Annotated in this window: 57 protein-coding genes (1 of these 57 only partly in view); 42 read left to right on the forward strand and 15 right to left on the reverse strand. The window is 53.9% G+C overall.

Going from position 1 to position 57,219, the window contains the following annotated elements:
- Positions 1-97: 97 nt before the first annotated feature.
- The gene (locus HMPREF2804_RS10305) at positions 98-820 is read right to left on the reverse strand and encodes a hypothetical protein (RefSeq protein WP_070628275.1); all 723 of its coding nucleotides are present in this window, start codon (positions 818-820) and stop codon (positions 98-100) included.
- Between the two features lie 305 nt (positions 821-1,125).
- Between HMPREF2804_RS10305 and HMPREF2804_RS10310 the strand changes: the two genes are divergently transcribed.
- From HMPREF2804_RS10310 to HMPREF2804_RS10320, 3 genes are all read left to right on the forward strand, one after another.
- Positions 1,126-1,596, forward strand: coding sequence for a MarR family winged helix-turn-helix transcriptional regulator (locus HMPREF2804_RS10310; protein WP_246822578.1), 471 nt, complete (start codon positions 1,126-1,128; stop codon positions 1,594-1,596).
- 35 nt (positions 1,597-1,631) lie between these two features.
- On the forward strand, positions 1,632-1,985 hold the full coding sequence (locus HMPREF2804_RS10315; protein ID WP_070448733.1) for a hypothetical protein: 354 nt from the start codon (positions 1,632-1,634) through the stop codon (positions 1,983-1,985).
- A gap of 255 nt (positions 1,986-2,240) precedes the next feature.
- Positions 2,241-2,981: an SDR family NAD(P)-dependent oxidoreductase gene (locus HMPREF2804_RS10320; protein WP_070536809.1), complete on the forward strand. Its 741-nt coding sequence runs from the start codon at positions 2,241-2,243 to the stop codon at positions 2,979-2,981.
- A 170-nt stretch (positions 2,982-3,151) separates the two neighbouring features.
- Here the strand turns inward: HMPREF2804_RS10320 and HMPREF2804_RS10325 are convergent, their stop codons facing one another.
- Positions 3,152-3,499: a winged helix-turn-helix transcriptional regulator gene (locus HMPREF2804_RS10325; protein WP_070628277.1), complete on the reverse strand. Its 348-nt coding sequence runs from the start codon at positions 3,497-3,499 to the stop codon at positions 3,152-3,154.
- 129 nt (positions 3,500-3,628) lie between these two features.
- Between HMPREF2804_RS10325 and HMPREF2804_RS10330 the strand changes: the two genes are divergently transcribed.
- The 3 genes from HMPREF2804_RS10330 (at position 3,629) to HMPREF2804_RS10340 (ending at position 5,648) form a co-directional block, all read left to right on the forward strand.
- Positions 3,629-4,267 carry a nitroreductase family protein gene (locus tag HMPREF2804_RS10330; RefSeq protein ID WP_070536805.1) on the forward strand — a complete coding sequence of 213 codons (639 nt, stop codon included), beginning with the start codon at positions 3,629-3,631 and terminating at the stop codon, positions 4,265-4,267.
- A 169-nt stretch (positions 4,268-4,436) separates the two neighbouring features.
- Complete coding sequence (locus HMPREF2804_RS10335) at positions 4,437-5,141, forward strand: aspartate/glutamate racemase family protein (RefSeq protein WP_070628279.1); 705 nt, start codon at positions 4,437-4,439, stop codon at positions 5,139-5,141.
- Positions 5,142-5,177: 36 nt separating this feature from the next.
- Positions 5,178-5,648 carry a methyltransferase family protein gene (locus HMPREF2804_RS10340; RefSeq protein WP_070628281.1) on the forward strand — a complete coding sequence of 157 codons (471 nt, stop codon included), beginning with the start codon at positions 5,178-5,180 and terminating at the stop codon, positions 5,646-5,648.
- 467 nt (positions 5,649-6,115) lie between these two features.
- Here HMPREF2804_RS10340 and HMPREF2804_RS10345 read toward each other — a convergent pair whose 3' ends face one another.
- The 3 genes from HMPREF2804_RS10345 to HMPREF2804_RS10355 all read right to left on the reverse strand — a co-directional run bounded on the left by HMPREF2804_RS10345 (position 6,116) and on the right by HMPREF2804_RS10355 (position 10,861).
- Positions 6,116-7,948: a glycoside hydrolase family 13 protein gene (locus tag HMPREF2804_RS10345; protein WP_070628283.1), complete on the reverse strand. Its 1,833-nt coding sequence runs from the start codon at positions 7,946-7,948 to the stop codon at positions 6,116-6,118.
- A 130-nt stretch (positions 7,949-8,078) separates the two neighbouring features.
- On the reverse strand, positions 8,079-9,884 hold the full coding sequence (locus HMPREF2804_RS10350) for a glycoside hydrolase family 13 protein (RefSeq protein WP_070628285.1): 1,806 nt from the start codon (positions 9,882-9,884) through the stop codon (positions 8,079-8,081).
- An 83-nt stretch (positions 9,885-9,967) separates the two neighbouring features.
- Positions 9,968-10,861, reverse strand: a complete 894-nt coding sequence (locus tag HMPREF2804_RS10355) for an endonuclease/exonuclease/phosphatase family protein (protein ID WP_070628287.1) — start codon at positions 10,859-10,861, stop codon at positions 9,968-9,970.
- Positions 10,862-11,218: 357 nt separating this feature from the next.
- Between HMPREF2804_RS10355 and HMPREF2804_RS10360 the strand changes: the two genes are divergently transcribed.
- The 5 genes from HMPREF2804_RS10360 to HMPREF2804_RS10380 all read left to right on the forward strand — a co-directional run bounded on the left by HMPREF2804_RS10360 (position 11,219) and on the right by HMPREF2804_RS10380 (position 18,606).
- Positions 11,219-12,862 (forward strand): alpha-glucoside-specific PTS transporter subunit IIBC, encoded by a 1,644-nt coding sequence (locus HMPREF2804_RS10360; RefSeq protein ID WP_004005202.1) that lies wholly within the window; start codon positions 11,219-11,221, stop codon positions 12,860-12,862.
- Positions 12,863-12,957: 95 nt separating this feature from the next.
- Positions 12,958-13,857, forward strand: a complete 900-nt coding sequence (locus HMPREF2804_RS10365) for a MurR/RpiR family transcriptional regulator (protein WP_070628290.1) — start codon at positions 12,958-12,960, stop codon at positions 13,855-13,857.
- Positions 13,858-13,860: 3 nt separating this feature from the next.
- The gene (locus HMPREF2804_RS10370; RefSeq protein ID WP_004005199.1) at positions 13,861-14,316 is read left to right on the forward strand and encodes a hypothetical protein; all 456 of its coding nucleotides are present in this window, start codon (positions 13,861-13,863) and stop codon (positions 14,314-14,316) included.
- A gap of 140 nt (positions 14,317-14,456) precedes the next feature.
- Positions 14,457-18,284, forward strand: a complete 3,828-nt coding sequence (locus HMPREF2804_RS10375) for a DEAD/DEAH box helicase (RefSeq protein ID WP_070628292.1) — start codon at positions 14,457-14,459, stop codon at positions 18,282-18,284.
- A 46-nt stretch (positions 18,285-18,330) separates the two neighbouring features.
- Positions 18,331-18,606 carry an ATP-binding protein gene (locus HMPREF2804_RS10380; RefSeq protein ID WP_070628294.1) on the forward strand — a complete coding sequence of 92 codons (276 nt, stop codon included), beginning with the start codon at positions 18,331-18,333 and terminating at the stop codon, positions 18,604-18,606.
- Positions 18,607-18,642: 36 nt separating this feature from the next.
- Here the strand turns inward: HMPREF2804_RS10380 and HMPREF2804_RS10385 are convergent, their stop codons facing one another.
- Positions 18,643-18,849, reverse strand: coding sequence for an FmdB family zinc ribbon protein (locus HMPREF2804_RS10385; protein ID WP_004005195.1), 207 nt, complete (start codon positions 18,847-18,849; stop codon positions 18,643-18,645).
- Positions 18,850-19,000: 151 nt separating this feature from the next.
- Positions 19,001-19,684 carry a 5-formyltetrahydrofolate cyclo-ligase gene (locus HMPREF2804_RS10390; RefSeq protein WP_070628296.1) on the reverse strand — a complete coding sequence of 228 codons (684 nt, stop codon included), beginning with the start codon at positions 19,682-19,684 and terminating at the stop codon, positions 19,001-19,003.
- A 187-nt stretch (positions 19,685-19,871) separates the two neighbouring features.
- On the opposite strand from HMPREF2804_RS10390, the gene galU reads away from it, so the two are divergent.
- From galU to HMPREF2804_RS10425, 7 genes are all read left to right on the forward strand, one after another.
- Positions 19,872-20,777, forward strand: a complete 906-nt coding sequence (galU, locus tag HMPREF2804_RS10395) for a UTP--glucose-1-phosphate uridylyltransferase GalU (RefSeq protein WP_004005193.1) — start codon at positions 19,872-19,874, stop codon at positions 20,775-20,777.
- A 282-nt stretch (positions 20,778-21,059) separates the two neighbouring features.
- Positions 21,060-23,357, forward strand: a complete 2,298-nt coding sequence (locus HMPREF2804_RS10400) for a hypothetical protein (RefSeq protein WP_070628299.1) — start codon at positions 21,060-21,062, stop codon at positions 23,355-23,357.
- Between the two features lie 490 nt (positions 23,358-23,847).
- The gene (locus tag HMPREF2804_RS10405) at positions 23,848-24,318 is read left to right on the forward strand and encodes a DedA family protein (RefSeq protein WP_070521066.1); all 471 of its coding nucleotides are present in this window, start codon (positions 23,848-23,850) and stop codon (positions 24,316-24,318) included.
- Positions 24,319-24,383: 65 nt separating this feature from the next.
- Positions 24,384-25,373, forward strand: coding sequence for a LysR substrate-binding domain-containing protein (locus HMPREF2804_RS10410; RefSeq protein WP_070628301.1), 990 nt, complete (start codon positions 24,384-24,386; stop codon positions 25,371-25,373).
- An 18-nt stretch (positions 25,374-25,391) separates the two neighbouring features.
- Positions 25,392-25,895, forward strand: coding sequence for an NUDIX hydrolase (locus HMPREF2804_RS10415; protein ID WP_210393516.1), 504 nt, complete (start codon positions 25,392-25,394; stop codon positions 25,893-25,895).
- Positions 25,895-27,007 (forward strand): glycine betaine ABC transporter substrate-binding protein, encoded by a 1,113-nt coding sequence (locus HMPREF2804_RS10420; RefSeq protein WP_239652910.1) that lies wholly within the window; start codon positions 25,895-25,897, stop codon positions 27,005-27,007. Before HMPREF2804_RS10415 ends, HMPREF2804_RS10420 begins: the two co-directional genes overlap by 1 nt.
- 7 nt (positions 27,008-27,014) lie before the next feature.
- The gene (locus tag HMPREF2804_RS10425; protein WP_070628303.1) at positions 27,015-28,238 is read left to right on the forward strand and encodes a pyridoxal phosphate-dependent aminotransferase; all 1,224 of its coding nucleotides are present in this window, start codon (positions 27,015-27,017) and stop codon (positions 28,236-28,238) included.
- A 113-nt stretch (positions 28,239-28,351) separates the two neighbouring features.
- On the opposite strand, the gene HMPREF2804_RS10430 is transcribed toward HMPREF2804_RS10425, so the two are convergent.
- A complete protein-coding gene (locus HMPREF2804_RS10430) occupies positions 28,352-28,633 on the reverse strand; it encodes an exodeoxyribonuclease VII small subunit (protein WP_048751915.1) in 282 nt (93 codons plus the stop codon).
- Between the two features lie 22 nt (positions 28,634-28,655).
- On the reverse strand, positions 28,656-29,966 hold the full coding sequence (xseA, locus tag HMPREF2804_RS10435; RefSeq protein ID WP_070628305.1) for an exodeoxyribonuclease VII large subunit: 1,311 nt from the start codon (positions 29,964-29,966) through the stop codon (positions 28,656-28,658).
- 128 nt (positions 29,967-30,094) lie between these two features.
- On the opposite strand from xseA, the gene HMPREF2804_RS10440 reads away from it, so the two are divergent.
- The 13 genes from HMPREF2804_RS10440 to HMPREF2804_RS10490 all read left to right on the forward strand — a co-directional run bounded on the left by HMPREF2804_RS10440 (position 30,095) and on the right by HMPREF2804_RS10490 (position 42,754).
- Positions 30,095-31,339 carry an MFS transporter gene (locus HMPREF2804_RS10440; RefSeq protein WP_070628306.1) on the forward strand — a complete coding sequence of 415 codons (1,245 nt, stop codon included), beginning with the start codon at positions 30,095-30,097 and terminating at the stop codon, positions 31,337-31,339.
- A 27-nt stretch (positions 31,340-31,366) separates the two neighbouring features.
- On the forward strand, positions 31,367-32,452 hold the full coding sequence (locus HMPREF2804_RS10445; RefSeq protein WP_070628308.1) for a 4-hydroxy-3-methylbut-2-enyl diphosphate reductase: 1,086 nt from the start codon (positions 31,367-31,369) through the stop codon (positions 32,450-32,452).
- A 254-nt stretch (positions 32,453-32,706) separates the two neighbouring features.
- Positions 32,707-33,852, forward strand: coding sequence for a low temperature requirement protein A (locus tag HMPREF2804_RS10450; protein ID WP_048754901.1), 1,146 nt, complete (start codon positions 32,707-32,709; stop codon positions 33,850-33,852).
- A gap of 325 nt (positions 33,853-34,177) precedes the next feature.
- Positions 34,178-34,450 carry a hypothetical protein gene (locus HMPREF2804_RS11025; RefSeq protein WP_141750948.1) on the forward strand — a complete coding sequence of 91 codons (273 nt, stop codon included), beginning with the start codon at positions 34,178-34,180 and terminating at the stop codon, positions 34,448-34,450.
- Between the two features lie 212 nt (positions 34,451-34,662).
- Entirely contained in the window at positions 34,663-35,616 is a 954-nt protein-coding gene (locus HMPREF2804_RS10455) for an ABC transporter ATP-binding protein (RefSeq protein WP_070628310.1), read from the forward strand.
- 53 nt (positions 35,617-35,669) lie between these two features.
- Complete coding sequence (locus HMPREF2804_RS10460; protein ID WP_070628312.1) at positions 35,670-36,428, forward strand: ABC transporter permease; 759 nt, start codon at positions 35,670-35,672, stop codon at positions 36,426-36,428.
- 411 nt (positions 36,429-36,839) lie between these two features.
- Positions 36,840-37,835, forward strand: coding sequence for a sensor histidine kinase (locus HMPREF2804_RS10465; RefSeq protein WP_246824284.1), 996 nt, complete (start codon positions 36,840-36,842; stop codon positions 37,833-37,835).
- A gap of 139 nt (positions 37,836-37,974) precedes the next feature.
- Positions 37,975-38,607, forward strand: coding sequence for a response regulator transcription factor (locus tag HMPREF2804_RS10470; RefSeq protein WP_005508461.1), 633 nt, complete (start codon positions 37,975-37,977; stop codon positions 38,605-38,607).
- 53 nt (positions 38,608-38,660) lie between these two features.
- Positions 38,661-38,858: a hypothetical protein gene (locus HMPREF2804_RS11030; RefSeq protein ID WP_141750949.1), complete on the forward strand. Its 198-nt coding sequence runs from the start codon at positions 38,661-38,663 to the stop codon at positions 38,856-38,858.
- Positions 38,824-39,909 carry a redox-regulated ATPase YchF gene (ychF, locus tag HMPREF2804_RS10475; RefSeq protein WP_070536780.1) on the forward strand — a complete coding sequence of 362 codons (1,086 nt, stop codon included), beginning with the start codon at positions 38,824-38,826 and terminating at the stop codon, positions 39,907-39,909. Before HMPREF2804_RS11030 ends, ychF begins: the two co-directional genes overlap by 35 nt.
- 17 nt (positions 39,910-39,926) lie before the next feature.
- Complete coding sequence (locus HMPREF2804_RS10480) at positions 39,927-41,417, forward strand: ApeA N-terminal domain 1-containing protein (RefSeq protein WP_070536779.1); 1,491 nt, start codon at positions 39,927-39,929, stop codon at positions 41,415-41,417.
- 25 nt (positions 41,418-41,442) lie between these two features.
- A complete protein-coding gene (locus tag HMPREF2804_RS10485; RefSeq protein WP_070536777.1) occupies positions 41,443-41,853 on the forward strand; it encodes a hypothetical protein in 411 nt (136 codons plus the stop codon).
- 178 nt (positions 41,854-42,031) lie between these two features.
- A complete protein-coding gene (locus HMPREF2804_RS10490; protein WP_070536775.1) occupies positions 42,032-42,754 on the forward strand; it encodes a type 1 glutamine amidotransferase domain-containing protein in 723 nt (240 codons plus the stop codon).
- 114 nt (positions 42,755-42,868) lie between these two features.
- On the opposite strand, the gene HMPREF2804_RS10495 is transcribed toward HMPREF2804_RS10490, so the two are convergent.
- Positions 42,869-43,081 carry a TOBE domain-containing protein gene (locus HMPREF2804_RS10495; protein WP_037234731.1) on the reverse strand — a complete coding sequence of 71 codons (213 nt, stop codon included), beginning with the start codon at positions 43,079-43,081 and terminating at the stop codon, positions 42,869-42,871.
- A 389-nt stretch (positions 43,082-43,470) separates the two neighbouring features.
- Between HMPREF2804_RS10495 and HMPREF2804_RS10500 the strand changes: the two genes are divergently transcribed.
- The 6 genes from HMPREF2804_RS10500 to HMPREF2804_RS10525 all read left to right on the forward strand — a co-directional run bounded on the left by HMPREF2804_RS10500 (position 43,471) and on the right by HMPREF2804_RS10525 (position 47,440).
- Positions 43,471-44,238: a protein RtoA (Ratio-A) gene (locus HMPREF2804_RS10500; RefSeq protein ID WP_246824285.1), complete on the forward strand. Its 768-nt coding sequence runs from the start codon at positions 43,471-43,473 to the stop codon at positions 44,236-44,238.
- A 432-nt stretch (positions 44,239-44,670) separates the two neighbouring features.
- The gene (locus HMPREF2804_RS10505; RefSeq protein WP_070536771.1) at positions 44,671-45,402 is read left to right on the forward strand and encodes a 1,4-beta-cellobiosidase; all 732 of its coding nucleotides are present in this window, start codon (positions 44,671-44,673) and stop codon (positions 45,400-45,402) included.
- Between the two features lie 227 nt (positions 45,403-45,629).
- The gene (locus tag HMPREF2804_RS10510; protein WP_013397528.1) at positions 45,630-45,857 is read left to right on the forward strand and encodes a YdeI/OmpD-associated family protein; all 228 of its coding nucleotides are present in this window, start codon (positions 45,630-45,632) and stop codon (positions 45,855-45,857) included.
- 131 nt (positions 45,858-45,988) lie between these two features.
- Entirely contained in the window at positions 45,989-46,450 is a 462-nt protein-coding gene (locus tag HMPREF2804_RS10515) for a DUF2867 domain-containing protein (protein WP_070618585.1), read from the forward strand.
- The gene (locus HMPREF2804_RS10520; protein ID WP_070628316.1) at positions 46,447-47,181 is read left to right on the forward strand and encodes a class I SAM-dependent methyltransferase; all 735 of its coding nucleotides are present in this window, start codon (positions 46,447-46,449) and stop codon (positions 47,179-47,181) included. Before HMPREF2804_RS10515 ends, HMPREF2804_RS10520 begins: the two co-directional genes overlap by 4 nt.
- A 40-nt stretch (positions 47,182-47,221) precedes the next feature.
- A complete protein-coding gene (locus HMPREF2804_RS10525; RefSeq protein WP_246824287.1) occupies positions 47,222-47,440 on the forward strand; it encodes a type II toxin-antitoxin system VapB family antitoxin in 219 nt (72 codons plus the stop codon).
- A 107-nt stretch (positions 47,441-47,547) separates the two neighbouring features.
- Here HMPREF2804_RS10525 and HMPREF2804_RS10530 read toward each other — a convergent pair whose 3' ends face one another.
- The 3 genes from HMPREF2804_RS10530 to HMPREF2804_RS10545 all read right to left on the reverse strand — a co-directional run bounded on the left by HMPREF2804_RS10530 (position 47,548) and on the right by HMPREF2804_RS10545 (position 50,622).
- Positions 47,548-47,805 carry a GlsB/YeaQ/YmgE family stress response membrane protein gene (locus HMPREF2804_RS10530; RefSeq protein ID WP_037231102.1) on the reverse strand — a complete coding sequence of 86 codons (258 nt, stop codon included), beginning with the start codon at positions 47,803-47,805 and terminating at the stop codon, positions 47,548-47,550.
- A 376-nt stretch (positions 47,806-48,181) separates the two neighbouring features.
- Positions 48,182-48,997 carry a class I SAM-dependent methyltransferase gene (locus tag HMPREF2804_RS10535; RefSeq protein ID WP_070448711.1) on the reverse strand — a complete coding sequence of 272 codons (816 nt, stop codon included), beginning with the start codon at positions 48,995-48,997 and terminating at the stop codon, positions 48,182-48,184.
- A gap of 665 nt (positions 48,998-49,662) precedes the next feature.
- Positions 49,663-50,622, reverse strand: a complete 960-nt coding sequence (locus HMPREF2804_RS10545) for an NADP-dependent oxidoreductase (protein ID WP_070448709.1) — start codon at positions 50,620-50,622, stop codon at positions 49,663-49,665.
- A gap of 299 nt (positions 50,623-50,921) precedes the next feature.
- On the opposite strand from HMPREF2804_RS10545, the gene HMPREF2804_RS10550 reads away from it, so the two are divergent.
- The gene (locus HMPREF2804_RS10550) at positions 50,922-51,554 is read left to right on the forward strand and encodes a DJ-1/PfpI family protein (protein ID WP_070448739.1); all 633 of its coding nucleotides are present in this window, start codon (positions 50,922-50,924) and stop codon (positions 51,552-51,554) included.
- 122 nt (positions 51,555-51,676) lie between these two features.
- Here HMPREF2804_RS10550 and HMPREF2804_RS10555 read toward each other — a convergent pair whose 3' ends face one another.
- Complete coding sequence (locus HMPREF2804_RS10555; RefSeq protein WP_070448708.1) at positions 51,677-52,459, reverse strand: SDR family NAD(P)-dependent oxidoreductase; 783 nt, start codon at positions 52,457-52,459, stop codon at positions 51,677-51,679.
- 135 nt (positions 52,460-52,594) lie between these two features.
- Positions 52,595-52,954, reverse strand: coding sequence for a nuclear transport factor 2 family protein (locus tag HMPREF2804_RS10560; protein ID WP_070448707.1), 360 nt, complete (start codon positions 52,952-52,954; stop codon positions 52,595-52,597).
- Positions 52,955-53,047: 93 nt separating this feature from the next.
- Between HMPREF2804_RS10560 and HMPREF2804_RS10565 the strand changes: the two genes are divergently transcribed.
- From HMPREF2804_RS10565 to HMPREF2804_RS10580, 4 genes are all read left to right on the forward strand, one after another.
- The gene (locus tag HMPREF2804_RS10565) at positions 53,048-53,704 is read left to right on the forward strand and encodes a TetR/AcrR family transcriptional regulator (protein WP_070628318.1); all 657 of its coding nucleotides are present in this window, start codon (positions 53,048-53,050) and stop codon (positions 53,702-53,704) included.
- A gap of 752 nt (positions 53,705-54,456) precedes the next feature.
- Complete coding sequence (locus HMPREF2804_RS10570; RefSeq protein ID WP_070448705.1) at positions 54,457-55,209, forward strand: protein argonaute-2; 753 nt, start codon at positions 54,457-54,459, stop codon at positions 55,207-55,209.
- A gap of 284 nt (positions 55,210-55,493) precedes the next feature.
- The gene (locus tag HMPREF2804_RS10575) at positions 55,494-56,720 is read left to right on the forward strand and encodes a histidine kinase (protein WP_246822573.1); all 1,227 of its coding nucleotides are present in this window, start codon (positions 55,494-55,496) and stop codon (positions 56,718-56,720) included.
- Positions 56,721-56,871: 151 nt separating this feature from the next.
- Positions 56,872-57,219 carry the 5' portion of a Type 1 glutamine amidotransferase-like domain-containing protein gene (locus HMPREF2804_RS10580; protein ID WP_070448703.1) on the forward strand. Its footprint extends 264 nt past the window's final position, so only the first 348 of its 612 coding nucleotides appear in the window; the start codon lies at positions 56,872-56,874; its stop codon lies beyond the right edge, outside the window.

The following is a 57,219-nucleotide window of genomic DNA, read 5'->3' on the forward strand; positions in this document are numbered from 1 at the left end:
TGACGTGCATTCTCCGGATTATTGCTCGATGCACTTTGCTTTTCCACGGGAGGCTGCGGATCATTATTATCAGCGGTTGAAAAATTCTTATTGGTGCTCATTGCTGTTCACCCTTATCTTTCTTCTGGGACCTAACGTTAACGTGCTGCCAAGGAATTTCTACAATCGGATCTTCATGGTGCTTCTTCAGGGTTTTTAAATCATCCGTTTCGTATATTGCATTCTTGAAACCAGATAAAGTATTATCTGGCGTTGGGCGTTTATCAGTATCCATATTTTTATTATGAGAGGATAGTTTTTTATTTTTCCAGTTATATATACTCACTACAATAATCGTGAAGATACTCATGATCGCTTCAAGGACGCAGGCACCTAGCATCCACTGTAATAGTCGGATATCGACATTTGAAGCCGTCATCTCCATCACGAACCATGTATAAAAAGCAGCAAGGGGCGCAACGATGAGCAGACTATAGATGTTTGTCGTCAAGACCCATGCGGTTTTGGTTCCCCGGATCATCTTTATACATGCCACAGTTTGCAGCAGAATATATACGATAAAGGGCGAAAAAAGGATGAGCGTAAGAAGAAGTAATCGAAAATCAACATAACCAGAATGATTGGGAAGGGCGGAAATCATCACACCCTGGAGAAGCGTGGTTTCGAGCATTAGCCTAATAATCTGCACAGTTATAAAGCTAGAAAGAAGCAAGTTCCGCTTCTCAGTCGAATCTGCCTCAGATTCTTTCTCTATCTCATGAATATCTTGAGCCTGGACCGTTCCATGCTCAGGTTTTGGAAGGTCTTTATTAGTAGTCATGGATTCACCCTAAGCTTATAGCCTGGGTATTCAGTGGAAGCTCCCTGAATATTCTCAAAAAATAATACTTTTAATTTATTTAATTCTAAAAAGCAATTTTATTTAAATAGAAAAATATTTCTAAGGATTTGTTGAAGGTTATTCATTAGTGGCATCTAATTAGTAGTAAATCGGGAGTAAAGATCTTCTTCGGGAATGGGGTAGTCGCCTCCGCCCCAAACTTCTACCCTCATTTTGCATATTCGTCCTCTATGGTGTTCTGTCTCAATGAGTCCTCGCATCAGTCATTGACAACCGGTTGTCATATGTGTAAACTGGTTGTCAAAATTGCTACTGGAGGAAAAATGGATGCTTCATTACTGAGTGAACTCGTGGTGCAGATCTTCCGTGTGAACGGAACACTCACCGCATGGGGAGACCGGTTCGCCGCCGAAAGCGGTCTCACGACTGCGCGCTGGCAAGTATTAGGTGCAATCTCGATGGCGAAAGAATCGAGTACTTCTCCTCAAATCGCCGAACGTATGGGAATAACCCGGCAGGGTGTGCAAAAGCAGCTCAACCTCCTGCGGGACGAGGGGCTGGTTATGTCCGTCGAAAACCCCGCGCATAAACGTTCTCCACGGTACTCCCTGACGGAACACGGCGAGCAGAAATTAGCGGAAATCCGAAAACGCTGGCGCCAACAGGTTCAACAATGGAGCGGGGCGCATCAGCATGAATCTGTTATTGCCGCTCTTGAAGTTCTCGATGTTTTGTCTGAACAAATTAAGGAATAAAACAAATACGAAAAGCTACCGACGGAGGCTTAGATATGAATCCCGTTTTGCTAACTATAAATACTATTTCTGCACTCGTAACAATCGCCAGTGCGGTATTGGCTCTGTGCCGTCCCGGGCTTATGGTTCACGCTTCTTCCGTTGACGCTAATACTCGTTTCTACGTATACATGTATGCTGTGCGTGCTATACCGGCTGGAATAGCTGTTCTTATTGCACCCTTCTATTTTCGAGGCGGTGCCGTAGCCCTGCTTCTTGTGACTTTTGCGGTCGTACAGGCGGGTGATGCATTTATCGGCTGGACCCGCAAAGAATGGGGCATGGTGTTCTTCCCCTCGCTCAGCGCGGCAGTCCACACGGTCGTTGCGCTTTCGATTCCGGGCGTATAGGGATAGACCTCAATGAAGGGAAGGATTGCCCGCAGGATATGCGCCCCCATGTGCACCGGCTCAGCCAGCGGTACTGGGACGCGGAGCTGTGCATCACAGAGGAAACCTGCTCCGAATGTACTCTGACCACTCGGTCCTTCTAAACAAAACTCTAGGTATTTCTGTCCTCAATCTGTAGTGTTAAAAAGAGCGTTGTACTCCCAAATACTTCGTGAATCTAGTCATCGAGTGAACATAAAAACGAGGAGGAAACCCATGAAACGCTTTGAAAACAAGACCATTCTGATTACCGGCGCGAGCAGCGGTATTGGTTTGGCGGGCGCAAAACGTCTGATCGAAGAGGGTGCACACGTTATTTTTACGGGCCGCACCGAAAGCCATGTGCAGGCTGCAGCAGCCGAGCTGGGCGATCACGCTACCGCCGTTCTGGATGATGTTTCAGATGGCAACACTTTGGAGCGCATCGTGCCTGTGGTGGAGCGAGCCGGTGCGTTGGATGGTTTGTGGCTCAACGCCGCATACGCAGCCGGAGGTCCTTTGGAAGAGATGGATCAGGCGACTCTCGACCAGATATTTAAGGTGAACGTGGTGGCACCGATGATCCAAATGGGCGCGCTTTCTCCATATGTGAAGGAAGGTGGTTCGGTGCTAGTGACGTCTTCGACGGCGGCCTATGAGGGAGCGCCTATAGTCTCTGCCTATGCCGCAACAAAAGCTGCTATTCTGGCGGCGGCGCGTGGATGGGCCTCCGAGCTTGCACCGCGCAATATTCGGGTGAATAGCCTGGTTCCCGGGCCGATTACGAGCAACCTGCGGTCGGTTCTTCCCGATGAGATGCGCGCCCAATTCGAGGAACGGCTTGCCGAGGCCGTTCTCCTCAAACGTGTGGGCGATGCGCGTGAAGCCGCCGCAGTGGCGCTATTCCTGCTCTCTGATGAGGCAAGCTATGTGACGGGTAGCTCGTATACGGTAGACGGCGGTCTGATCATGCAGTAGCGCTCTGTTGCTAGGCGGTGTGGAATACGCGCATAGCTGTTTAGCCCCAGGTAAGCGCTAAAAAGTGCCTTTATGTGAATAAAACATTTTCTAACGCATTATTCACATAAAGGTATTTTCTTGATCGAAAAGTGTGACGAAGATTTTTAGCTATATGAATATCTATATTTTTACTCAATTATGCGTGATGTACAAGGTTTCACAATACCTTGATGCCTAGAGTCGTATTCCCATCCCCAATCACACATGAGTTGTAGCACCGGTAGAAATGTTTGCCCTTCCGCGCTTAGTGTGTATTCCACTCTTGGTGGTACTTCCGCATATACAGTGCGTTCGATGAGCCCATCTTCTTCGAGCTGACGGAGCTGCTCAGTTAGCACTTTTGAACTGATCCCTTCAAGTAGCAAAAGTAGATCGCGGGTGCGTTTTGCCCCACCGCTCAAGTGGTAGAGAATGAGGCACTTATATTTGCCTCCCACCAGATTCATTGCCATCTCTATTGCAGAAATTTTTTTCATTAAAAACCTACCGTAAATACTTAAAACTTACCTAAAAGTATGTATAGAACCTATAAGTAAGTTATGTTTTAATGCATTTTTTGTACATTATACTGAATTTTGTAATCACCCGAAGAGAAAATGTTACCCATGACTTTGCAAGACCTTATACGTGACCGTCGCTCTACTCGATATTTTGACCCGGCCTGCCTGATAAGCCACGAGGAAATATACCGTCTTATTGATCTTGCTAACCAGGCTCCCAGCAGTAATAATTCGCAGCCGTGGCGGGTTGTGATCGTAACCGAGCAGCATTCACGCGAAAAGCTGTTGCCTATTGCGTATAACCAGCAGCAGATTATGACTGCATCGGCCGTGTTGATTCTGCTGGGTGATCGACAAGCATACTGCGCGGATAATTTGAGTCGAATACATCACGAAGAATATATTGCTGGATGCTTCTCCCAAGAAATCTGTGAGAGGCTGACCCGCGCCGCTATTGAATTTTATGAGCCGCGTAGCGAGCAGGAAATACAGAAATTTTTAGGTTTAGACTGCGGGCTCTGGGCGATGACTTTTATGTTGGCGGCGCAGGAAGCCGGGTGGAATACGGTACCTATGACGGGGTATCAGCGTGCAGAATTGCGTGAGATGCTGCGCCTGCCAAGCCGATATCTTGACATTATGATGATTGCTGTAGGCTCCGGAACACGAGAAGGACATCGTACTTTACGGCATGAGGCGGAGCGCGTAACGGTGTGGAATGCCCCTCCCTCAGAGCAACCTTAAGATCTCCGATTTGCCGCCCCGTATATGGTGGGATGCCGCTTTTCTATTCAGAAGTATCTTGCACATTCTATATGCATTTTGAATGCAAAACCTTCTCTATAGACGGGGTTACAGGGCTCACCCTACAATGAGGAATACCCGCCAGAAGACAATAAAAGGAGCGTGCACCGTGAAAACTCTAGGCATTATCGGCGGCATGAGCCCTGAGAGCACCACCCTGTACTATCGGATCATTAACCGTGAGGTCAACCGCTGCCTCGGAGGCAACCACAGCGCCGACATCGTGATGCACAGTGTAGATTTTGAGGAAGTCGTGCGCCTGCAAAAAAGCGGTGACTGGGAAGCCGCTGGGGCTCTGCTGGCGGCAAGCGCCACAAAACTTGAGGGTGCGGGTGCGCAGCTGTTGCTGGTGGCCACGAACACCATGCACAAGGTTGCCCCCGCGATAGAGCGTGCCACCACCGTACCGCTACTGCACGTAGTTGATGCCACCGCCACCGCCATCCAAAGGCAGGGGCTGCAGAGGGTGGGGCTGCTGGGCACAACCTTCACCATGAGCGACGGGTTCTACACCGAGCGCATGGCGGCGCAAGGAATCCAGACGATCGTGCCGGCTGAACCAGAACAGGCAGAGACTAACCGCATCATCTTTGAGCAGCTGTGCCTGGGCCATGTGGAGCCTGAAGCCGTGCAGTATCTTCAGCAGGTCATTACAGGGCTGAAGGAGCAGGGCGCCCAAGGCGTGATCCTGGGGTGCACCGAACTCTGCCTGGCGGTGGATGAGGACAAGACCCCGCTGCCGGTCTTTGACAGCACCACCATTCACGCGCTCGCGGCGGTAGAGGCAGTGTTAGCGCCGCCGCTTACCGCATAAACCCCGCTTCTTGACCGAAATAAATAACTGTTCCCCATGAAAAGACTAGCTGCAGCCCTTGAACATAAAGTTCCGCCGCCACTTATTGGGGCACTGTGCGCCTTACTGATGTGGCTCATCTGCGGGGTGCCGCCGCTGACAGGCAGACCACCGCTGCTGCTGGTTCCCGCCCTTGCACTGGTTGTACTCGGCCTAACGGTGGACGCGGCGGGGGTGCTGTCATTTAGACGTGCCCGCACCACAGTGAACCCGTTCGCCCCCGAACGCACCGTAAACATTGTCTCCTCCGGAATATATCGTTTAAGCCGCAACCCCATGTACTTGGGTATGGCCTGTATCCTTACCGGGTGGGCGGTGTGGCTGTGGCAGGTGCAGGCTGTGCTCGGGGTGGTGCTTTTCGTCGCCTGGATAACGCGTTTTCAGATTATTCCCGAAGAGCGGGTTCTCACCCAGAAGTTCGGTACAGAATACCGGCATTACCGCCAGCGGGTGCGGCGCTGGGTATAACCCAACACCTACCAAAAACTGTGTATAGCTGGCTATGTGGACACACAGCCAGCCAACCGAAACCCTGAATGGTTCGGGGACTCACTATCCGTATGTGTGTCTTTTCAGGACCCCGGCGTCAAAGTCGGGGATGTGAAGCAGGCAGCCGCATCTATGCCGAATGTAATGGGTCGAAATTTTTGAGCATCATAGGGTCCAGAAAGAGAGCCCCGAACGGTTTGTGGATATAGTGCGCAACTTTGTCGAAACGTAACTCTTGTCATACTGAACGAACAGCATAAAAATGAACTCCGGGAAGCGCTTTGAGAACAATACTTTCCGGTAATCGGCGGGAACAGCAGTCTCGGCTGGACACGCGCAAAACGTCTTTGAACTCTGAATAATGCAGCTTTGGGCGTATTAAAAGGCCCTAGAGGGTAGGTAATACGCCCAAAGATGCGTTATTCGAGTTGGGAACAGAGGATAACCTACTTCACGATACGGTAGACCTTCGCTTCGTAGGGGCGTAGGGTGGTGCTCGCATCGGTCAGGGCGCCGGCGTCATCCCGGTAGTTGGAGTGCACCAGTTCGACGGACGCTCCGGCTGCACGCGCATCATCCAGCAGCGAGAAGGTGCGCTCCACCGACTCCGACGTGAAGTTAGAAACCACGAGCAGGGATTGGTTCGCGTCGGTGCCGTCCGGACCGCCGGTACGAGTGTAGGCGTACACCTGCTCATCCTCGGCATGAGGAACCTCAACCGAATCTACGGGCGCGAACGACCCGTACACCATCAAATCTTTGAGCTCACCGCGGCGCAGCTTCGCCAATTCCTGATAGTGGTAGAACACCGAATCCTGATCGTCCAGGGCAGCCTGCGCATTAATCTGCGGGTAGTTCGGGTTCACCTTCAGCCACGGCTCGACTCCCGCGTTCGTGAACCCGCCGTTCGCTGAGTCATCCCACTGCATGGGGGTGCGGGCGTTATCGCGGCCCTTAATGTAGATGGCGCGCATCGCATCCTCGTGGCTGAGTCGCTGATGATCCACGTGCATGTCCTCGTAGAAACGAATCGAATCGCCGTCGCGGTAGTCGTTGATCGACTCGAACCGCACATTGGTCATCCCAAGTTCCTCACCCTGATAAATATAGGGGGTTCCCTGCATAAAATGTAGGGTGGTTGCCAACTGCTTCGCTGAAAGCACCCGAAATTCGGGGGAATCGTTGCCGAACCGTGAGACCACGCGCGGCTGATCGTGGTTATTCCAGTACAGCGAACCCCACGCCTTGCCCTCAAGTTTCGTCTGCCACTCATTCAGAATGCGCTTAAGCTCGGTCAGCTTGTACGGCGCATACGACCACTTGCCGCCCAGCGAACCTTCGGGGTCGTTATCGACGCCCATGTGGTCGAAGTGGAAGAGCATCTGCAGTTCGCCCGCATCGTAGCCCGCCCACAGCTTCGCGTCCTCGGGGCTGGTCGCGCTCGTTTCGCCCACGGTCATCACATTGTACTTCGAGAACGCCTCACGGTTGAGCTCTTTCATCCACGGATGCACCATCGTGCCGTTCGCAATCACAAACGGGATCGACGACGTATGCTTTTCAAAATCAGTGGAAGGGTCATCCGGGAAGCCTTCGGGCTTAGAAATAATGTTGATGGCGTCCAGCCGGAAACCATCCACGCCCTTATCGAGCCACCAGCGCACCATCGCATACAGGTCTTCGCGCACCTTCGGGTTCGCCCAGTTCAGATCGGGCTGTTCCTTGAAGAAAATGTGCAGGTAGAACTGTTGCGTAGCTTCATCCCACTCCCAGGCGGATCCACCGAATTCGGAAGCCCAGTTATTCGGAGGAATCGGGGAGCCGTTCTCGTCAAATCCGTTGGGGTCTTTCCAAATGTAGTAGTCGCGATACGGGTTATCCTTTGAGGAACGAGACTGCACAAACCACGGATGCTGATCCGAAGTATGGTTCGCCACCAAATCCATCAGAATTTTAATGCTGTGCTTATGTGCGGTCGCCAGCAGCTCATCGAAATCTGCCATTGTCCCGAAATCGCTCATAATGTCGAAGTAGTCGGAAATATCGTAGCCGTTATCCACGTTCGGCGAATCAAACACGGGGGAGAGCCAGATAACATTAATGCCCAGCTTCGCCAGGTACGGGATTTTTTCGGTGATGCCGGGCAGATCGCCGATGCCGTCGCCATTGGAGTCGTTGAAGGAGCGCGGGTACACCTGGTAGACCACCGCTTCCTTCCACCACTGCCGCCCGGCATAGGAAGGAACCGCACGCTCTTCAGTCGTGGTTTCACTACTCATCAGAAGCCTTTCGTTAAGGGTTGCGTCGTGTGGCTTGGTGGGGAACCCCGTAAGCCGCATTGCCGCAGGTATGTCTGTAAAATTTTTAGTCAGGATGCGCCAGCGCGCCACTCGCCGCGCAATCTACGCCCTACCGGTACAGATACACTTTTGCCTCATAGGGTCGCAGAGTGGTGCCTTCGTCCGTGAACTCGCCGTGCTCATTCCGGTAGTTTGAGCTGATCAGTTCGGGTGCTTCTCCCATAGCCGCAAGCTCCTCAATTTTCAGCACGCCCGGGTTCTTGAGCGCCAAGGAAGCGAGCTGACCGTCTGCATAGGGCAAAGACAGTGTTTCTTGGGTGAAATTAGCAACCACCAGCAGGGCGCGCTCGCCGGATGCGGCGGCATCCTCCGCTGAATTCACGCGCAGGTAGGCGTACACCTGCTCATCCTCGGGGTTGAGCACACGGTATTCGCCGGTGAGCACAATGGGGTGCTCTTTGCGCAGGTGAATCAGGTCGCTGTAGTGATAGAAAATAGAATCATCGTTCGCCAATTCTTCGGCGGCGTTAATGTCGGTGTACCGCGGGTTCACCTTCAGCCACGGGGTGCCGGTCGTAAAGCCCGCGTTTTCGCTCGCATCCCATTGCATGGGGGTTCGCGCATTATCTCGGCCCGAAGCACTGATGTACCGCAGCATATCCTCGGGGCTAACCCGCTGGGACTCCACCACGTATTTACGCCAGGAATCATGGATTTCAAGGTCGTTGTAGTCATCTACCGAGTCGAAGAAAACATTGGTCATCCCCAGCTCTTCACCCTGATAGATGTAGGGGGTTCCCTGCATCATGTGCAGAACCGTGCCGAGCATCTTACCGCTGACCTCACGGAACTCGGGGGAGTCATTGCCGAAACGTGAAACCGTGCGCGGCTGGTCATGGTTATTCCAGTACAGCGAATTCCATCCGCGACCATGCAGCCCCGTCTGCCAGTGGCTGAGAACCTTCTTCAAATCCACCAGGTTAAAACGAGTATCCGACCATTTGCCGGTAGCGCCGCCTGCGCTGGCATCCACATCCATATGCTCGAACTGGAACACCATCTGCAGTTCGTGGCGGTCAAAACCTGTGTACAGGGCGGCATCTTCCACGCTCACGCAGGGAGTCTCACCCACGGTCATCACCGGGTATTTGCTGAGTACCTCGCGGTTCATCTCGCGCAGGAACTCGTGCACACGCGGACCGTTCGCGGCCACCGCCAGAGAATTATCTAAACCTCCTGCGGTGACGGCGGGGTCATCTGGGAAGGAGAGATCCTTAGAAATCAGGTTGATAACATCCATGCGGAAACCGTCGACGCCCTTATCAAGCCAGAACCGCATAATGTCATAGACCTCTTCACGTACCTTCGGGTTTTCCCAGTTGAGGTCGGGCTGCTTCACCGAAAAATAGTGCAGATAGAACTGCTGAGTGCCCTCATCCCACTCCCAGACCGACGGCGAGAAACAGGAAATCCAGTTATTCGGCGGAATCGGGGTACCGTCTTCGGAGAACCCGGCAGGGTCACGCCACACATAGTAGTCGCGGTACGGGTTATCCTTCGCAGAACGCGCCTGGCGGAACCATTCGTGCTCATCCGAGGTGTGGTTCACCACCAAATCCATCATAAGTTTGATGCCGTGCTCATGTGCGGTCGCCAGCAGCTCGTCGAAGTCGGCCATCGTGCCGAACTCGGTCATAATCGCCCGATAATCCGAAATATCGTAGCCATTATCGTCATTCGGCGAGGCGTAAATCGGGGAAAGCCAGATAACATCTATACCCAGCTTCGCTAGGTACGGGATTTTTTCGGTGATGCCGGGCAGATCGCCGATGCCATCGCCATTGGAATCGTTGAAGGAACGCGGATAAATCTGGTACACAACGGGCTGTTGCCACCACTGAATTTCGGTTTTCATGAGCTGTCCTTCCACGGAATACATGTCAAATAAAAGTTTGGAGGCGGGAATGCGCTAAGCTGCAGCACCCTGGAGCCGCCGCACTATCCGGGCTGTACCTGCGACGGCAGCGGCACGGGGTGCATCCTGGCAGTGGGCTCGAAACTCGACTCGTCAAGCTCCACCAGCACGCCACTGTGATCGGAAATCGCCTTAGGAGAATTATCGCGGAATACCACCGCATGCGAAAGTACCTTCACCGCGCGGTCGGCAAACACGAAGTCAATTCGCTTGGCTTCCTCTTGCCCTTCCCACCCGGCAATACCACGATGCACGGTGAACTCACCATCGGTACGCTCGGCAATCTCACGGGTATCCACCAGGTTAGAAGAAAGTACAAGGTCGTACCCTTCGCCACGCGCCTGCGCCGCCGTGTTGAAATCGCCGCCCAGCAGAACGGGCGCATCCTGACCGCACTCGGTGAGAGCCTGCGAAAGCCGCGCAAACTCCTGTGCGAAAAGTGGTTCGCCCTGAAAATCCCACCACGACATATGGGTGCTTGCACACCACACGGAACCCGCATCAGTACCAACCCGAACCGCTAGAGAAGACCTGCGCTCCACCTGATCGTAGTCATACTGCGGGCTCATCACAATAGGCTCGATGCGCTCGATAGGCATACGAGAGAGTACAGCTACGCATTCGTCATACCGTTCCCATCCAATATGGGTTTCGGTCAGCGCCCATTCGTACTGAACCCCTAAATCAGCCAGGAACCGCACGAGCAGAAGTGCGTAATTATCCTCGCGGATAGGAATACTGGCCCCGCCTTGGTACCCCAGTGGCATATCCACAATAGGGGAGTGCAGGTACTGATTCACTTCCTGCAACGCAATAACATCAACCCGATGGTGGGCAATGAAACGGGCAAGCTCGTGAATTTTAACGATCTGGTGAGGCTCGCACCAGCTGTGAGTGTTAAGAGTAAGAAAACGCATCGTCTCTAGAAATATAAAGGTGAGGGGACAACACGCGGTTCTCGCCCTCTGCACTTCGTGAAAATGTCGGTGGAAAACTACTTTTATATGCTAACCATTTGCATGGTCGATAACGCAGCAAAATACTCACCGAAAACACCAATACTTTTACCCGGTACTGGGACATGTTTCGGGTTCTGAAAAACTATGCCAAAAACCCCGCTCAAGGAGATTTTAGGCCGTAAAAGATGACATGATATTGCTATTAAATAAAACATTGCACCACACGCGCGGGCGCATCGCGCGGTAATTCCTGGCCAACACAACGGCAGACACCTAGGCGCCCGCTCACTCTCAACCAGAAAGGGCGTCAGCCTTATGATGGAAAAAATTCAGAGGTTCGGGTCCGCCATGTTGGCGCCCGTGCTTCTTTTCGCCTTCGCTGGCCTAGCGGTCGGTATCGGCACCGTTGCCACCCTCCCAAATATTGTTGGCGATCTCGCGAACGAAGATACCTTCTGGTACCAAGCGTGGACTGTTTGGCTTGACGGCGCATGGACCGTTTTCCGGCAAATAGAGCTCCTTTTCGTGCTGGGTCTGCCGATTGCGCTCGCAAAGACCGCAAACGCTCGTGCCGTCCTCGAAGCCGGAATGGTCTATCTGACCTTCAACTATTTGGTGGCCGGTATGCTGAATTTCTGGGGCCAAGGCGGTTCGGGATTCTTCCAGCTGGATTACAACACCTCTATTTCGCTAGATAACTCGGATTCTTACGGTACCGGCCTGAAAATTATCGCCGGTATTAAGACGATCGATACCGGTATTTTCGGCGCTATCATCATTTCCGCGATCGTGGTGTGGGTCCATAACCGATACTTCGATAAGAAGCTGCCCGACTTCCTCGGTATTTTCCAGGGCACCCAGTTCGTCTACGCGATCTGCTTCTTCCTGATGATGCCCATCGCCTTTATCTTCGCGTGGCTGTGGCCTTACGCTCAGCATGGTATCGCAAGCATGCAGGGCTTCTTCATCGCCTCCGGCGCGTTAGGCGTGTGGATCTACACTTTCTTGGAGCGCATCCTGATTCCAACCGGCCTGCACCACTTCATCTACTCGCCGTTCATGTTCGGTAACGCTGTGACCCCGAACGGTATCGTGAAGGATTGGCCGACCCACATCAGCGAATTTGCCAAGAGCGACAAGCCTCTGCGCGAGCTCTTCCCCGGCGGCGGTTTCGCACTGCACGGTAACTCGAAGATCTTCGCGCCCCTCGGTATCTCTGCCGCCTTCTACACCACGGCACGCCGTGAGAAGCGTAAAGAAGTTCTCGCCCTGCTGATCCCGGTGACCCTCACCGCAATGCTGATCGGTATTACCGAGCCGCTGGAGTTTACCTTCCTGTTCGTGGCACCCCCGCTGTTCGCTGTTCACGCGGTGCTGGCGGCTTCGATGGCGTCGATCATGTACATGCTTGGCCTCTCAGGCAACATGGGCGGTGGCTTGCTTGATAACTTCCTCTTCCTCAACTGGGTTCCGCTGTGGCAGAACCACTGGCCCACCTACCTTATGCAGATCGGCGTGGGTCTGTCCTTCACCGTCATCTACTTCTTGCTCTTCCGATTCCTCATTCTGAAGTTCGATTTCAAGACCCCGGGTCGCGAGGCTGAGGGTGGCGAAACGAAGCTGTACTCGAAGGCCGAATACAAGGCCGCGAAGGCAGCCGAGAAGAAGGGCGCCGCATCCGCAGATGACGCTGGCGATGCAGATCTGTATGCCCCGCGTGCGGCAGGATTCCTCGAACTGCTTGGCGGTGCCGATAACATCACCACGGTGAACAACTGTGCTACTCGCCTGCGTGTCTCGGTGGCGGATGAATCCCTGGTTGATACTTCGGATGCTGCCTTCAAGGATGCCGGAGCCCTAGGTATTGTGCGCAAGGGCAAGGCATTCCAGGTGATTGTGGGTATGGACGTTCCGCAGGTTCGCGAGCGTTTTGAAACCATGGTGAACACCAAAGAGTAAGGTTATATTCACCTTCTAGGGAAACCTACTGAGCTCCTGAATCGAAGACGTTGTAATATTTATGTATTGCGCGTTTTCGATTCAGGAGCTTTTGAGTGGATTTACAAGATGTGGTGAACGCGAACCAACACAGGTTCAGCGATACCGAACGCGATATTTTGGCGTTCATGCTTGAAAACGAAGAATTTGTTGCGGAGGCGACTATCAACTCCCTCGCGCACAAGACCTACACTTCAACCAGCTCCATTATTAGGCTCACCAAGAAGCTCAATTTTTCGGGTTTTGCCGAGCTGAAATACTTCATTAAATCTTCCCTGACGAAGTCGGAGCCCTATAACCCGCGTTTTATCGAAAGCGGCCGCGAAGATATTTTGCGCACCTACGATTACCTGGAACATATGGAGCTTTCCGGGCTTTTGAGGAAACTTCATACGGCGCGCACAATCTACTGTTTCGGAACTGGGTACGCGCAACGAAACGCGGTACAAGAATTTGCTAAGTCTATGCAGGTCTGCGGCAAATTCTGCCATGTGATTCCTGCACGCAATGAATTTGAAAGCACCATGAGCGCTATGAATCAGGACGATGTCGTGATTCTTGTCTCCTTCTCAGGACAGACTGAAAATATGCGCGAACACGTCAAAATGCTAGCACTGCGGAAAATCCCCATGATCGCAATTACCGCTATTGGCGTGAACTTTATGTCCTCCTACGCCGAGTACTCACTGCACTACCAAACCACCCCCACCCAGTTGAGTACCCAGCGCAAGCCTTACCACTCGTTCGTGGCGCTCTCAGTGCTTTTGGACTACATTGTGCGCCGGTACATCGACTATGTTGAAACCCAACAGCGCGGCAACTCCACCAAAACAGCGCAGGTTCTTGAAAGTTCTGAATTTAGCGCCGAAACCGGGGCACTCGACGTCGCCGATATACGTGCCCAAGCTGGTGCAGCAGCTATCGATCGGCAGCACACAGACCCATCGGAGACCTAGCCCGTGATCGCAATCCTCGAACTTATCAATAATCCGCAGAAAATGCGTCGATACCTTTTCTGGTATCTCATCATCATGCCCCTGGCGCTCTTTGCGTGGATTCTGTTGGGCGCCGCCAACTCCGGCTTGGATTTCAAAGCTGCGATCAATATTCCGTTTTATGCTGTAGCATTTTTGAACGGGTGCCTGTCGATTCTATTCGCGGGACTACTCAAGTTTGCTGCGAGCGAGAATGAACACACCGAACGCATGATTGCCTTCTACACCCTGGTGATGCTGGTGTTTGCAGGGAACCTGCCCGGTGCCCTGCTTGCGTTCTTCCTTTGGTGGGCACTGCGCGAGGCTCCTGAGGAACCCTTCGCCCCCAATTATCGATGGGTTTTTATCGCCTCGATGATTTTCCTCGGGCTGGTAACCCTTCTCGTACTTTTCGCAAATATACGCCTCTGGTCGGCATGATAACGGTACGTGAGGAACGCCCGTTCCCCGGCCTCCGTGGAAAAGCACACCGGATACACGGGAATTAGCTAGAGCCTCCGTATGATGTTATGTAAGATTATTCCCACACTCACCACGAATCATCCAAGGACGAGCACACTGTGAACGAAACCCCGGATACACTGGAGAACACCGCTGCTAAGGAACCCCGCAGCGCCGAATTCCAGCCGGAATACCTGGATCCCAGCTCTCCCGCCTTCGACCCCTCGGCGGGTCTTGAACGCTGGGCGCAGCAGATGGACGTGTATACCGGGCCGGATGCGATGCTCGACTTCAACCAAGTCGATTACGTACACATCAATCTCAGTGACGCTAACCCTTCCGGGCTTGCGCAGCTGTTGGCTGGACGCAAAACACGTCTTTCCACCCTGATTCGCGATAAGTCTCTGCTGGGACACGAGATGCGTGCCGCGCGTACCCTGCGCACCAAAATTTATGAGCTCTCGACCGGACACGGGCTCGATGCCGGGTATTTTGTGGCGGGAACCGCATCATGGTTATCGCATGCGATGCGCGATGATGCCAAAGCCTCTGAAAAACGGTTTATCGCGCCAATTCTGATGGCGCCGCTGAACCTGACGCCGCATCCGAGGAGCGATGATTTTGAGCTGCAGCTAGCTGGTTCTGCACGCCTGAACCCCGCTATGGTGCGCCAAATCAAACAGGAATATGAGATCGACCTGGGCACTATGGATGTTGCGCAGCTCGCCAACTCAATGTCACGCCTGGACCCTGAACCCGTGATCGAGCGGATGCGTGCCTCCGCCGGGCGTATTCCAGGGATGACCATAGAATCAAAGTATTTTATCTCAACCTTTGCGGACCTGAAGGAAAGCATGGGGGAGCTACCGCACACCGCGCATACCCCGCTCGTGCGCGATCTTGCGGCGCTCAAAGTTCCCGGTGCGCAGCCGCGCGAGATGAACGCGCACAACCTGCAGCAGCCCCTCAACCAGCGCGATCCCGCCCAAGAAACGCTGCTGTTCGACGCAGACCCCGTGGCGCAGAATATTATTGATACCGCCGCCAGCGGATTTTCGATGACTGTGACAGCCGCACCCGGAACAGAACCGTTACGCACCGCCGTAAATATCGCCTCAACCCTGATAGGGCGCGGAAAGTCGGTTCTGGTCGTGGGAGAAAAACGTTCGACCCTCGCATCCTTTAGCGAGCTTCTGGGACGCACCGGGCTTAACGATCTGCGCTACGATCTGCTGGCAGAACACACTGCCGAAGATCAGCGAACCGAGTTTATTCGCGCTATCGTGCGTAACGAGAATACCGCAGAGCCTAATTCCACAAATCTTAATCGTGAGCTGATCGAAACCCGCACAGCGCTCACAGATCACACTCACGCACTGACGGCGCGCGACCCGCTGTGGCATATTTCTATCAGTGAAGCCTTGCAGCGAGTGGCCGAACTTGCCTCTGAGGAGAGCGCGCCGCAGACCCAGGTGCGTTTTAGCCGTCAGCTGCTTGATACCCTGCAAGACCGTGAAGCCATTACCGCCGATATTGTGCGTTTTGCGGAACTGAACGGGTTTACACGCGCAACCCGCACTTCGCCCTGGCATCGTGCCCGTCTGCTTAACGAAGACGAGGCGGCGGATGCCTACGCCCTCGTTATTACCCTGCGTTCCTCGCTTCTTTCCCTGCGCGAGGCGATGAACGCCATGAACGCGAGCCTGCATCTGCGCCGGGCACGTACTATAGCCGATTGGGATGCGCAGCTTGCTATTCTGATTCGCATTCGGGAAACTCTCAAGCGCTTCCGGGCAGAGGTGTACGACCGCCCGGTGACCGACCTGATTGCGGCCACCGCATCCGGCTCATGGCGGCGGGAAAACCGTATCGACATGAGCAGTATGCAGCGTTCGCGCCTGCGTCGAGCGGCAAAAGAGTATATTTTGCCGGGAGTGCATATTGGCGATCTGCATGAACATCTCAAAGTTGTGCAGACCGAGCGCGCCGAGTGGATTCGGCTTCTTGATTCGCCCAGCACCCCGAAGATTCCCGAGGACCTGGATGCTTTGGCGAATGCCCTGCACTCGCTGGGCTCGGAGCTTTCGGGGCTTGAGATCATACTCCCCGATACCGCCGAAGGCGTTGACTTTGTGCATACGGATCTTGACCAGCTCGAAGCCCGCCTGGATGCTCTGCTCACCGACCGTGAAGTGCTCATGAGCCTGCCCGAACGTGACGTACTCTTGGGGCGGCTCACGAATGCGGGATTGAGCGATTTTCTGGACGAGCTGGGTGAGCGTGAGGCAAACGCATCCGAGGTGACATCGGAACTCGAACTTGCGTGGTGGCAATCCGCACTTGAAGAGCTTCTGGAGCAGCACGCCGAAAAAATTCTTGACGGCGACGAGCTGCGCGATATTGAGGCTCGTTTCCGCCGCGCGGACTACGCCCATATGTCGAGCGCCCAGGCGCGTTTGCTGGCGCATACGGCACGGTTGTGGACGGAACGTATCGAAGAATTCCCCGAGCAGGCTTCGTATCTGAAGAGTCAGCTGCGCGGCCGTGAGTTTGATCTTGAATCGCTTCTGGTGAATGCCCCGGTCATGGCGCGTACTTTGCTGCCGTTGTGGACGGCTAGCCCGTTTTCGCTGGCGCGCCGGGTTCCCATGTCGATGCGTTTTGATGCGGTCATCCTGCTGGATGCTGAATCCACCCCGCTGGCGGCTAATCTTCCGGCGATTACGCGCGCGGATCAGGTGATTGCTGTGGGCGATCCTCATGCCGGGTTCCCTGCGCCGTTTATTGTTTCGGCGCCGACTTCGGGTGCACCAGCATCGGATTCTCACCGGTTGGAGAGCACTTTTGGGGCGCTTTCACGTCTGCTTCCGAACCGCACGCTCTCGCTCGTGCACCGTCCCTTTGACCGCGTGCTTTTCGACTACCTGAATCGGGAATTCTATGGTTCTCACTTGCGCGAAATTCCGGTGAGCCCGGCATCCCGCAAGCCCGTGAGCACGCTGAGTATTGAGTATATTGATACGCGCGGGAAGGTGAGCGATAACGCGAACCTGGAATCCCCGAGCGTTGAGGTGGACCGTGTAACTCGTTTGGTGCTTGAGCACGCTTACCGCCGCCCCGAACGTTCTTTGGCGGTGGTGACGGCGAGCCCGAAGCATGCCCAGCGGATTGCCGGGGCGGTGCGCCAAGCCTTGAATACGTACCCGCAGCTTGCCGAGTTTTTCAAGCCCGGTACCGAGTCTTTCCGGGTGGTGGATGTAAACCGCGCGGGGTCGCTGGAACGCGATACCGTTATTTTCTCGCTGGGTGTGGGGCGTGCCCGGCTGGGGCAGAGCTCCCATAATCTGGGGCTGCTATCGGGCCCGCACGGTCGTGAAGGGTTCGTAGTGGGGCTCACTCGCGCACGGCGCGCCACGCATATTGTCAGCTGCGTGAGCCCAGCCGATATGAATGCGCAGAAACTCCACGAGGGTGCGCTGGATCTATACCGGTTGATGCTCGCCTATGAGGAGAACCAGCAGCAGGTTGCGGCGCAGACTCCACGCGAGGACGTTCTCGCCTCTAACGCCTGGTTAGAGACTGAGGACGAGCCAACCGACCCGGTAACGCAGGACTGGCTGCTTAACGATGCGGTAGCACGCCTGCGCGAACGCGGCGTTCGGGTGCGGCCCGGCGAAGACGAGATCGCCTTTATCGCGCTGGCACCGCAACAGCTCATTCATACCGAATCTGAACAGGAGAGCGCACAGCAGATGCCGCTCATGGTGGGGTCGGATGTGCTGTTTGATTACACGACCGAGAGCGTGCGTGAGCATACTCGCCTGGTTCCTGAAAGGTTGAGCCGCACGGGCTGGAACTACGTAACCCTTAACACCTTGGAGGTTTTCGCCGATCCCGAGGCAGTGGTGGCGCGTATCCTACGGTATTTGGGTATATATGCAGACTAGGCGCTTCTGCACCCTCCCGGCAGCGCAGAGCTGAAAGGACGAACCTATGGGTGAGTATTCTCCAACACCGAAACCGCGCAGAGGCCATCGTCGTGCCAGCGGGGGAGGCACATTAGCAGGGGACGAGCCGCGCATCGCGGGCGTGAACGCACCGCTTCATGCGAATACGCCAACGCCTGCACGCAAAGAGACCTCCGGGAAGTCAGCCGCGGATCGAGGAAACCTACGGCATGCCCGCGGCTCGGCGCAGGAACATTTAACCCCCGAAGAACGTGCCCGTCTAGAGTGGATGCGCGAACAAAAACCCCCGCACTGGGGCTAGTGCCGCAGTACAGGGAGGGAACGATTCTTCGTGTGACTACTCTGCTTGAGATGAGCTTGAGCTGGAACCTTTATCGGTGCTGTAGAACCCAGATCCTTTGAAGACGACGCCCACGGTGTTGAAGCGTTTGCGAAGTGTGTCTTCACCGCATTGCGGGCAGGTGCGCAGGGCGTCCTCGCTGAACGACTGGCGTTTCTCGAAAGCGTGCCCACAGTTTTTGCACTGGTAAACGTAGACCGGCATGGTTCTCCTGAATGACAGATCCTAGGGCAGCCGCGAGCGCGGCGGCTGCCGTGTGTTGCGTATAGAGTGTACCGCGAACCTCACCCGGTTTCGACTTGGGTGGCGTGCCGCGCGGGGCTTAGCGCAGGCAGAATGTTCTTAAGTTCTCGGTCTAGAGCGTGGAATCGCCGAGGGGCTCTATGCCGTTCTCGGTCAGCACGCGGGGGAGCACGGCATCCCATTCATCGTAGGGAATGCTTTCGAGCACTTCATGGGAAAACACCACGCCTACGGTGCTCTCACGCAGTTTATCTGCCGAAAGGGCAGGGATGATGCGGTCATAGTAGCCCCCGCCCTGCCCTAGACGGCGGCCGTTGCGTGCATAGGCGAGCGCCGGAACTAGCCGCAGGTCGGCGGCAACAAAAGCTTGGGTGTCATACTCTTCGCCTTCGGGTTCGGCAATGCCCAAGCCATTGAGCGGATGCTCCACGTGTGGGTCCCAGACAACCCAGGCGAGGGTGCGTGCCGGGCGTACTACGGGCACCAGGATGCGGTGCCCGCGCGCGTGCAGGTCGTGAAGCGCTGCGGTGATAGGCGGTTCGGAGGCGGTGGGCAGGTACGCCGCGATAGTTTGCGCCTGCGCGTCCTTGGGGATCAGCGAAAGAATATGGTCGCGGTATTGCTGTTTCATCTGCTCGTGTTCCGCCGCTGTGCGGGCGTTTTTGGCGATCAGGCGTTGCGGGCGAATTTGGGAGCGCAGTATCTGCTTGTCGAGGGCGGTATCTTCGGGAGTTTTGCCGTGGGGTGCATCGTTGCTCTCGTGCGGGGTGGATAAGGTGCTGGGCTCGGGTTTCATGGTTCTCCTGGGTGAGTGTTTTCACCATTGCGATAACGTTGTGCGGCGAGTGCGATGCTCGGCGATATCTTATAGCGCCTAACCTGCAAAGGTACAGCGGGGTATTTTTAAATTCTTGCACGAAGGTACGTGTCAAATTGTAGTATTACAGGCTGTGAAAGAGGGTGCATGAGTTATGCTTATTGGTATGACTAAAGTATCTAAGTCTGTCACTAAGGCTGTTATTCCGGCGGCTGGTCTGGGGACCAGGTTCTTGCCCGCAACGAAGGCGACTCCTAAGGAAATGCTTCCGGTCGTTGATCGCCCCGCAATTCAGTACGTGGTAGAAGAGGCAATCCGCGCCGGCCTGAACGATGTTCTTATGATTACCGGCCGTAACAAGCGTGCGCTTGAAGACCATTTTGACCGTGTTCCGGTCCTAGAAAGTCAGCTGGCCGAGCAGGGTAAAGACGCCCTTCTGAAAGCTGTTGAAGCAACGAATGAGTTGGGTGAACTGCACTATGTGCGTCAGGGCGACCCTAAAGGTCTGGGCCATGCAGTTTTGCGCGGCAAGGTACATGTGGGGGATGAGCCCTTCGCGGTTCTGCTGGGCGATGACCTGATCGACGAAAAAGAGGATTTGCTCTCGCAGATGGTCGAGGTTCAGCAGGCTACCGGCGGCTCCGTGATCGCGCTTATGGAGGTTCCCCGCGAGTCTATCTCAGCCTACGGTGCCGCTGCTATCGAGGCGGTTGAAGGCCAGGACGGCTACGTGAAGGTCACCGGTCTTGTTGAGAAGCCCGCCCCCGAGGAAGCACCCTCCAACTATGCGGTGATTGGTCGCTACGTGCTCAGCTCGAAGGTATTCGAGGTGCTGGAAAACACGGCTCCGGGTCGCGGCAACGAAATTCAGCTGACCGATGCACTGCAGACTTTGGCAGTCGGCACCGGCGAAGGTGAGGGCGTATACGGTGTGGTCTTCAAAGGGCGCCGCTTCGATACGGGGGATAAGCTCTCGTATCTGAAGGCAAACGTTATTCTTGCTTCCGAACGCGAAGATCTCGGCCCTGAACTTCGTGAATGGCTGAAAGAATTTGCCGATAAGAACTGCTAATCACTCTTTGCATAATCTCTAGTCCTATCAGGGGCGATAGTTCGGTTTTATGACCTGCTGTCGCCCCTGATTCATTTACATAATGTTCGACTGTGTTCGACAGTATTTATACATGCACGGGAAATGTGCTGAGCGCATATTTTCTAGAAGAGCCCTGAATATTCCAGGTTTCTTTGGTATATTTTCGCACGGTATACGTAGATGAATGCGAACACTGTCCTGTACTAGGTAAGATGAAAAGTCCTAGGTTTTATAAATGTTAGCTTGAAGGGATAGATACACATGACGATTTTGAGCACGTCGGGTGTTCTCGTAGTTTTAGCGGTCGTCATGCTGTTGTGGTTTATACCGCGGAATATGCGTCGTGCATCCGCCGCAGACACCCCCGAACAGACGGTTGTAAACCCGCATTCCATGACTGATGATGTTCTGACCTCGCATTCCATTCTTTTTTCTGAGGAGTCCGCAGTGCCCGGTTCTGACCCCAAGAAATCCAACGCCGTGAGCGGAAACGTGCCCCCGCTCAGTGAAGAAGAGACGAGCGCCGCGCTCTCCGATCTGCGCGAAGCCTCGCCGGTCGAACCTTTTACCAGCCCTGTGCCCGTTTTAGAACAGAAACCTTGGTTGCCGGAACGCCTGCATCGCCTAGGAACCCTGCGCCTGACCCTGCTCGGTATCGGCGCGCTGGTGGCACTTATTCTGATTTTCTCGCTGATTCTCTCCCTCATGGGGTGGCTGCCGTGGAGCGCTCCCGCGGTTTCCTTCGTGGCGCTCGCGGGGATCGGCGGTGCCCTCTACTACCTGGGGCAGCCCAAGGATGGGCACGAAGAACCTGGTGCGGTGTATCCCGAAACCTCCGGACATAATGCGCTGCCCATCGAGGATGAGGCTACCGAAGAGGAATTCGCGCAGGATGAGGCACACGAGTTAGACGCCGAGGAGCCAGAAGAAACCTCACCGAGTCGTTCTTCCAAGTCCAGCAGGTGGGGTTCGCTGCGCTGGAATTCGGGGCGTGCATACCGCAAATCTACGCTGGAGGAAGAGTCTTCAGAACAGGGTGTTCCCGCAGACCATGCGCCACAGATCGGTGCCGATGAATTCGCAGCAGAGCCTCATGAACTGAGCGAAGAGCCGGTGCACGAGGAATACGTCGAATATGCTGAATCGTACTCAGCTGAGGACGCGCAGCAGCACTTTTCTGGTACTTCGCACGCCCGCAGGCTTCCGGCGCAGCTGCACCCTAAGTACCCTCCGCAGCATGCTCCCGAACCCGTCCTGTACGACGATGACCAGGGTGCAGGCCACGAAGCTTCATACGAGCAAGCTCCTTCCGCACACGCGTTTTCAGTATCGGCAGAGGAGGCTCCCGCACAGGATGTTTTTGTGCAGCCGAAGAACCTGCACCGCGCACCCGCACCCCAGCCCGAAGCGCAGCGGCACGAAACCCGTTTTGTCGGCTCTTCATCTGCTCAGGGGCAGCCCCCGCGCCGTCCGGCACGCATCCCAGGAACGCATCTGCGCCCGCTGGAACGCACGAGTGAACTTTTCGATCAGGAAGTTCAGACCACTCCAACCGGGCAAATCCCGGTGACTCCCGCACCCGGAAATACTGTGGATGCTCCACAACGCGAAGGTGCTGCGCCTAGGAACGGATTCTTAGAATCGGCTCCTGCAAATACAAACCAGACTCAGGGGTATTCCGCGCCCTCTGGTATGAGTAATACTTCTGCTCAGGATGCGGCGTTTGGCTCCGGCATGCAGGATCGTGCGGACAACTCTGCACATTCCGCGCCGTATCGTGGTGCAGCGCATAATCCATACTTTGCACAGCCGCAGAATACCGCGCAAAATCCGTATGCTGCGCCAGCTCAGGGTTTCGGGGCACACCAGGGCCAGGGTGTGGGGCAACACCAGGGTATGCAGCAAAACCAAAACGCAGGCCAGAACCGGCAGGCGGCTCAGACAGGCTTAGGACAGCAGAGTCTCGGCGAGCAGCAGGGATACGGTCAGCGCAGCTTTGCACCACAAAACCAGAAGCATCAGACCTCCACGGCTCAGCATGCGAGCGCTCAGAATTCCGGGCCTGGATTTGCGCCTTCGCGCTCTGTAGCGGAGGAGAAGAATCTTCCTCCTGCAGGGTTCACCCCGCAGGGAGCTATCCGCCCCATGAACCAGGAACCTCCGCGGTCGCAGCGTCCGATGGGAACCACCACAGGCTCAGGTGCGCAGAATACACGCTTCCAGCAGGGGCCGGCGACCGGTTCTGTTCCGGTAGGAGGCGGGTCTGGGTTTACGAATACGAGCCAATTCGATGTTCCGGTTCCGCTTGATCTCGACGATTCTGAGTTCGAGCCTCTCGATATTATTCCGGTCGTGGACGAACCCAGCGAGCGCTCGGGCTCCTCCTCGAACGCATCCGCGTCCTATAAGCGGGGGAACATGCCCGGGACAGGAGCATCTTTCACCGGGGTATCGCAGAAAACATGGACCCCTACGCAGCTTCCGAAGCCGCTGAGCTCTTTGCATCAGAAGAAGCCCAATGGAAGTGATGGCAGCCCGAATAACGGAGAGCAGAAGTAACGGTTCGCTGGATCTCTAGATTAATTTCTTCACCAGAGTAAAAAGGCTCCCCATACATCTGGGGAGCCTTTTTACGTGCCTTGGGAAAAGAATGAAGCGAGTAATTCAGTAAGGATGCGCGCATAGGAAAAGGAGGAGGTTCCATCTGGAACCTCCTCCTTCGCATCACACACAGGAAGAAAAGTCTTCAAAACCGTATCTAGGAGGCCTTCCCACAAGGCGTATCCTATTTGGTAATAAAAATATAACCTAATTTCGAGGTGTCTGCCAACCATAAATCCCGGAAAAATAGCGACACTCTGTCAGTATATTTAGGATTGCCTAACCGAAAACCCCGTGTTTACGGGGATAGACCTCAAATAATAGGGTGCGGAAAAAAATTTAAAATTTTTTTGATCGCGGGACCATGTGCACTACGTAGAACCTCAGGGCAACATATGTACACCCTCAGCTGATGAGTATCATACCCAAAACATGAGAGAATGAGGGGGTGAAAGAATGGTTTGCGGCTCTGCCTCTCGAACTTGCCGTCGTCATCATGTGGGGCATCGGTATTTTGCGCACCAGCATCGTCTACGCCCTGGGCTACCTTGCCGCCACGGGAAGCGCGCGCCTAGAGCGCATCCGTAACGCCATGCAGACCCCGCTCTACACACGAGCCACCGCCATGATCAACCGGTGGGGAGCCTACGCCGTGCCGCTCTGTTTTCTGACGGTCGGACTGCAGACCGCCGTCATCATTACCACGGGGTTCACGAAAATGCCGATGCGCCGCTGGCTGCCCGGCATGCTTCTGGGCACCCTGATATGGGCGATTATCTACGTCACTATCGGGTTTGCCCTCCTTGCAGCCTTCGGATTTGAGCCGTGGATGGTGCCGCTCATTTTTGTCGCGCTTATTCTGATCAGCGTGACAGCCTCAAAGATCCGCACCTATATTGCTGATAAGCGGCAGTCTTAGCCCGTTTTAACCTATATTCCACAGATACACCCCGCGTATCCCGCTTGCTGTGCTAGCGTGGTGGCATGAGTGAAAACAGCACCACCGCACGGGCAGAGGAAGAAGCAAGAACCGACGAGCTTCCCCACCATATCGCAACTCTTCTCTACACTCCGCAGGCCCTACCAGCCCAGGTGCTTGAACGCTCTGAGCTGCGCATTGCCTATGTGCCGGGAGTTATGCCCGGAAAATGGTTCACCCGCTGGCATGAGCGCTACGGCGACCGCGCGCCCCTAGCTGAAATTCCGGTGAGGGAGAGTCTGGGAATTCAGGCTCTCACCACAAATCTTTCCACCTCCCAAAGTGCAGAACCGCTTGCACACATGGCGATTGTGCGCCCCAACCACGAACCGCGCAGCAGAGACACAGACGAGTACCACAGCATCAGGCTGTACGAGGAAATACCCGTGCTGATCATGCCCAGCGACCACGTGCTCACAGTGCTTGACGAGGTGAGCTTTGAAGACCTCGCCGAAGAATTTCTGCTTCACGACCCCGCCGAGTACCCCGCCTGGGCTGAAGCCTCCAGCACATGGCGGGCCGAAAACCCAAGGTTCTTGCCCGAATTTACCGGCGATCGTGAGGCTCTTGAGCTCGTTGCCGCAGGAATTGGCCTGTACATTGCCCCCATGTCCGTTGCGCGGTTCTATCATCGCAAAGACCTTACCTATCGCCCGATGCGCGGCCTTGAACCCTACCCGGTGACCCTCACCTGGAGGCGCGCGCCGGCGGCGCATCCGCGCCCCGAAAGGGAGGAAACTCTGATCCAGGACTTTATCGGTATTGTGCGTGGGCGAACCGCATCCAGTGAGCGAGGAAGTGAGACGAAACAGAGCCGCGCTAAGCGCATTGCTGATGAGAAAGCAAAGACGAAAGCGAAAAACCGTGCCGCCAATGCCCGCCGTGAGGCTCGTGATCGGAAGAAATCGAACGCCAAAAAGAGCGGAAATCTCCGAGAATATGCCCGTCACAACGCTCAAGCCGCCCGTGCGCGGCGTGCCGGAAAGAAACGCTAAAGCGGTAAACTTAACATCATGGCATTGGTAATGGAAACCCGTCCCGCAGCCTACGCGGTCATTATCGAGCAGGGCAAACTGCTCATGACCCGCTGGGTGCCCGAGGACCGCGCCCAAAGCCCGCTCTGGTCGCTGCCCGGCGGAGGCATGGAACCGGGCGAGCAGGCCGATGAAACCGCCCTGCGAGAAACCCTCGAAGAAACCGGGTACAGCGTTGCCATCGAAGATATTTTGGGAGTGCACGCCGGGCATTTTCCCGCACGTAACGGGCTCTCCGACAGTACGCTGCCGTTCTGCGCCCTGCGCATCGTCTACCGCGCCCACGTGGTCACCGGCGAGCTGCGCGCCGAAGAGAACGGTTCTTCCGACAGCGCCCGCTGGGTGCCTATCGCCGAACTTGATACCCTGCGCTACGGCACCCTCATCGACGAGGTCGCATCCATGATGGGCTTTCAAAATGCCGCCGCCTGGTCGCGCGAATACCAAGAATTTCTTGCCGACGAGAACGCGAGGAAAATCTAGTGCATTACCCAAACCGCCCCGCGCCTACCCGCCGCACCATGATAAGCGCCTTAGCCCTAGCTCCGCTTCTTGCCGCCTGCTCGTCAGAGGACGATAAACCAAAAGTGGATCCTTCAGCATCAAGCTATGGAACCCTGCGCGTGGGCATCGGTGCCCTGCGCGAGATGCGGGCGGTCGCATACCTGTACGCTCAGGCGCTTCGCAACGTGGGATATAACGTTGAAGTCGTCACCAACGAAGACAGCCGCAGCAAATTTCTGGATGCGCTCAAACAGACTGAAGCGAACACCCCCGAACCAGACACGCTTGACCTTGTCATCGACTACAGCGGCGATTTGCTTCTGCATCTTACGAACGACGGCAAACTTAGCCCCGCACAAATTCAGGCGGAACGCCAAGCCGCCAGTGCCAGCGCATCCGCGGCGAGCGCCGGGGTCACACTACCGCCTACCCCCACCAACACGCCTTCGCATGATGCGTCCGCCTCCGAAGGCGCAACCGCAAGCCCCAGCGGAGCCATTAACGCGCGCGCACTGAATATTACCGATACTGTTGCCGCTATTAACCGTGTGCTCCCCGAACACCTGGAACTTCTAGACGTTGCTAATGCCCAAAACCGCGATGTTCTCGTGACCACTCGCCAAAATGAAGTGCAGCATAAACTTCGCAGCCTCGCCAATCTTGCGGATGTAAAAGCTACCCTAAGTTTTGCTCTCACCAGCGGATACACCAGCAGCAACTACGGCGTTGCAAGCCTCAAAACCGTCTACAAATACACGGTCGAAAACCCTATTCTCAACGAAAATTCGGCAGAACGGGTGAGTATGCTCAGCAAAGACACCGCGCAGGTGGTCCTTTTGCACAGCGCAGACCCGGCGATTGAGGATAACCGCTTCACAACTCTCGAAGACCCACAGACTACGCAGCTGAACCAACAACTTCTTCCGATTGCGCGTCGTAACCTGCCAGATAGTGCACGCGAAGCTATAAACCGCGTATCATCTACATTAGATACGGGAAACCTATCGTTCTTGCTTCGTCTTACGAGCGGTACCAACCCCATCGCTGACGACGAGGCCGCGAAATTCTTATTAGAGCATCCAAGGAAGTAATGTAACTATGACGAAGTACCGTCAGTCCTCAAAGCTGAACAACGTCCTCTACGATATTCGCGGACCTATTCTCGAAGAAGCCAACCGCATGGAAGCGCTTGGCCACCGCATCCTCAAACTCAATATTGGTAACCCTGCCCCCTTCGGATTTGAAGCGCCGGATGCGATCATGATGGATATCATCCGCCACCTGCCCGTCACACAGGGTTATTCCGACTCTCACGGGCTGTACTCTGCGCGCACCGCCATTGTGCAGTACTACCAGAATCGCGGGATTCTCGACCTTGATACCAATGACATATATCTGGGCAACGGCGTTTCGGAACTGATTCCTATGACCTTGCAGGCGCTATGCGAACCGGGCGATGAAATTCTGGTTCCGATGCCCGACTACCCGCTGTGGACCGCCTCCACCACGCTCGCAGGCGGCAACCCCGTGCATTACCTGTGCGACGAAGAGAACAACTGGTACCCGGATATTGAAGACATCAAGTCAAAGATTACCGAGCGCACCAGGGGCATTGTGATTATTAACCCCAACAACCCCACCGGTGCTGTGTACTCCCGCGAGATTCTGCAGCAGATTGCTGATGTGGCGCGTGAACATGAGCTCGTGGTTTTTGCCGACGAAATCTACGAGAAGATCACCTACGAAGGCGCTGAGGCTATCAACATGGCCACCATCACCGGTGATGATGTGCTCTGCATGACCTTCTCGGGGCTTTCCAAAGCATACCGCGTATGCGGCTACCGCGCCGGATGGCTCGCCATTACCGGGCCGAAAGACGATGCTAAAAACTATATCGAGGGCATCACCCTGCTTGCGTCGATGCGCTTGTGCTCTAACGTGCCCGCCCAGCATGCAATTCAGACCGCGCTCGGCGGCTACCAGTCCATTGACGAACTCGTTGCCCCCGGCGGGCGTCTCTACGAGCAGCGCACCCTGGCGTATCGTATGCTCAACGAAATCGACGGCATTACCTGTGAACAGGCCGATGGCGCGCTCTACCTGTTCCCCAAAATTGATACCGAAAAGTTCAACATCAAGAGCGACGAACAGTTCATGCTTGACCTGCTCAAAGATCAGAAGATTCTCTTCAGCCACGGCAGCGCCTTCAACTGGCATAAGCCCGACCACTTCCGCCTGGTTTTCCTGCCAGATGTGCAGACCCTCAAGAGCGCGCTTGAGCGGCTGGGTAACTTCATGGCGGATTACAAACAAAAGAATTAGCGGGGTTTGCTAGGCGGTTTTCTCGCGCTAGTTCGCGCCCACTCCTACTGCTCTTGATGTGTTATCAAACGGATTTTTTCACGTCTGGTAGCACATCAAGAGCTTTTTACGCCTTAGTCTTCGGACTCGGAACCCTCAGATTCAGCTTCTTCATCCGTTGTATCTTGAGTGTTACGCACCGCGTGCAGGCGTTCCCGGGCGCCCTCAAGCCAAGCCTCGCACCGGGAAGCTAACGCCTCACCGCGTTCCCACAGGGCTATCGAAGACTCCAAATTTGAGGTGCCAGATTCCAGCTGCCGCACCACATTCTCAAGCTCGGAGCGCGCCTGCTCATAGCTTAGGGTCTCGACGGGAGCACCCAGCTCTTCCGTATGAAAACTAATATTCTCAGACAATGATGTACCTTCCACCAGAGAGTTATAAATCAAGATTTGAGTCGTATGTTTTGACCACACTGACCTCGGCGCCGCCCACCGCCGCGCGCATCGTCAGCTTGTCATGAGCCGATAGAGTCGTGGCATCGCGTACCAGTTCACCATCGGCGCGCTGTACAATCGTGTACCCGCGCTTGAGCGTTTCCACGGGCGAGAGTGCCCGCACCCGAGCAATCGTATGCGAAATCGCGTCCCGTTCGCGCGCCACACGGTACTCTACCGAACGGGCGGCTCGCTCCCGCAGCCGAAAAATATCCTCGCTGCGCCACCCTAAATCCGTTTCCGGCTGGGTCAGCACCGGGCGCTCATGCAGCTGCCGAATATACTGCTCCTGATAGTTCAGGTAACCCAAAACCGCGCGGTCGGCACGCGCTCGCGCCTCACGAATAACCGCCAGCTCCTCGGCAACATCAGGCACAATACGCTTACCCGCATCGGTGGGGGTAGAGGCGCGAACATCCGCAACGGCATCCAGAATCGGGCTGTCTGCCTCATGCCCAATTGCCGAAACGACCGGAGTTTGCGCCGCCGCCACGGCACGTACCAGAGCCTCATCCGAGAACGACAGTAGATCCTCAAACGAACCGCCGCCGCGGGCGATCACAATCACATCAACCTCAGGATGCGCATCCAGCTCGCTCAGCGCCGCCATGACCTCGCTCGCCGAGCCTTCGCCCTGGACCTTCACGTTCCGTACCTCAAACTGCACTCCGGGCCAGCGCAGCGAAGCATTGCGAATCACGTCTTTTTCGGCATCGGAATCTCGCCCGGTAATCAGCCCCACACGATGCGGCAGCAACGGGAGCGGCTTCTTACGAGCATCCGCAAACAGCCCCTCAGCGGCCAGCTTTTCACGCAGTATTTGCAGCTGTTCGTGCAGGTTACCCGTGCCCACCGCATAGATACGCCGCCCAATCAGCGAGAGCCGACCGTTCTTCCACAGGCTGGGCTTCGCTAAGGTCACCACCCGCGCGCCAACCTTCACATCTGACCCCAGGCCGCGCCCCGCCTGACCGAACAGGGCGAGCGTAAACGAAAAATCTTCCTGCAGATCCTTCAGCTCGATAAAGACGTTCCCGCCGCGCCCGTTGAGGGAAGCAACCTGCGCCTCAACCCACAGCTGCGGAACCTTATCGATATAGTTCTTCATATTCTGAGCCAAAAGCGCCAGAGGCCAAGGATTCTGCGGTGTGGTCTCCTGCGACTTTGCAGGAAGCTGTCGCTCAGCCGCAGGCGGCACAATCGGGGGAGCCGAGTGCGGGTATTCATGGTGCGCTGCCGAAAAATCAGTCATAACCCCATTCTCTCCCACAGCCCGCGATTTTGCCCATCTTTCGGTCATGCGCGTACTCTTCACGTCACAGTTTCTGCTGAGGGCACACTCATTCAACCTTTTCTGCCGAACCCGGTAATCTGTAACCTATGGGCGCACATGACGACCCCCAACCCCACGAACCCAAGCGCACAATCAAACTTGAGGTTCCAGAGGACTCACCAGACACCACCCGCGTATTGCCTGAACCTCCGCGCGATGACTACCGGGTTATCTCCAGCGAACCGCATGATCTTGAGGGCGCGGATGAAACCACCACGCTCTTATCTGCCCCCGGGATAAACCAGCAGACGCGAGTGCTCAACGAGTCCTCTGACGTGCCGCGCCCGCACAGCGAAACCCCGGAACCGACGGGTGCCCCCGTGGCAAACCTGGCGAATCAGAAACCGCAGCGGCACGTGCTGGAACCCACCAGCGTCTCAAAGCTGCGGTACGCTCTGGCGATTCTTGCCGCATCCTTAAGTATTTTGTGCGCCCTAACGGGTTCGGTTGCCAGCTGGGTCAATCAAAACCTCATCAGCCAATCCGGGTTCAACCAGCTCAGTACCCAGCTGGTGGAAGACCAAGACTTTCAAAAACGAATTGCCGATGCCGCCGTCACCGATGTTATGAACTCTGATGCGGTCAAACGAGTTTTCCCCGAATCCGGCAACAACTTTCTCACACAAATTCTGAGCACAAGCCGCGACGAGGTGAAAAAACGCCTCAGCGAGAATGCACAGAGGCTCACTGGAACCTCCGAATACCGCACCATGTGGCGGCAGGTGGCGGCGGATACGCACACCTACAACCTGGCGCATCCTGATGACCCAGCCGCACTCGACATCAGCGCCTTCTACCGCGAGCTTGATGCGCGTGTGGGCAGCATCGGCATATACGACCCCGATATTTCATCCTGGGGAAAACACCTGATATCTATTGACCGTGACGGAAACCCCGTGCAACATGCGGTGCAGCGGGCGCAGTGGGTTGGAAGTATGTCCGGGGCACTGATCGCAGCAAGTATTATCGGTCTAGTGATCGCCCTGATTCTGCTTCCGCGCGGACGCTTTGTACTTCTGACCTGTGCGTTCTTGATTCTTGCGGCGGGCTTGTGGATTCTGAGTGCGGTCATGGCGCAGCAAACCCCGCAGACACTTGGGCTCAGTACCGACAGCACGGTGGGAACTGTTTTCTTGGACGGCCTAGTCAATACGGCGCGCCCCATGCTGACAGGTCATCTCAATTCGCTCGCAAGTTACAGTGCATGGGCGGCCGTGGTCTCGCTTCTGGGCGGTATTCTTGCCAAACTCATTGCGCTCACTGCGAGCGGCACCACAGTACGCACACACTAGAGGAACAAACAACGTAGGATAGTAGTCATGTCCACTGAAACCATTTCCCTCGGTCTGCCGCCGCTGCCGCGCACCCGCCGAAGCCGCGCCGATATTGAGGCTGCAAACCCCGTCACGAGCGCCAAAAAGGTGCTGCTGGCCACTCCACGCGGATACTGCGCTGGCGTTGATCGTGCCGTGATCGCCGTTGAAAAGGCTCTCGAACACTACGGTGCCCCGGTGTACGTGCGCAAACAGATTGTGCACAACCGTCACGTGGTGGAAACCCTCGAACAGCAGGGTGCTATTTTTGTGGATGAAGTGGACGAAGTGCCCGAAGGGTCCGTGACCGTATTTTCGGCGCATGGAGTTTCTCCAGCGGTTGTATCTGCCGCGGGGGAGAGGCAGCTGAACACCATTGACGCGACCTGCCCGCTGGTGAACAAGGTACACCGCGAGGCTGTGCGCTTCGCAAAGCAGGACTACGACATCCTGCTCATTGGCCACACCGGCCACGAAGAGGTCGAGGGTACCGCAGGTGAGGCGCCCGAGCACATCCAGATTGTGAACTCGCCCGACGAGGTGGATCAGGTGACCGTCCGCAACCCGGAGAAGGTCGTCTGGATTTCTCAGACCACCCTGTCCGTGGACGAAACCCTGGAAACCGTGGCGCGTCTGCGTGAGCGTTTCCCCTCCCTGCAGGATCCGCCCTCGGACGACATCTGCTACGCAACCTCCAACCGCCAGGGCGCCATCAAGGAGATTGCTCCGCGCGCTGACCTGGTCATCGTGGTTGGTTCGGCAAACTCCTCGAACTCCGTGCGCCTGAAGGAAGTGGCACTCGAATACGGCGCTAAGCGTGCCGAGCGTGTGGACTTCGCACACCAGGTGGACGAGTCCTGGTTCGAGGGTGTGGCGACCGTGGGCCTGACCTCCGGCGCGTCCGTGCCCGAGGTTCTGGTTCAGGAGGTACTGGCCCTGCTCGCCGAGTACGGCTACAACACCATCGAAGAGGTGGAGACCGCGAAGGAAGACATTCTCTTCTCCCTGCCGAAGGAACTGCGTTCCGCCCTGAAGAACGATGAGAACGTGGGCCGCCAGCTCGGTGGCCGCGGCGCTAAGCCCACTCGCTAATACTTTTTAGCTTATGACCCCGTGTCCTCTTCCCCCGTGTGGGGAGAAGACACGGGGTCTTTGTATCTGATATGTGGGGAAGCACTGTTTGGGACGGCGGTACGCGCCGGTCTACTTGGTGCGGTGCAGCAGACCGGTGGCCTGCTTAAGGACCTGACGATTCGCGCCACATGAAGTTATTTAAGAATCTCCGTCTCTTTCAATGCCATGTTATGTTATAATAAATTGTATTTCTAGAATAGAAAGGTCTTAAGGTGACAACTCTTATTCAGCATAAACGTGTAGAATTTTCAGAACTATTTTATGACCTAGTGTTTGTTTTTGCAATTTCAAAAGCAACTGCTTTAATTCACCCTCTTCATGACGGTGTTGTGGCTTGGGATTCTTTACTTGATTTCTTCATCTCTGTCATGGTTATCATCAATTCCTGGATGATTCAAACCATTTATACCAATCGCTATGGAACAAACTCGTTATTTAATATGGTAATCATGTTTACCAACATGGGACTTATGCTCTTTATATCCAATATGATTGGATACAATTGGCAACAATGGTTCTATTATACCTGTTGGGCTGTTGGTACATTAACCCTTACCTTATTTTTTCAATATTTGGTTCAGTTTTTTAGAGAATCAACCGATAATACTGATCGGGAAAGCATCAAAGGTTTTCTATGGTTAACAGGTCTACAAAGTTTAGGAGTCTATCTGGCAGCTCTTTTCCCTATTTACGTTGGAGTCTATATCTTTATTGCTAGTATTCTGCTAACATTTATTGTGCCAATTTTCTTGATGACTAAAGATGAGCATTTCCAGGTAAATCTTCCCCATTTAATCGAGCGCGTCTCCCTTCTTGTCATCATTACGTTTGGAGAGATGGTTATTGGGCTAGTTAACTTCTTTACAGTTGAGAATTTCTCTATATATTCGGTTCTTAATTTCGTTATCATGCTTTCTCTGTTCTTGTTTTATTTTGGTGAATTTGACCATGCTATTGACGAAGGATCCAATCAAAAGGGAGTATTTATAATTTATAGTCACTATCCTATTTTCATTGGGCTTATGTTGATGACAGTTTCGATGGGTTATCTCCTGAATCCCGAGGCTAATCTTCTCGTTGCAATCAGCTTCTTTTATATCGGAATTGGCCTCTTCCAAGCTGCTGTCCTAGCAAATGGGCCCTATAACAAAAACTATCTTCGCTATCCGAGAAGTTACTACTGTGTCCAAGCGACACTCTATCTGGCTGCCTTGATTCTCTCTTTGCTTTTCGCTTCTAATGCTATAACAGTGTTGAGTATTGCAACCATTTTTACTCTAGCTATAGCTAGTCATTTTATTTCTTTCTGGGTTACACGTACTAAACAATATTCCGTGCCTTACTGGGGGTTCTTCTAATTAATTTATAAAAACAAAAAAGCCTTGGCTTCCAAGGCTTTTTTGTTTTTATAAACTAAATTTGTCCATCATTTGTTTATCAACTTCCTTTCCAGACATATCTAATCTGATGACACTATCCGCATCATCTCCAATCATATTGAGATACTCTAGATGAGAACGGAAGTTTTCTATCTTCCCTTCCAATAAATAGAGGGCCAGAGTGTCGATGTAGCCGTCTTCATACTGCTCACCTGCATCTACAAAGGACTGATACTTACCGAAACCCTTTTCTATGTCCTCAATAAACTCTTACTAATGAGCTTCAAGTGGTGAGTCTGGTTGTGTGGGCGGCTATCTTCCTGGGCGTTTCTGCCCTGCTGATGCGCCGCGCAACCCGCCGCTAAATGCTTCTTCCCGCCGCAGTCTCAAGAGTTCCGTAGTATCAGGGGCTCCCGAGGCTGCGGCGGAAGCCGTACCCGCTCACACCGCATCTGCTAACACTGCCGCGCCGCGTCCTGGAAACTGGTGCGAGTGGGTTCGTGGTGAAGGATACGGGTTCCCCGTGTGGGGAGAAGACACGGGGTCTTTGTATCTGATGTGCGGGATGCACGGATAGGGACGCTAGCGCAGCTTCACGTTCACGCTACGCGGGGGAATGCCCCCTCTGCGGCGCCCCAACAACGATTGGCACAGGCGCCTTGAGGACGGAGCCCCCGCTTCGCGTAACGGGCCGCGACGCTCGCATATCCTCAACTCATGACATTTGTCATGGGCAGGTCATGACACTCTGTACCGCACCGGTGCGAAAACCGGCGGTGTAATAGAAACATGAACACCGCAGCACTTCAGAATAGCAAGCAAAACACCGCAGAAACCGTTATTTCCGCCCGCTCCCTCCGCCAGGTTTTCTCCACCCGTGCGGCAGGCACCGTGGTCGCCGTCGACTCGATTGACCTGACCGTCAAGCGCGGCGAAATCATCGCACTGCTCGGCCCCAACGGCGCAGGTAAGACCACCCTCATCGACATGATTCTTGGTCTGACTCAGCCCAGTGGCGGCGAGTTGAGCGTCTTCGGTCGCAACGCCTCCGAAGCGGCACGCGCCGGTCTACTCGGTGCGGTGCAGCAGACTGGTGGCCTGCTCAAGGACCTGACGATTCGCGCCACGGTCGAGATGATTGCCGCCCTGTACCCCAAGCCTATTGACGTGGATGAGGTACTCGCCGGCGCCGACCTGACCGATATCGCTAAGCGTAAGGTCGGCAAGTGCTCGGGAGGTCAGCAGCAGCGTCTGCGTTACGCCCTGGCGACCATGCACTCGCCGGAACTGCTGATTCTGGACGAGCCGACCGCCGGCATGGACGTGAACGCGCGCCGCACCTTCTGGGAGCGTATGGAAGCCATCGCCGAACGAGGAACGACCATTCTTTTTGCGACGCACTATCTGGAAGAAGCACAGAACTTCGCCCAGCGCATCGTGCTCATGGAATCCGGCTCCATCATCGCTGACGGCTCCTCCGACGAGATTCGTGCCCTGACCGGCCACCGCCACCTCAGCTTCCTCGCACCCGCACCCATCACCGACCTGGATGTGCCGGTCGAGGTGACCGAAGAGTCCGGCGGGTACCGCCACCGTATCTCCGTGCTGGAGATTGAGCAGGTACTGCGCACTCTGCTGAACAACTACAGCATCACCGACCTGGAGGTCACCAAGCCCTCCCTGGATGAGTCCTTCACCCTGCTGACCGAGCAGGCCGCCGCCTCCAAGGCATCCGAAGCCTAAATACCGTACCGCCCCAACACCGCACCGCCGCTACACACCTCAAGGAAAACATCATGCTCCGCTACGCACTCTATGACATCCGCGCTTCTATCCTCTCGACCGACCGTTTCTTCTTCGGCGTGGCACTGCCGATTGTCTTCTTCCTGCTCTTCGGCGCGATGCAGGAGTACGCCTCCCAGCCGATGGGTGACGGTAACGTAGCTGCGTACGTCATGATTGGCATGGCGCTGTACGGTGCCGTGCAGAACACCGTGGCGATTAGCGGCAGCACCGTCACCGAGCTGTCGAGCGGCTGGAACCGCCAGCTGGCGCTGACCCCGCTGACCACCGGCAAGTACCTGGGTGCGAAGGCGCTGACCGCCCTGGTGATTTCTGCGCTGCCGGTGATTGCGGTGAACATTGTGGGCATGTTTACCGGTGTTGAGATCCCTGTGAACCAGCAGCTTGCCGCCGGTGCGCTGACGGTGCTGTGCGGTCTGGTGTTCGCCTTCTACGGCATCATGATGGGCCTGCTGATTCGTAACGAGAACGCCGTGTCCATTGCGAACGGTCTGCTGGTGATCATGAGCTTCTTCGGTACTGTGTTCTCCCCGCTGAGCACCGACCTGCTGAAGTACGCCCGCTTCACCCCGCTGTACGGTGCCGCTGAGATCGCCCGCTACCCCTTCAGCTCAGGTCGGACCATTATTTCGGGCGGTGAGGACTGGTTCGTCACCGAGCCGCTCTGGTACGCCGTGGTGAGCCTGGTCGTGTGGGCGGCGATCTTCCTGGGTGTTTCTGCCCTGCTGATGCGCCGCGCAACCCGCCGCTAAACGCTTCTTCCCGCCGCAGCCTTGAACCCCGAGGCTGCGGCGGAAGCCGTATCCACTCACACCGCATCTGCTAACACTGCCGCGCCGGTGGTATCTGCACCCGCGGCACCCGCACCCTTGGCACCCGCACGTTAGGCTAGAACCATGACCGAAACCCACACGCACCCGCAAAATACTGACCAGGCTAGCGCCGAGAACGAGGCGGCACCCTCCGCCGCGAAGCGTACCCTGGGCAAGCACCGCTTCCGCTTCCTCCACCGGGAACGCAGCGGCAACGTGAACTGGCTGGCGCTGGGCTTTAGCGCCCCGTGGCTGGTGTTTCTGCTCATGCCGCTGGACAGCTTCCTCACCACCCCGGAGCTGGCGCCGGTGCGCTGGACCGGTGTGGCGCTGGTGGTGCTGTTTGCGGTGGTGAACTGCTCGGCGTACGCGGTGCCGTGGCTGGTGCCGGTCGCCTCCACGGTGCGTCGAAGCGTCATCTGGACGATACTGATGGCTCTGCCTGTGGCTGGCCTGACGGCGCTGCGGCTGGAATCGGCGTATACGGTGTTCTTGTCGTTCAGCATGTACTTTGTGGCGTTCTGGATTTTTGGCACAATCGCCCCGTACCGCCTGCGCTTCGGTGTGGCAGCGACGATTGCCCTGGTCTGCTGGCTAATTTTTATGGTGGGTACCAGCTTTGACGTCACCGCGCGCGGCGGTATCGCCCTCTTTATCGGTGCGCCGATGGTGGGCATGCTGGGCTTCTCCTACCTGATTGAGCTCGGCGAACGTGCGGACGTAGCGCGTGCATCCCTGGCGCTCTCCGAGGAACGTGAAGAGATCGCCCGCGACGTGCACGACGTGCTGGGTCACTCCCTGACCGTCATCACCCTCAAAGCGGAGCTGGCGCAGCGCCTGCTGGAGATTGACCCCGCCCGCGCCGGCGCCGAGATGGAGGCAATCGCGCAGCTGTCCCGCGCATCCCTGGCGGAGGTCCGCTCGACCGTGACGCGCCTGCGAGTGCCCGACTTCTCGGGTGAGATTGAGGGTGCGGGCCGCGCCCTGCAGACCGCCGGTATTCGCGCCGAACTGCCGGAGGCTCAGAACGCGCTCGCGGTGGCTGGTGTGAACGCGAAGCTGTTCTCCTGGGTTCTGCGTGAGGCGGTCACGAACATGGTGCGCCACTCGGGTGCGAATGCGGCGCGGGTGCGTTTGAGCGCAACCGGCCTGGACATCCTCGATAACGGCGTGGGTGTGGGTGATGCGCGCGGTAACGGCCTGACGGGTATGGCTCAGCGTGTGGCGGCGTCCGGCGGTAGCGTGGTGATTGAGGCGGCGCCCGAGCAGTGGCTGGCGGAGAACCCTGGCGGTGGGGTGGGTACGCGCATCCGTGTGAGCATGGACGGTGACACCTCACTGCTGTAAATAGGTGCTGTAGATTGTGGAACTTGGCGCCGCGCCCTGGACGGGGGAGCTACCCGCCCCTGTATGGTGGTGGTAGACAACCTCACGCGGTTGTTCCGCCCGCCGTTATCACCCCGTCTTCGCCCCCTGGGAGGCTCCCATGATTCGTGTTCTGCTCGCTGACGATCAGCAGCTCATCCGTGAGGCTCTTGCCGCTCTGCTGGGCTTGGAGGTTGACCTGCAGATTGTGGGTCAGGTCGGTAGCGGTGATGAGGTGTTGGGTGCTGTCGCCCTATTGAAGCCGGACGTGGTGCTGTTGGATGTGCAGATGCCCGGTACTTTGCTGGCTGATGGTATTGAGGCGGCTGCGGCGCTGCGTGATGCGGGTGCGGTGAGTGAGTCGGGTGAGCCGGTGCGCACGCTGATTGTGACGACGTTTGGCCGCCCAGGCTATGTGCGCCGCGCCCTGGAGGCTGGCGCGAGTGGTTTCGTGGTGAAGGATACGGGTGCTCGCCAGTTGGCGGAGGCGATTCGTCGTGTACATGCGGGGTTGCGTGTGGTGGATCCGTCGTTGGCGGCGGATTCTTTGGTGACGGGTGCTTCTCCGTTGACGGAGCGTGAGGCGCAGGTGCTGCGTGAGGCGGCGTCGGGTGGTACGGCTCAGCAGATTGCGTCGGCGTTGTTTTTGTCGGCGGGTACGGTGCGTAATTATTTGTCGGCGGCGATGGCGAAGACGGGTGCGTCGACTCGTCAGGATGCGGTGCGTATCGCCACGGAGAACGGCTGGCTCTAGCGCCTTGCTCTCATCAACCCGGGCGGCTCCTGCGCGAACACGGTAGAATGGTAGTGTCTATGCCCGCAGGCGCCCCGCACCCGTTTCTTCCTGAGACCGACGGTGCCGCGCTTGGATGCGGGCACCATTTTCGCCCTGTGCCCGCCCGCACCCGCCGCACCACCTGCGCGGCGCATCCTGAGTGTGTGGCGGGGTACATGATTCGAAGGAAAACTTGTGGCTCTAACTATCGGCATTGTTGGCCTGCCTAACGTGGGCAAGTCCACCCTGTTCAACGCTCTGACCGGCAACACTGTGCTGGCGGCTAACTACCCGTTCGCAACCATTGACCCGAACGTGGGCGTGGTGAACCTGCCGGATGCGCGTCTGAACCGTCTGGCTGAGATTTTTGGTTCGGAGCGTATTCTGCCTGCGACTGTTTCGTTCGTTGATATTGCGGGTATTGTGAAGGGCGCTTCTGAGGGTGAGGGCCTGGGTAACAAGTTCCTCGCGAACATTCGTGAGGCGCACGCTATCGCCCAGGTGGTGCGTGCGTTTGATGACCCGGACGTCATTCACGTGGACGGCAAGGTTGACCCCGCCTCCGATATGGAGACCATCAATACTGAGCTGATTCTGGCTGACCTGCAGACTTTGGAGAACGCTATTCCGCGTCTGGAGAAGGCTGTGAAGATTAAGAAGGGCGATGCCGCCCAGCTGGCAACCTACAAGCAGGCGCAGCAGATTCTTGAGGACGGGAACACGATTTTCTCGCGTGCGGCTGCCGAGAAGCTTGAGATGGCGCATTTGAAGGAGCTGAACCTGCTGACCGCTAAGCCTTTCATCTACGTGTTTAACGCGGATGAGGGCGTGCTTGCCTCTGAGGAGAAGCAGGCAGAACTGCGTGAGCTGGTGGCCCCGGCGGAGGCTGTTTTCTTGGACGCGAAACTTGAGGCTGACATGGTGGAGCTTTCCGAGGAGGAGGCCCGCGAAATGCTGGAAATGAGCGGTCAGGACGAATCGGGCCTAGATAAGCTGGCTCGTGTAGGCTTCTCAACCCTGGGTCTGCAGACCTACCTGACGGCTGGCCCAAAGGAATCGCGCGCCTGGACGATTTATAAGGGAGACACGGCACCGCAGGCGGCGGGCGTAATCCACTCCGATTTCGAGCGTGGCTTCATCAAGGCTGAGGTTGTTTCCTTCGATGACCTGGATGCGGCAGGCTCCATGAACGAAGCAAAAGCCCGCGGCAAAGTCCGCATGGAAGGCAAAGACTACATCATGGCAGACGGTGATGTGGTTGAGTTTAGGTTTAACGTGTAGAGGTTGGTCAAAGGACTATGAATAATCCACATAATTTAGATCAACCTGCAGAGTGGGCAGGAATATGGTGGCTTCCAGAGAGTCCTGATGAAAAGGTGCCAGGTGTACTTCATTATGATGCTAAAGGTGGTTTAATCTTATCTCTAATTGGAGGATTTGAAGAACGGGTTATTACAAGGGAACCTTCCGTAGATGGCACACAAATAAAGTGGTTTGGTGAAGAGAGTCGTGTGTGGAATGCTATCCATGGTGTGTCTGAGTATCAGAAAATAACTTTATTGGGATGTTATCCTAGTCTTACTAAACGTTACTTTGCTAAACCAGATAGTCCTGGTAAGCAGACTATTGTGGCCTCTATAGCTCTTATTGGGATTCATATTGAGAATGAAAACACCTCAGTTTTTTCTTCTGTTGAAGTGTCATTCGAAGATCTTGGAGTCTGGGCAGCGGTATCAGGAATTGAGTGCGAATTTGGGTTTTCAGATAGCGAAGAGCTTGATGGGCGTGGGTGTATTCAAGTAACTCCTTGCAGTGAACAATCAGTCACGGTCGAGAACAAAGAGATTTGCTTAGTATCAGGAAATACACTTCCCTATATTGATCATCAAAAAGGTAAAACGATTGCTAAAATATCTGAGTCAGTAAGAGTGCAGATAAAATCTAAAACTCCATTATCTTTGACTGATACGTTGGAAGAAATGGTGACTATTCAAAATCTTATTTCTTTAGCTATGCATCGTGCCGTTGGCACTATCTGGGTTCAATTGGAGATAGATGGGACTGAATCGAGATTGCCTGATGGTCGTGAACTTCCACGACGACGTGCCCAAATGCTCTACAAACCTCCTGCGCTAGGGGTAGCTGATGCACAAGCTGTTGAGACCCATCGAACTCTTTTTACATGTGACACAATACCATTTTCAGAAATTGTACCTCGCTGGTATGAAGTACATAGCCGATTACGAACAGCCATTAATATGATTATGAGCCTTCGGTATACTCCAACTCAGTATATTGAAAGTAATCTTCTGACATCCGTGGGAGCAGTTGAAGTAATTCATCGATGTCTTGGAATTGGCAACAAGCCTTTTCCGGTGGGTGAATTCAAAGCTATGCGTAGTGCGATGCTTGAGCAAGTGCCAGAAAAACACCGCGATAAGTTCAAAAGTGCTATTCGTAACGATCAAACACTTCGAGAGAGACTTTATGATCTAGTTAATTACCTGGATCCAGCTGTAATTTCAAAACTTATGCCAGATGTAAAAAAGTGGGCAAAGTTTACGGTAAAAGCCCGTAACAATCTGGCTCATGAAGGAAGAACAGGTCACTCTGACGAAGAGTTAATTACTATAGTGGATATTGCTACAATAGTAGTTATCTTTATTATACTGCAGGAGTTAGGGGTTTCTGTTGAACAACAAATTAATATCTTCGATGAAAACCCTCAGATTGGAGGAATAGCTCGAAGGGCTCATAAAATTATAGTTGCCCCTGCAAAAGAGAGCTAGAATATATTAATAGAGAGGCTGAAAAATGGAAATATTGGTTTCAATTTTTTCTTTATTATCAGCTATATTAGGTGCTGTTATTGGTGGTTTTGTAGCGCATCGGCTGACCGTAAAACGTGAAGTTGATAATGCTAGACGCAATCAGCGAATAGATTTTCTTCTGAGTGCTTATCGACGCCTTATAAATTCATCTAATCGTGGGCGTAATTTATCTCAAGAGTATCGTGATGATCTGGAATCAGCTCTATCCGATATTATCCTTTTGGGAGGCCACAAGGAGATAGAAGCTGCTCAAGATTTCATGAAAGAGATGAACGAGGGTAATAGCGGTTCGCTCGATCCCGTCATCGAGACTCTGAGGAACAGCTTACGAAGCGAATTAGGTCTCGAACAGACAGTCTTACCGAAGCCTCATACCCTTCGAATTAAGTCGTAGATATATCACTGTATTAGAAGCAGTAACTTGATAGCTTCACCCGTGCTGGCTCAGCCTGAAATGTGTCTATTAGTGTAAGGTACCCGAGTCTGAATTGCTAATAGTTGATAAGTTTCTGGTGAAAGCCCTGATATGACACCACACCCATGTGTAGGCACGCCCCAGCTAATATAGGCTTATGGGTAAAAGAATCTTGCACATCGTGACGAATGTGGGGCAGTACGATAATGGTGACCCGACGGGGCTGTGGCTTTCTGGGCTGACGACCGCTTGGGATAGGTTTGAACGGGAGGGCTGCGAGCAGGACATCGCCAGTCCACGTGGGGGAGACGTCCCTTTAGATCCCCGCTCTCTGAAGTTCCCATTCCGCAATGAGAGTGCAAAATCCTGGCTGAATAACCAGGCACGCATGGCGCTCTTGAAAAACACCCTTCCCATCCGGTCCGTAGACCCGAACACGTACGATGCTATATGCCTGGCTGGTGGGCATGGCACCATGTTCGACTTCACGCATAACTCCGAGCTGCACAACCTCATCGCCAGTGTATACGAGCGGGGCGCGATCGTCGCATCCGTGGGGCACGGGTACTGCGGAATCCTCAATGTACGCCTGAGTGATGGAAGCTATCTGGTGAACGGCAAAATACTGACCGGTCCCTCCTGGAAGGAAGAGAAACTCGCTTTAGTGTCTCAGAAGGTACCCTACAATGCTGAAGAACTAGCCAAAGAACGCGGGGCAGACTATATTCGCACAAAACCTTATAGGGGCACAGCGGCAGCGACTAATGGACTGGTGACGGGGCATAACAACTCCTCATCAGGTAATCTTGTTGCTTCTTCTGTGTGTGATGAACTCGATCGGCTCGACTCTCTGAAGGCTAAAGGCTCGGAGCCTCTGTAACTAGTTTTAACGTGCTCGATCCCGGTACGGTTATCGCGAACCGTACCGGGATCGAGCCTTAGCTTATTTAGTGTTGCCCGGTGCCGGAAGCACTCGAGCGCACAGGGGAGAGGATTAGTCCTCAACACCAACCATGACGTTGGATGCCTTGATAATGGCGGTAGCGGGCTTACCAACCTGCAGCCCAAGCTCCTCAATAGCGGCGTTGGTAATCGAGGAAGAAACAATCAGACCGGGAGCGATCTCAATCTTCACAATGCCGTTGGTAGCGCCTTCGGTAATCTCAACAATGGTGCCAGCGAGCTGGTTACGGGCAGAAAGCTTCATGCTCGGTTCCTTCCAGAGTAAACGAATATCCCCTACATGTTACATGTCTTAGTTTGTGCAAGCACCTTCCTGTGCGGGTAGTAACTCTCAACCCCCAGGGCTTACGCCAATTCCTGCGATGCGAAGCCGGGGTAATACCTAGATAGACCTAACTCAAGCACATATATTTCATAGATAAAATATTCAATATTTCTTATTGTAAGAAGTTTAGAGAAAGAGTTATTTTAGTTTTATAATACATATCTATTCTTTATTATGTAATATATCCACTTATTTACACCCTGTTATAAAAAATATTTGCAAAATCTGGAAAATTTCTGACAATACACACGGGCTTATGCGACGGTTAAAACACCAGCTGATATTTATCAGGAGAAAGGATGCGAATTATGACTACCACGAAGGTACCTGTATATGTATCCCTGGCTGTTGCTGGCATTATGGCTTTGAGCGCCTGTGGTTCAAATAGCTCTAATGATGCTTCGAATTCTTCCCCATCGTCTTCATCATCAACAACAGCCTCCAAGACAGCTAGCGCCGGTGGAGCTGGCACGGTGAGCAACGGTGGTGGAAACTCCGCAAACTCCGGTTCAGGCGCTAACGGCGGCGCAGCAAATTCTGGTGCTGAAGACGGCACTGGGGCGGATCAAAACTCCGGCACTGGCGCACAGAGTGGCAGCGTAACCGGCGCCGATACCAACGGCGGAGCACAAGCGAACCAGGGTGCTGAAGCCCAAGGCGGTGCCCAGCAGCAACAGGCCGATCCTGGGGGAGCGAATGCTGCGAATGATGAACATAATGTCACGAAAAACCCCAACGCATTGACCCCTGGCGAATACGTAATCCACCGCGAAGCTTCCTGGGATTACGTTGATACCACGGGTTCTCGGTATCATGTCGACGGCGACGGTGGCTGGACGAGCGTTGGGGAAGACGGTACCAGTACCGTTGCGGCGGATGGTTCTTGGACTAAGAACTATGCCGACGGGCACACGGTAGCCCGGGTAGAGGCTGACGGAACCTACCGGGTTACCTATGACGGTCAGCTTTCCCCCGAGATACCCAGCAATGCTGTCCCGGTGTCTCCTGGAAAACTCCCCGACCCGAAGGCGGTCCCGGCAGTAAATCCGGTACAGCCCACTAAGCCGGGCATGTAATAACTAGCAGAGATACTTTCGCGAAGTGATTTGCGCGAAACGGGTGCGCATCCTCAATACCTGAGGATGCGCACCCTATTGTGTGCACAGCGTACACACCCGCTGAAATTTGGGGGCTAACGTCGTCGGGGTTACGGGTTGGGGTGAACGTCAAAAAATTCTATACCGGTGGAAGCCACCGTCTTGGAAATATGTGAGACAGTATAAATTTATGATTTTTCAAAATATTAATAATCGTTAGTTGATTCGTTCATAAATAAAATTTAGTTTAGTTATATAAGGTAATTCAATTTCTTTAATGTGTAATACACAGGTGTAACTATATTTCGTGGTAAAAATATTTGCAAAATCTGGAAAATTCCTGACAATACATGTGAGCTATGCGACGGTTAAAACACCAGTTGATATTTATCAGGAGAAAGGATGCGAATTATGACTACCAAGAAGGCTACCGCATGCGTATCTCTGGCTGTTGCTGGCATCTTGGCTTTGAGCGCATGCGGCTCAAATAGTGCGAATGATTCTTCAAGTTCGTCCTCGGCTTCTTCTTCATCAAGTTCATCTCGTGCTTCTAGTTCCACAGGAAGCTCCAACGCTGTGAATAACGGCGGTGGAACATCTGGAAATTCCGGTTCAGGCGCTAACGGCGGCGCAGGTGCGGAACAGAATTCCGGTAATGGTGCAGTGCAAGGTGACGGCGGTACCGGCGCTAATGGAGGCGGCACCCAGGCAGACCAGGGTGCGGGAACTAACGGCGGCGTCGCTGGCGGCGGAGCCCAACAACAGGGCGCCCCCGGAAAGACAGCGAACCAAAATCCCGGTTCTGAAGGGTATGTGCAGGTTGCTGAAGACGGATCCTGGACTGCAACCGAACCCGACGGTGAGATCGTGAGGGTGTATCCCGATGGGTCATGGGACCGGAGCAATCCAGCCACCGGAAACACCGATTGGGTGGGTGCCGATGGGTCCTGGATTACAAATGAAAATGGTCTGCCCAATGGCTCCAATAAGAACTCACAGGTGCAACCTAACGGTACCTACGAGGTCAGGATGAACGGTGAAGCGTCTCGTGAGACCCCAAGTGGAACGCCTGAAACCCCCGTGATGCCCAATGGTTCGAATGCGGTAACCCCTAAGGGAGCAGTTCAGCCGGCAAAGCGCTGATACCCCTTTGAAAGAAACGGTTAGGCGCGCATCCTCAACCATCGCAGGATGCGCGCCTCTCTGCGTCTATGAGGTGAAGGCTATCAAGAGCTACCCTCAGGAGCATCGTGACCCGCGGAAAATACTGCCCGGTATAGTTCGCGCTTACCTGAAATCTTGAACCTGCCACCGTGCTACAGGTAGCGTGGAGTACAGGTACACGATAAACACCCACCTCAGGAGGCTTTATGCGCGAGCAACACACTATGCCGAAAGATATTGCGGCGGCCCTGAAAAACGCGGGGTTACGCACCGACTATAAGGCTCGACCAGCGTATCAGCGCAACGACTATATTGGTTGGATCAACCGCGCCAAGACACCGGCGATGCGTATCGAGCGCCTCGAACAAATGCTCACCGAGCTGGCACAGGGCGGTATCTATATGGGCAAGGAACATAAGGCCTCACGTAAATAGGTTCAAGATGCACCGCCACGAGCAGTCATGCTGAAAACGCACCCTGATCTGTATTCTGCACTCTGCCAGGATATGGAACGCGATTTATCCTGTGTTAGGCAGTTTTGCTGAGCGTACCAGGAGCCTTGAACATGCGATTTAACAATATGAATTTTTCTGATGGTCACTATGTGCAGATACCCACTAGTTGGGATGCACAGGAATTTACCTACCGTTTTTTATCTGCAACCCCTCCGTGGGTTCGTACGATAATGCGGGTTCGTAACCGTGTTGTACAGAAAATAGGGTTTACAGTACAGCCCTCATCGAAATCCAAACAATTGGAAGTTACGGTTGGTTCATCAGCGGGCCCCTTTACTTTTACTGAGGTCACTGATGAGCATGTCATTGGTGGCCATAAGGATAAGCATATAGAGTTCTCCTCAAAATTCGTGGTTGCCGCTGCTGAGGAGGGCAGCAGGTCTGCGCGTGGCGGGATTGAAACACACGCCCAGCCTCAATCGGCTGTGGGGAAGGTGTACTTGACATGTATCTGGCCTTTTCATATGGCTCTAGTACCTTACATGCTGCGTCAAGTCGATATAAAACCATGAGTGCAAAAGATTATGACCCTCGTATAGTTGATTTCTATGATGAAGACAACCCCGATGGGGCGGACCATGATTATTACCGTTCTCTAGCTCATCGGTTTAATGCCCAAAGAATCCTTGACCTAGGATGCGGTACCGGCATACTTACCGTAACTTTAGCTCAATCAGGGCGTGCTGTTATCGGTGTAGACCCGTCAGCATCAATGTTAGAGTACGCACGCAGTCGCCCTGGCGCTTCCAAAATCCGGTGGATTCTGGGGGATAGCCGAAATGTTCCCGACCATGGCTTCGATTTGGTAGTGATGAGTGGTAATGTGGCGCAACACATCCCTAGCCCACAGTGGGAAAAGACCTTGAATGACCTACATCGTATAATGCACTCAGGTGGAATGCTCGCGTTCGAGAGCCGTAATCCAGCATGTCGAGCCTGGGAAAATTGGACTACGTCTACTACGACTCGCTCCACACGGCACGGACTGATATCTGAATGGTCAGAAGCGGTTGCACCTGATAATAATGGGCAGGTTCTGTACCGCACTAACTATCACTTCATGGACTCTGGAGAGACTGCGGTCCAAGAAAGTATCCTAACTTTTCGAGATAAAAAGACATTAGGCTACCAGCTGCAGAATGCAGGATTTGAAATACACGCCGTATGGGGTGACTGGTGCCGCACCCCTTTTGATGGCACTCAACCGATTATGGTTTTTGAGGCTGTGGTGCCAACGAGGTAGATATGCAAAATAAAGCAGCATCATTATCTACATCAAGGGTATGCTGTTTACTGATGCGGAGGGTATTATGCGTACAACTGTGACTTTGGATGAAGAGATTGTTGCTAAAGCGGCTATGCTCACCGGTATTGAAGAACATTCTTCTCTAGTGCGTGCTGCCTTGGAAACTCTGGTACGTGTTGAAAACGGACGCCTGCTTGCTACATTAGGAGGTTCCGAACCTCAAGCCCAAGCAGCTCCACGGCACCAAGATATATGAGTGCATATAAGGGCGGTTTCTAACAAAAAGCACCCGTAACGCACAATAAAAAGCGGATCCTCGAAACAGAATGTTCGAGGATCCGCTTTTGCAGAATGTGGAAGAAGCTACTTCTTGTGTGTGACGCTCAAGTAGATGGAGATAGCGACCATCGCGGCGATAATCGAAAGAATCCAGCGGATCCAGTCGATACCGGCGGTTTCAGCAACGCCAAGCAGACCAGCTACCCAGCCTCCGACAAATGCGCCGACAGCACCCAAGATGATGGTCCAAAGAATAGAAATATTCTGCTGACCCTTCATGAACAGGCGGGCAAGGGCGCCAATAATAGCACCCGCAATAATCATCCCAATAAGCTGACCCATAGATACCTCCTTGCGGTTTGGATGAGTCATATACTGCGCAGAGTTCCATAGACTTTGCACACGAGCGATAATGTGTGGTTATCGCATATGAACCCTCAATTGTACAGTACAAATTACTTGATGGGTAAAATATACGTGTATGCGGTTCCAACCCGGACTGTACACTATGCGGAGCCTGCGAAGCTATAACCCCAGGAGCAGAAAAGAGCAGCTGGGGTAAGACGCGCTAAAAGGCAACGGGTTCTGGCTTGTTACCTCACCCATTTTCGGAATGCGGTTTATTTCCTGCTGCGCTTGAAATAGTGCCCCGGCGGGTAAATCGCCGGATCCTGCTTGTGCAGGAAGAATAATCTGATAACGCTTGAAATACGCAGGGTTAGTCTATCCGGTAGTGGAGCATACGGAAGGATTCCTTCAGGAATGGTAAACGCCGCGCTATCATGGCAGACAGTGCCCCGCTCTTCTTCCACGCCGGAAAGTCTGTCATCAGCCGTTTAGCGCTCACCAAGCGAAGGTTATGAGCCCAACGCTCGGGTTCATGATCGTCGTCGCATCCAAAAACGAATCGCGCGCGGGAGTGCTTAAGTGCTTCGTGCTGATCAGAATGCGAAACCATCCACGAGTTTATGACGTCGAACGCGATCTCACTGCCGTGAAAACGCTGCGCAAGATCGCGGAACAAAGCGCGTACCGTGTAACGGTCAAAGTACATCATCATGCCTTCAATCACGAACAGAAATTGGGCATTCGGCTGCAGATCGTTCAGCTCGTCCATCCAACCCGCGTCGAAGGCTGAGGTTCCCAGGAAAACTTCACTGCCTTGCGGGGGCAGCAACTTTATACGCAAAGTCATCACATCGGGTAAATCTAGGCTGTAAAACGGCACGTTCTGCGCGATTTCGCCGATGCGTTCCCGGCGGCTGTCTAGACCGCATCCAACATTAACGATCACCGGGTTAGGTTGGCGCTTAATAAAATCGGCCGCGAGCCGGTCAAAGTAATCTGAGCGAATCGCGGTGCCGACAACGGTGTGAATGACGTTATCAAATTTAGAGAAATTGTAGTCTAACTGCGAAACGATGCGCCCCGCTGCCTCGTCTTTGATGATTGGGTCGGGCTGTTGCGAGGCGAGGTGCTTCATGTACAGGGGGATAAGTAAGGTCTCGCTGATGGCATCTTCGATTTTCAGCATAGGAAAAGGCCCCTTTCAGCTTTGACGAGGAGGTTAGCTTATCCTTAGTATACCGCGCGAGAACCTTTATTTTTAGGGTCTTTTCCAAAGGTTTTTATGCGGCGGTGCAAGATTGAGGAGTGAGTGCTACATGGGCGAGGGGCGGCTCTAGACATGTAAAGAAGAACCGTGTGAGGCACATACTGGTGCATATTCAGGCTCTTATTCCGGCGTTACAACCACAACATGACAAATCGGGAGCATTTTCTTCATTCGGGAGCACTTTAACTGCTCCCGAATGAAGAAAATGCTCCCGGATTGAGCGTTACCGCAAGAGAAGAACTCTTCCATTACCTAAACAAATCCCACACGCTGAAGGTCGTGCGGCGGTAGATAGCCCCTTTTACGGCTCGCTTCGGGTTTTTCACAAACCCCATACCGCGCCTGCCATAACCAGGAATCACAGCTCTTTTTACGGCGCGTTTTGCCCGGCCGGTGGTGCGGGCCTTAATCATTCGTTTCACACTGGGTTTACGCATACCAATTCTCATACCTTTAGCCTACTCCCAGCGTCGCAAACATGCGTGCCGCATCGTCACGGGCACGCATAAAGGCGAGGCTTTGAGCGCATAGCCACCTCTTTGTAGCCATACGCCAAAACCTCGCCCGTATGAATAACTCAAGAGTTACATAACCACTACGAGTTTGCCGCGTGTATGTTTCTCGGCTACACGATCTTGCGCGGCGCCAAGCTCCTCAAGCGAGTATTTCTTCTCAATGACTGGGCGCAGCTGACCGCGCTCAACGGCATTGGTAATCCACTTCATGGCCTCGGACGATGCCTTGGTCGCCAGCAGGAAACCCACGCGACGGTTCGTGAACAGCGAGGTCAGCACCGCCGGAAGACCGTCAGGTGAGACCGTCATCATGCGCCCGCCCGGCTTCAAGTAGTTGCGGTAAAACGCGGTCACAACGCCTCCGCAGTCCAGGATCGCATCGAATTTCTCAACCTTTTCGGGGTCTGGCAGAGCCTCATGGTCGTATGCCTCAATCGAACCTAGCTCGCGGCACAGAGCTATATTTTCTTCGGCAGAAACGGTCGCCACCTGAGCCCCCAAAATCTGCCCGATCTGCAGTGCGGCATGCCCTACACCACCGCTGGCACCCACTACCAGCAGACGCTGACCGGCCTGGAGTTTCAGGTTCTTGCGGAGCACCTGCAGGGCGGCAAGGCTCACGAGCGGCAGTGCCGCCGCATCAATCTGGTTCTGGATGCGCGGCGCATGGTGAATCCGGTTCTCACGGAATAGCACGTATTCGGCCGCCGTACCGGTGGGCGCCATCGAAATGGAGCCGTTGAACCCCCACACAATATCGCCAACTTTGTAGTCCATAACGCCGGTGCCCACGCTGACAACCTCGCCGAGCGCATCCACACCGGTACCTTTGGGGAAGCGTTTGCCCGTAAAAAGCCGCATTTCGCCTTCGCGCACGATCACGTCAATGCGATTCACACTGAAGGCCTGCACGCGTACCAACACCTGGCCGGGGCGGGGAGATGGCACGGGAACCTCGTTGATCGTGAGCAGATCAGACCCACCAAATTTGTCGTATTGTACGGCGCGCATTGTGGTTGGTAGCGACATATTTATCTCTTTCTTATCGGTCATTGCGGAAGCATCGGTGTAGGATGCACGGCATTCGACATGAGAACCGCAGCTGTGTAATGGGCGACGGCACCCAAAATAATGCCTCTGTGTTTAACTCTAACCTGTATGCGTGCCAAACCGTGATAAATGACGGTTTTACGACGGGCACCCGGGTATATTTCCAGGCGTACAAACCTGCAGCACATGCCTGAGCGCATAATAAAAACCCTTGATGTGAATAAAACGTTGAAGAATCGTGCTTGATTCACATAACGACCCTTTTTAGCATGGGTGCTATGACGACTACATCTGTGTACTGTCTTTTCTTCGACGGTTATGAGACTCTCGACGCTATGGGACCTATCGAATTTTTGCATCGTGTGCCTGATGTGCGTATGCGGTATATCTCGGTGGCGGGCGCATCCGAAAACGGTGGTTCATTGGTACGTTCCGCCCAGGGCTTTACCCTCAAGACAGAAATTGTTGAGAGTCTTCCTCCGGGGAGCATTCTTCTGATTCCAGGAGGTATAGGTACGCGCTCTCTCGTCATGAACGACCTATTCCTGCAAAACCTTGCGAAATTGGTACAGCAAAGCCAAACCTGCCTGACGGTCTGCACCGGAGCGGCACTTCTTGCTGCCACAGGTGTTCTTGACGGGAAGCCTGCTACTACTAACAAACGTGCCTTCGAGTGGGTGCGTGGGACGCGCCCACAGGTGAGGTGGCAGCAGAAGGCGCGTTGGGTGAGCACAGAGAAGTTTTATACATCCTCGGGAGTTTCGGCGGGTATGGATATGACTCTAGGTTTTATCGCCGACCGGTGGGGTTTGGAAACGGCTCAAGAGATCGCGTCCCGCTGCGAATATCTGTGGCAAAATGACCCGGACACTGACCCATTTGCACATTCTGCTGAGTTCGAATCAGCGTAGCTTCCTCCCAGCGCATAAAAAGACCCTTTATACGAATAAAGCGTTAGAAAATCCGCTTGATTCGTATGAAGAGCCTTTTTTACAACACTAGGGAGAGGGGAGGGGAGAACAGGGCAGCAAGCCTAGTGCGTCGTAACACCACCATCCACGCTCAATACCGCGCCGGTCACCCATTCGGCCGCATCCGATGCCAAAAACGCGGCGGCACGCCCAATATCATCAACATTCCCGATGCGCCCCAACGGAATCAACGCCGAGGCATTTTGCTTCATGTGCTCCTGCGCTTCAGGCGGCATCGCAGAAACATTGCGCAGCAATTGTGGAGTTTCGACCATTCCCGGCGCAATCGCATTCACGCGTACCCCGGCGGAACCCGCCTCAAACGCTAATGACTGTGTGAAAAGATTTAACGCGCCCTTTGTCATGGAATAGACAGTCGAAGGCCGCCCCGGAAGCATCCGCTTCGAAAAATATGACGAAATGTTAACAATATTGCCAGAATTTTTAGCGAGTTCAGGCAATAACTTTTGTGCCAAGAAATACGGGGCTTTGACGTTGAGATTAAAATGCTCGTCAAAAGCGTTCTCGTCGGTTTGCTCAAAGGGAATAAACCGTGCAATACCGGCATTATTGACCAGCACATCAATACTTCCCAAAATATCAAGGGCGTGCTCGGCGGCGCGGTTTACCTCAGAAATATCCGTTAAATCTGCTGCGAAGGTGTGCACGGTCACGGGGTATTCGCTCAAGCGTGCGCTGGCTTCTGCAAGTTTTGTGGGGGTGCGAGCAATGAGGAATAGGTTAGCACCTTGGCGGGCAAATTCTTCGGCAATACCGTAGCCGATACCGTCGCTGCCGCCGGTAATAACGGCATTCTTGCCGGAAAGAGCAGAATTGGTATTCATGATGATCTCCTTGGGGGAGGGAATGAGTGATAAAGAGTAATTCCCGCATAAAACCTGCTATCTCAGGCGAGAGCAGCGAATGTGCTGCGGGCATTTAGGAATTTGCTGAAGTTGAATGAAAGCGGCTAGAGAGCTTTACTCGCCTTTTATAAAGGCCATAAAGGCGGCGCCGTCAAGATAAATGCTGGAGGCAACAATTTTGCCGTCTCGCACTGTGAGAAATTCCGGAACCTCAAAAATCTGGGTGGCTCCTGCGGGGGAATTTGCAGTGTAGCGCGCAATAACCGCCGCTTTATCACCTTCAACCACAAGATGTGCAAGCTCAACATTAGTGGTGGAATTAAAAAAATTTCCGGCACCCTGCAGATAATCTTGTTTGCCAAGATTTTGTTCTGCACTGTTGAATCCGTAGGATAATTTATCGGAAATGTAGTCTTGCCAATTTTCGGCGTGAATTGCCGAATAGTAATTCAGGACGGTCTGCTTAGTAGTCATTTGACCCTCTCGCGAATAGAATATATGACATGCGGGTATAACCCACGCATTTAACTGTAACAGACATGTTCTATTTATTAGGGTAATAACTACGTGATTGATTCATCTAAGCCATTGCGAGCTGATGCGCGGCGCACGGTCAATATCGTGCTTCACGCCGCCGAACAAGTATTGCGCCGAGACCCAACCGCCTCGCTAGAGCAGGTGGCTACGGTTGCAGGAGTCACTCGAACAACTATTCATCGCAGATTCGCCAGCCGCGAGGCTCTTCTCGCGGAGCTGAGTAATATTGCCGTTAGAGAATTTTATGAAGCATTTGAGTCAGCAAGTCCCGAGACCGCTCCTGTAATGGTGGCGCTGCATCGCCTGACCGTTAACGTGATGCGGGTGAAGGCGATCTGGTTGTATGCGATGGCGCATCTGAGTGACGATGATCCCGCCGTGATTACAAAACAGCGCACTCTTTTAGGGCGTTTGGGTAAGGTTTTTGAGCGTGCACAGCGTGAGGGCTATATCTCTGCAGATGTAGACCTTATCTGGGCGCAGCGTATGTTCCGTGCCATGACTGACGAGGCGGTAGCTGGTATCACCGGCACCGGTATGGGGGCTAAAGCCCCGCCAATGCCTACCGGGCCGGATGATTTAGCCAGACTGGAGGCGGTTGTAGACGATGCCGAGCTAGACCGCCTGACCACTTTGATTATGCACACTTTGTTCACTGGAATTGGAACTCACGAACCCTCTATATGACATGCAATCAGTGAGATGGATACAAGACCTTATTCGGTAGAAAGTATCTAACCTAGCTCGTGAAATATTGCATTATTGCCCGCCTTGGGTCATAAGAGCGAAGGGTAAAAATACGCAGAGTTTAGCCGCGTTTCGGTAGTCCACCAGGCAGATACCCACTGGGAAAAAAGTTGGTGAGAAACGACATATACTCCTCAACAAAAGGTATGGATCACCCCGCAATACCGTGGGGAGCCGGTAGACGCTATTGTGCACTAGAACGGTCTCATCTAGCCAACGTGAGAATTAGGGGGTCTGGAGCTCGCAGCACTCAACGCCCCACGACGTGGGCGGCGTACGGTATGTTTTTGTGGGCCTCCACCTTGTCACGCTCATGGTGTGCTTCGAGTAGAAACACTCGATGTAATCGAACATCAGGGGAGAACCGGGGAACCTGTTTGCCAGTGTGCGTACAAAATTCGGTGAGCTACGTCAAAATATCTAATGGATAAGGTGCGCTCATAATAATTCTGATACATCCCTACAATTCAATATACGCTTCGCCTGTGTCAAAAACGAGAGGCGGAGCTATATTTTTCTGTAAAAACTTAATGGAGAAATTTTTTATAAAACCTTGGCTAAATAAATTCGAATATTTCTATATCAATGTAAAAAATTTCGTTCTCAGAATAATTATTGTGATGATTCCTCGATATCTCTTGTGTCTCGGTCCTCAATTATGTTTAGGGTTGAATTGTTCATGTCACCGATGAATGGAGTTTATGATGGCTTTTCGCTATTCTCGTTCGGCTATGACCGGTGCTGCTATTTTCACCCTTGCGGGTGTGACGGTTCTTCCGCTCGTGCAGGCAAACGCAGCGCCTGCAAGTCCTCAGGATGAGGCTCGTTCTGGGTCCACTCAGGGCCAGCCAAATTCTGCAGCACAGAACGGTCAGGATCAGGGCCAGCAGCAGGGCGCCAATGCTAACGGTCAGGGCCAGCAGCAGGGCGCCAATGCTGATGCTCAGGGTCAGCAGGCTCAGGGTCAACAACAGGGTGCACCCGCATCCCAGAGCAGCTCAAACTCGAATTCTGCATCACAGAATAATCAGAGCCGTCAGAGCCAGCCCTCCGCACCCGCGAATCAGAACTCCGGTTTTATTGCGATTACCTCTGTCGATGGATTCATTGACCCGCAGAATACTGATAACGTTCTGTCTGTAGAGACTACGGGGATCGATAATACCCACCGTGTACAATACGAGCCGCGTGTTCAGGAACTTGATGAGTTCGGGAACATCGTTAATGATGACGTTAGCAACGGTGGAGGGTCTAGCCTTGGTTCGGACGGGAGCTTCGGGATGTACGTGAGTGTTGATGGCACTAAGATTAACCCGAACCACCAGTACCGAGTCTACATTGATGCGTTCGATCAGGATGCTATGACGACGAGTTATGCGTACTACCCCATCGTGGTTTGGAACCGTACCTACATTCCGGTTGTTCCTCTGTCGGCAGCACGGTAATTAATACGCCGTATTATCTTTTGCATTTTGTTTAGTGTATTAGATTTCTGAAAATAAAATATATTTTCGGCTCAAGGGTCTTCGGGGGCATGTTTTAGTGATATGCATGCTGTTGAAGACCCTTTGAGTCGTGTTGACACATTAGTTTATGTATATATTTTCCATCGAAACATTCATGTTGTCATAAAAATAAATATCAAGAAATAATGCTAAAAATGCTAGACCTAAACTCAACCATGTATTACATTTAACAGTATTCCACTAACCGATGAATGGAGTACAAAATGTCCAATACCCGTTTTATCCTGACCGGCGTGAGTGCGCTTGCCCTCCTAGGTGCATCCGTGGTGCCGTCCGTTCCTTCCTTCGCCACTGAAGGGAACGCTGGTGCGCAGACTCAGCAGGCTATCTCTACGCTTCCGGGTGGCCAAAATACTGGCGCTAATAACACCAATGGGAACAACACAAATATTAATACAGGGGCTAAAGTAACTTCCGTTGAGGGCGGCCCGCTGAACCCTCTGACAGGGCAGAACAACCTTACGATTACTGGTGAGGGGATTGACCTCAACAAGTCTTTTGACGGTTTAGGTGCAGAGGTTTACGAGGTTGATGCAGACGGCGACTTCACTGGCGAGAACTTAGTTCAAGACGGCGGAGGCCTTGTTGTGACGGAAGACGGTCATTTCCGTGGCACTGCCAAGGTTAAAGGCGATTTCGATCCCCAGAAACACTATGTTCTCTACATTATGAGCTACCCCGGGCACGGTAACCGCACAATAGAGGCTAAACAAGATCTGCCTGTACAGCAGGTTGACAGCAAGGACCTGCAGTCTTCCGTAACCCTGACCACCAACTCCTCGAAGTCAGATAAGCTCAGCAGCCACCTGAACACCAATGTCTTGACCCTGACCGGAACCCATTTTGATGACGTGAAGCAGGTCAAGATAAAAGTTGAGGGTCTGGATGAGAACGGACAGGTTAACGAAACTCTTGCCACCAAAGACGTCTCGGCAGAGGTGAAGAACGGTAACTTTACTACTCAGATTCAGATTCCTGGATCCAAGATTCAGGAAGGTAAGCACTATCGGGTGCTTATTGAATCCAGCAGCGACGACTGGGTAAGGGCTGTGACCAAGGATTTTTATGGCGATACGGATGATGAGGTTGTAGGCATCATTAACGGTGCACCCCTTAGCCGCAGTGCCGCTGAGAATCACCTGAAGGTTGCTGGCGGCGGGTTTAACCCTGCAGCAGCGGCTCAGAACGGCTCCAAGGTTCGGTTGATTTTCACCGAATACAATGTTGAGCTTGATGATCCCAGCAGCGATGAGATCGTGAATACGACTGTTACCCCGAAACCGAACGGCGACTTCGAGGGCGACCTGACTATTCCCGGTAATAAGCTGCAGGCAGGAAAGAAATACGTGGTACGCGCATACCTTGAATACGCGGATGGCGGAGTCGCAAGCGATATTACCCTCAAGACCCTGGTTCCGACCACGAACTAGGCTTTATTAAGAGAAAATCTCTGTGCTGACACCCCTAGAAGAAGATAAGGTGCTACATAAACCTAAAATTTCCTTCTAGGGGTGTTGCATGGGTAAATCGACCGGTACGATTTTATAAAACCCCAGTGTAGATGCCTTCGCCAGGAGATAGATGATGCGCGCCTTCCTCTGTTCTTACTTCGCCGGTGTAGAACCCGCCTTCAAAAATTTCTTGCGCGGCAACCCATCACAACAGCAGGTGGTGTTTATTCCTACCGCCAGCACGGTTGAAAACACAACTTTCTACGTTCAGGATGCCCTGAACGTTTTCAAAAATTTAGGGCTAACCCCCGATATTCTCGACATTGCAGAAGTTGATTCAGAAACCGCGAAGTTGCGCATCGAACAAGCTGAAGTTCTCTATATTTCGGGCGGCAATACGTTCTATTTGCTGCAGCAGCTCAAATCCAAAGACCTCATCAATTTCATTGTCGAAAAGGTGCGCCACGGCATGATGTAC

This window comes from Rothia sp. HMSC065G12 (assembly GCF_001811455.1).
GTDB classification, from domain to species: Bacteria; Actinomycetota; Actinomycetes; order Actinomycetales; family Micrococcaceae; genus Rothia; species Rothia dentocariosa.

Bases quoted from the DNA above. Each gene is read 5' to 3' on its own strand.
- HMPREF2804_RS10305 (WP_070628275.1), bottom strand. From the start codon at position 820: ATGACTACTAATAAAGACCTTCCAAAACCTGAGCATGGAACGGTCCAG.
- HMPREF2804_RS10310 (WP_246822578.1), top strand. From the start codon at position 1,126: ATGTGTAAACTGGTTGTCAAAATTGCTACTGGAGGAAAAATGGATGCT.
- HMPREF2804_RS10315 (WP_070448733.1), top strand. From the start codon at position 1,632: ATGAATCCCGTTTTGCTAACTATAAATACTATTTCTGCACTCGTAACA.
- HMPREF2804_RS10320 (WP_070536809.1), top strand. From the start codon at position 2,241: ATGAAACGCTTTGAAAACAAGACCATTCTGATTACCGGCGCGAGCAGC.
- HMPREF2804_RS10325 (WP_070628277.1), bottom strand. From the start codon at position 3,499: ATGAAAAAAATTTCTGCAATAGAGATGGCAATGAATCTGGTGGGAGGC.
- HMPREF2804_RS10330 (WP_070536805.1), top strand. From the start codon at position 3,629: ATGACTTTGCAAGACCTTATACGTGACCGTCGCTCTACTCGATATTTT.
- HMPREF2804_RS10340 (WP_070628281.1), top strand. From the start codon at position 5,178: ATGAAAAGACTAGCTGCAGCCCTTGAACATAAAGTTCCGCCGCCACTT.
- HMPREF2804_RS10345 (WP_070628283.1), bottom strand. From the start codon at position 7,948: ATGAGTAGTGAAACCACGACTGAAGAGCGTGCGGTTCCTTCCTATGCC.
- HMPREF2804_RS10350 (WP_070628285.1), bottom strand. From the start codon at position 9,884: ATGAAAACCGAAATTCAGTGGTGGCAACAGCCCGTTGTGTACCAGATT.
- HMPREF2804_RS10355 (WP_070628287.1), bottom strand. From the start codon at position 10,861: ATGCGTTTTCTTACTCTTAACACTCACAGCTGGTGCGAGCCTCACCAG.
- HMPREF2804_RS10360 (WP_004005202.1), top strand. From the start codon at position 11,219: ATGATGGAAAAAATTCAGAGGTTCGGGTCCGCCATGTTGGCGCCCGTG.
- HMPREF2804_RS10380 (WP_070628294.1), top strand. From the start codon at position 18,331: ATGGGTGAGTATTCTCCAACACCGAAACCGCGCAGAGGCCATCGTCGT.
- HMPREF2804_RS10385 (WP_004005195.1), bottom strand. From the start codon at position 18,849: ATGCCGGTCTACGTTTACCAGTGCAAAAACTGTGGGCACGCTTTCGAG.
- HMPREF2804_RS10390 (WP_070628296.1), bottom strand. From the start codon at position 19,684: ATGAAACCCGAGCCCAGCACCTTATCCACCCCGCACGAGAGCAACGAT.
- galU (WP_004005193.1), top strand. From the start codon at position 19,872: ATGACTAAAGTATCTAAGTCTGTCACTAAGGCTGTTATTCCGGCGGCT.
- HMPREF2804_RS10400 (WP_070628299.1), top strand. From the start codon at position 21,060: ATGACGATTTTGAGCACGTCGGGTGTTCTCGTAGTTTTAGCGGTCGTC.
- HMPREF2804_RS10410 (WP_070628301.1), top strand. From the start codon at position 24,384: ATGAGTGAAAACAGCACCACCGCACGGGCAGAGGAAGAAGCAAGAACC.
- HMPREF2804_RS10415 (WP_210393516.1), top strand. From the start codon at position 25,392: ATGGCATTGGTAATGGAAACCCGTCCCGCAGCCTACGCGGTCATTATC.
- HMPREF2804_RS10425 (WP_070628303.1), top strand. From the start codon at position 27,015: ATGACGAAGTACCGTCAGTCCTCAAAGCTGAACAACGTCCTCTACGAT.
- xseA (WP_070628305.1), bottom strand. From the start codon at position 29,966: ATGACTGATTTTTCGGCAGCGCACCATGAATACCCGCACTCGGCTCCC.
- HMPREF2804_RS10440 (WP_070628306.1), top strand. From the start codon at position 30,095: ATGGGCGCACATGACGACCCCCAACCCCACGAACCCAAGCGCACAATC.
- HMPREF2804_RS10445 (WP_070628308.1), top strand. From the start codon at position 31,367: ATGTCCACTGAAACCATTTCCCTCGGTCTGCCGCCGCTGCCGCGCACC.
- HMPREF2804_RS10455 (WP_070628310.1), top strand. From the start codon at position 34,663: ATGAACACCGCAGCACTTCAGAATAGCAAGCAAAACACCGCAGAAACC.
- HMPREF2804_RS10460 (WP_070628312.1), top strand. From the start codon at position 35,670: ATGCTCCGCTACGCACTCTATGACATCCGCGCTTCTATCCTCTCGACC.
- HMPREF2804_RS10470 (WP_005508461.1), top strand. From the start codon at position 37,975: ATGATTCGTGTTCTGCTCGCTGACGATCAGCAGCTCATCCGTGAGGCT.
- HMPREF2804_RS10480 (WP_070536779.1), top strand. From the start codon at position 39,927: ATGAATAATCCACATAATTTAGATCAACCTGCAGAGTGGGCAGGAATA.
- HMPREF2804_RS10485 (WP_070536777.1), top strand. From the start codon at position 41,443: ATGGAAATATTGGTTTCAATTTTTTCTTTATTATCAGCTATATTAGGT.
- HMPREF2804_RS10490 (WP_070536775.1), top strand. From the start codon at position 42,032: ATGGGTAAAAGAATCTTGCACATCGTGACGAATGTGGGGCAGTACGAT.
- HMPREF2804_RS10495 (WP_037234731.1), bottom strand. From the start codon at position 43,081: ATGAAGCTTTCTGCCCGTAACCAGCTCGCTGGCACCATTGTTGAGATT.
- HMPREF2804_RS10500 (WP_246824285.1), top strand. From the start codon at position 43,471: ATGACTACCACGAAGGTACCTGTATATGTATCCCTGGCTGTTGCTGGC.
- HMPREF2804_RS10505 (WP_070536771.1), top strand. From the start codon at position 44,671: ATGACTACCAAGAAGGCTACCGCATGCGTATCTCTGGCTGTTGCTGGC.
- HMPREF2804_RS10510 (WP_013397528.1), top strand. From the start codon at position 45,630: ATGCGCGAGCAACACACTATGCCGAAAGATATTGCGGCGGCCCTGAAA.
- HMPREF2804_RS10515 (WP_070618585.1), top strand. From the start codon at position 45,989: ATGCGATTTAACAATATGAATTTTTCTGATGGTCACTATGTGCAGATA.
- HMPREF2804_RS10520 (WP_070628316.1), top strand. From the start codon at position 46,447: ATGAGTGCAAAAGATTATGACCCTCGTATAGTTGATTTCTATGATGAA.
- HMPREF2804_RS10525 (WP_246824287.1), top strand. From the start codon at position 47,222: ATGCTGTTTACTGATGCGGAGGGTATTATGCGTACAACTGTGACTTTG.
- HMPREF2804_RS10530 (WP_037231102.1), bottom strand. From the start codon at position 47,805: ATGGGTCAGCTTATTGGGATGATTATTGCGGGTGCTATTATTGGCGCC.
- HMPREF2804_RS10535 (WP_070448711.1), bottom strand. From the start codon at position 48,997: ATGCTGAAAATCGAAGATGCCATCAGCGAGACCTTACTTATCCCCCTG.
- HMPREF2804_RS10545 (WP_070448709.1), bottom strand. From the start codon at position 50,622: ATGTCGCTACCAACCACAATGCGCGCCGTACAATACGACAAATTTGGT.
- HMPREF2804_RS10550 (WP_070448739.1), top strand. From the start codon at position 50,922: ATGACGACTACATCTGTGTACTGTCTTTTCTTCGACGGTTATGAGACT.
- HMPREF2804_RS10555 (WP_070448708.1), bottom strand. From the start codon at position 52,459: ATGAATACCAATTCTGCTCTTTCCGGCAAGAATGCCGTTATTACCGGC.
- HMPREF2804_RS10560 (WP_070448707.1), bottom strand. From the start codon at position 52,954: ATGACTACTAAGCAGACCGTCCTGAATTACTATTCGGCAATTCACGCC.
- HMPREF2804_RS10570 (WP_070448705.1), top strand. From the start codon at position 54,457: ATGGAGTTTATGATGGCTTTTCGCTATTCTCGTTCGGCTATGACCGGT.
- HMPREF2804_RS10575 (WP_246822573.1), top strand. From the start codon at position 55,494: ATGTCCAATACCCGTTTTATCCTGACCGGCGTGAGTGCGCTTGCCCTC.